Consider the following 55,955-nt stretch of genomic DNA (forward strand, 5'->3'; position numbering starts at 1 on the left):
GTAGATGCCGTGTTCCACCGTAGCCAGCATATCGTCGAGGTTATGGTTGCCCGGTTCGATATAGGTGTTGCGCATGCGCGAGGTGGGGGCGTACTTGTAGGATTCGCGCCGACCCGAGCCGGTGCGGGCGTAACCGGTTTTGAGGGCGCCCATTCTGTCCACCAGAAAGCCGGTCAGCACGCCGTCCTTGATGAGCTGGGTATGCTGGGTCGCCATCCCCTCGTCATCGACGTTGATGGAGCCCCAGGCATTGCTTTGCAAGCCTTCATCCACCGCATTGACCACCGGATTGGCGATAAGCTGGCCCATCTTGTCGTGGAATACCGAGGCCTTCTTGGCTACCGAGGTGGTCTCCAGCAGGTGGCCGCACGCCTCGTGGAAGATGACGCCGCCAAAGCCATTCTCCATGATGACCGGCAGGGTGCCGCTCGGGCAGGGAGCCGCGCCCAGTTTCACCAGTGCCTGACGGGTGGCGGTGAGGGCCAGCTCGCGCGGATCGATGCGATCGGCATGCTCCCAGCCCATCAGGGCGCCGGGGGCCTCGTAACCGACGCTCTGCTCGCTCCCTTCCATGGCGATGGTCTGGGCCATGATGCGGTTGTAGTGGCGGCGATCGGCCACTTGCACTCCTTCGCTGTTGAAGATCTCCACCTCCTGCTCCCAGCCCAGCACGTTGCCGGAGAACTGGCTCACCTTGCTGCTCTCGGCGCGGGCCGCCGCATCCATGGCGTGCAGATAGGCGATCTTCTGCTCCAGCAGCTTGTCTGCCGAGAGCGGCAGCGCCACCGGGTTGCGATCGCTCAGGCGGGTGAAATCGAAGGCGGTGGCGGTCACCACGGGGTCGCGGCGGTCTTTGGCCGCCAGCAGGGTGACGATGCGCAGCAGCTCGTCGCGGTTGGCCAGATTGGTGTAGCCGTAGAGCACCTTGTGGCCGTAACAGAGGCGCACGCCGATGCCGAAATCGAGGCCGCCGCTGATGTTCTCTATCTGGCTGGAGAGCAGGCTGAGCTGGCTGCGGCGCTTGCGCTCGACAAACAGCTCGGCAAAATCGGCACCCAGCGCCAGCGCGTGATCGAGCACGTCACGGGCGATGGCGGGGGCCAACAGGGAGAATGGGGTCATAGAATATCCTTTTCTGGTCTGTCCGTTTGCTTCCGACATCCGGCTCTGATTGTTATGGGATGTCGAGTCCATTGTTGCAGACCAGCACAAAAAAGTCGCTATAGCGTCATGCGATGATACCGATTGAGAAAATCGGTGCGATAACTGCGCCCGGCGGCCAGCGCCAGGCGCTCAGGGTCGTTTTGCCAAAACGTGGGAAAGATCAGAGCAGGGCGTGGATTTCGCTCAGGATCTGCTCGACCCACTGCTCGATGCGCGGATCGGTCTGGTCATATTGGTTGGCATCATCAAGGGCCAGCCCGACGAAGTGACGGCCATCGTCGATCAGTGCCTTGGAGGCATCGAATTCGTACCCTTCGTTGGGCCAGTAGCCCACCAGCTTGACCCCTTTTGGCACCAGCTGATCGTGCAGCATGCCGAGGGCGTCCTGGAACCATTCGCCATAACCGAGCTGATCGCCGAGGCCAAACAGGGCCACGATGCGTCCCTCCAGATGGAGATCGGCGATATCTTCCCAGCGGGACTCCCAGTCCTCCTGCAGTTCGCCAAAATCCCAGGTGGAGATGCCGAGGATCAGGATCTCGTAATCCTCCATCCGGCGCAGGGAGACATCCTTGATATTGTGAATATCCACCAGCTCGGGGCCGATGAGGGCGCGGATCTTCTCGGCAGCCATCTCGGTGTAGCAGGTGGTGGAACCGTAAAACAGACCAATCTTCATCGCTCTTCTCTCTGTTGGCGCTTTCTCGCTTGCTTTTGGCGCGTTCTCTCATGCTCGTGTGGGCTGCGCCATGTTGGCAACACGATGGGTAACGTAAGGGGAGGGCGCCAGTCTAGCAGATTGCCATTCGACCTTCACCGCCCGGCAAGGGGTGTGGCAAACGTGCCTTATCTTTCCAATGAAAGTGCCTTGTCTTTCCAAGGAGTTGGCGCGTTACAATGGGCCATTGATCCCCTGATTGCAGCGCACCATGAGCAAACCCGACCCCCATCCCCTGATTGAACCCTTTCTCGATGCCCTCTGGCTGGAGCGGGGATTGTCTGACAACACGGTCAGCTCCTATCGCAGCGATCTGGAGAAGTTCTCCCTCTGGCTCGACGAGCAGGGGAGCTCGCTGCTGCTGGCGGGGATGGACGAGATCCAGCACTACCTCGCCTGGCGGGTCGATCACCAGTTTGCGGCCAGCAGCACCGCCCGTTTTCTCTCGGCCCTGCGCCGTTTCTATCAGTATCTCAACCGTGAGAAGCTGCGCAGCGATGATCCGACCGTGCTGCTGGAGGGGCCCAAGCTGCCGAAAAAACTCCCCTCCGATTTAAGCGAAACGGAGGTGGAGGCACTCTTGAGTGCGCCGCTGGTGGATGACCCGCTGGAGTTGCGGGACAAGGCAATGCTGGAGCTGCTCTACGCCACCGGCTTGCGGGTTTCCGAGCTGGTGGGGCTCACTGCCGAGCATGTCAGTCTGCGTCAGGGGCTGGTGCGGGTAGTCGGCAAGGGCAACAAGGAGCGGTTGGTGCCGATGGGCGAGGAGGCGATGCACTGGCTGGAGCGTTACTACCGGGAGGCCCGCACCCTGCTGCTGGGGGGCACCAGCTCGGATGTGGTGTTTCCCTCCAAGCAGGCCCGTATGATGACCCGCCAGACTTTCTGGCATCGCATCAAACTCTATGCCATGCGGGCCGGGATCAACGGCGAGCTATCCCCTCACACCTTGCGCCACGCCTTTGCCACCCATCTGCTCAACCACGGCGCCGATCTGCGGGTTGTGCAGATGCTGCTGGGCCATGCGGATCTCTCCACCACCCAGATCTACACCCATGTGGCCAACGAGCGACTCAAGGCGTTGCACGGTGAGCACCACCCCAGAGCCTGAGTAGCCGGCCTCCCAAAAACAAAAAACCGCCAGCAGGCGGTTTTTTTATCTCTACACGACAGGAGATGGCGCTTATTTCCCTTGCTGGGATTTCAGCAGATCACGGATCTCGGTCAGCAGCTCCTGATCCTTGGTCGGGCCTGCCGGGGCGGCGGCTTCTTCTTCCTGCTTTTTCTTGAGGGTGTTGATGGCCTTCAGTCCCATGAAGATGGCGAAGGAGATGATCAGAAAGTCGATGATGGTCTGGATGAACTTGCCATAGGCGATGACCACGGCGGGTGTTGCACCTTCTGCGGCTTTCAGGGTGACCGCCAGGTCGCTGAAGTCCACGCCGCCCAGGATCAGGCCGATGGGCGGCATGATCACGTCACCGACAAAAGAGGAGACAATTTTGCCGAAGGCGGCACCAATGATGATACCAACCGCCATGTCGATGACGTTGCCGCGGGCGGCAAAGGCTTTGAACTCTTGAATCAGACTCATTATTTCCTCCGAAATTAAACAAGATAGCGCGTTGATTACCCTTGCCAAAGGGCGAACTCTTGTCAGGAAAAACAGAGGCTAAGCCGCGTTATTCCTGTCGTCCTGACTAGCTTGCGGGCGTTATGAGTCCTTGGCAATCGGGGGGAGCCATTTTTTTGGTACAAAGTGATATTAATTTTTTGGTAAGTAGCTGATTGAATGATGAGCTGCGCTGCTGTAGTTTGCTGGGTCGATTCATTCATACCACGTGAGTAAACAAGTGAAGTATTTACTACTGGGAATGATGCTTTTGTGCACATTTGCTGCCAGAGCGGGGATGGATACCCAAGCCTTGAAACAGACCATCACGGCCCGGTTGGGGGTCCCCGTCTATCTGGTTGAACCGACCCCGATCGCGGGGTTGTATATGCTGGGTACCTCGCAGGGGGTGCTCTACAGCGATGCCAAAGGGGATTATGTGGTGCAGGGGGTCATGCTGGATATGACCCGCGACATGAAGAACCTGACCATCTCGGGTATGCGCGAGCAGCGCCGACTTGGCTTGGCACAGGTGGCCCATGCCCCCATCGTGCTCAAGGCCCGGGATGAGCGTCACCGGGTCGCGCTCTTTCTCGGCGAGCGAGACGCAGCACGCCATAAGCTTTCTACTACGTTGAAACGGCTGCAGGCATCCGGGGTGAGCGTGGCACTCTATCCGGTGATTGATCACGCCGAACGGGCCGCCGACTGGTGCCGCGATCCCCTGCTGCAAAATGATCCGTTAAAAGCCTATTTGCCTCAAACGGCATGTAGTGAGACCCTTATCCAAAATATTGGCCTGAGCCAATGGTTGGGGGTCAAGGTACTGCCTGCCTGGGTCTCCTCCGACGGGGATCTGGTGCGCGGGTATCAGAGCCCCGAACAGCTGCTCAAGATACTGGATAATTTTGATGCCTCTGCACATTCGTCGTCGTCCGCGAGTTGATGATTCCCATCTGCCTGCCACCCTGCATCCCCTGCTTCGCCAAATCTTCGCCAGCCGTGGCGTAGAGGATCCTGCCCTGCTGGAGCGCAGCGCCAGCCAGCTGTTGCCGCCCCAGCGCCTCCATGGCATGGAGCAGGCGGTGCCGCTGCTGGCGGAGGCTCTGACCGCCCAGAAACGGATCCTGATTGTCGGTGACTTCGACTGTGACGGCGCCACCAGCTCGGCCCTGTGTGTGCTGGCCCTGCGTGCCATGGGCGGTCGCCATATCGATTTTCTGGTGCCCAACCGCTTCGAATTTGGCTACGGCCTTACCCCCGAAATTGTCGAGCTGGCGGTGGCCCGCGGCGCCGAGTTCCTGATCACGGTAGACAACGGCATCTCCAGCATCGCCGGGGTGGCGGCAGCCAAGGCGGCTGGTATGCAGGTACTGGTTACCGATCACCATTTGCCGGGTCAGGAGCTGCCTGACGCTGATGCCATCGTCAACCCGAACCAGCGCGGTTGCGATTTTCCCTCCAAGTCGCTGGCCGGGGTGGGGGTGGCCTTCTACCTGATGGCGGCCCTCAACACCCATCTGCGACAGCTCGGCTGGTATGAACGGCAAGGGCTACGCGCCCCCAATGTGGCGGATTACCTCGATCTGGTGGCGCTCGGCACGGTCGCCGACGTGGTGGCGCTCGATGGCAACAACCGTATTCTGGTCCATCAGGGCTTGCAGCGGATCCGGGCCGGCCGCTGTCGCCCCGGCATTCAGGCGCTGGTGGATGTGTCGGGTCGCGACGGTCGTCGCCTCACCGCCGCTGACCTCGGTTTTGCGCTGGGGCCGCGTCTCAACGCGGTGGGCCGTCTCGATGACATGTCCCTCGGGGTCGCCTGTCTGCTCTGCGATGACCTCAATCTGGCGCGCCAGCTTGCGGCCGAGATGGACAGCCTCAATCAGGAGCGCAAGGAGATCGAGCAGGGGATGCAGCAGGAGGCCCTCGCCACCCTGGAGCAGATCCGGTTTCGCGATGGCGAGGTGCCGTCGGGTATAGTGCTGCACCGGGACGAGTGGCATCAGGGGGTGGTGGGGCTGGTGGCCTCCAAGGTGAAGGAGAAGTACTACCGCCCTGTCATCGCGTTTGCCGAGAGCAGCGAGAGCGAGCTCAAGGGCTCCGGCCGCTCCATCCCAGGCGTGCACCTGCGCGATGCACTGGAACTGCTCGATACCCGCCATCCGGGCCTGATGGGCAAGTTTGGCGGCCATGCCATGGCGGCGGGGTTGACCCTGCCCAAGGCCAACATCGAGGCGTTCGGTCGGGCCTTTGAGGCGGTCATCAGTGAGCTGGTGACACCGGAGCTTTTGACCGGGGTGTTGCTCACCGATGGCGAGTTGTTGCCGGACGAACTCAATATCGAGCTGGCGGAGCTGATTCGCGCCTCCGGCCCTTGGGGTCAGGCCTTCCCCGAGCCACTGTTTGACGGCGAATTCGTGCTGGTGCAGCAGCGGCTGGTAGGGGAGAAGCACCTCAAGATGATGCTGACAACCGATTCTGGTCACGCGGTGGATGCCATCGCCTTTGGCGTCGATCTCAAGCGCTGGCCCGATGCCTCGGTGAAGCGGGTGCGGCTTGTCTACCGGCTCGATGTCAACGAGTGGCGCGGCAACCGCAGCGTGCAGCTGCTGGTGGAGCATCTGGAAGCGGCCGGTCTCTGAGTCAAGAGCATCGCAGCCCTATCGCTGACAACGGCCACCCTCGGGTGGCCGTTTTTGATGGCGGACCTCTGGAAAAGGGCGTTGACCTGTCTATAGCTTCACAGTTTAAGCTCGTCTCTATCGGGTCACCGATGGCCTGCACCGTGAGTGATTGCCATGAAAATATCCGAACTGGCCCGCCGCTGCGGTCTCGCCCGCTCCACCCTGCTCTATTACGAGAAGCTGGGGGTGATTGCCGGTACCCGGGCCGCCAACGGCTATCGCCACTATGACGAGGGGGATCTGCAGCGACTGCAGATAGTTCAGGCCCTGCAGGCGGGTGGTCTCAGCCTCAAGCAGTGCCTCGCCTGTCTGGCTGGCGAGATAGATCAAGCGGCATTGCAGGCCCGGGTCAGGGAGCTGGATGAGGAGCTGGCGCGGATGCAGCGCGCCCGGGATCTGTTGGCGGATCTGGCAGGGCTGCGCCCGCGCTCCGGTGAGGAATTCAAGGCCTGGCAGCTGCAACTGCAGCGCGAGGCACCTGAGGCCTACTTCGCGTGGGTGATGAAACAGGGTTTTAGCGAGAAAGATCGCTACCACTTGCAATGGTTGAGCAAAGACATGAATGAACATGAGCGTTACATCAAGGACTTTATCCAGCTGCTGGATGGCATGAGTTACTGGGGGCCGGGGGATCGCGCCTTTACTCAGCAGCAGTTTGCCGCCTTGCCCATCCGGCCGCGCCGGATCCTCGACATGGGCTGCGGGCGCGGGGCTTCAACCATGGCTCTGGCGCAGGTGACTGATGCCGACATTGTGGCCATCGATCTGGAAGAGGAGGCGCTGGCCGCCGTGGCGCACTCCGCCCGTGCGGCAGGCTTTGAGCATGTCTCCACCCTCTGCGCCAACATGGCGGCATTGCCGGACGATCTGGCCCCGGCCGACCTCATCTGGGCAGAGGGGAGCGCTTACGTGATGGGGGTTGCCAATGCGCTGAAAGCGTGGCGTCCGCTGCTTTCAAGCCCGCAGGCTTGCATCGTGCTGAGCGATTCGGTCTGGCTGACCGATAACCCGCCCGAGGAGGCGTTGGCATTCTGGCAGCAGGATTATCCCGCCATGCAGACGCTGGCGGGCCTGCTTGAGACGATACAAGCGGCAGGCTACCGCTGCCTGTCACACACTCCGTTGCCGATGAGCGCCTGGAACAACTATCTGGACCCTATCGAGGTCAATCTGGTGCGCTATAGAGACGAGCTGGGGGAGAGCCCCGCCTGGCAGGACTTGAGCCGGGAAGTGGCCATCCACCGCCAATATCTGGGCAGTTACGGCTATGTGATCTGCTGCCTGCAGGCGTTGTGAAGAGGATGGCTATTGCCATTGAGGGTGAGCCAGTGACCGGACGAGGGAGCAGATGCTCCCCCATTTGTTTTAGTTTTTAAATGCTAAGTTCAGTGATAATTGAGTTTTTAGTGCTGATTTGCATGATTAGGTGAATATCAAAATCCAATAAAGCGATGGCTTGTGATATATTTATCCCCGCATTCCTGTCATCCCTGAAGGAGCTCGAACCTTGCCTCTTGCCAGTCGCTTACCCCCAAGCCGCATACAGCACGGTGCAATGGCCTTTGCCATCGCCTGCATTCTGTGGCTCGCTGCTTTTGCCGCAGCTGGGTTGAGCGCCGTTTCGCAGGGGCCATCTGCCGGGGCGATGGCGGGGATGGCACTGCAAGACCCGCTCAACCAGCGTCTGGTCGACACGGTCGGCTTGCTGCCGGGCAACCAGTGGCGCCACGGGGTCGAGCAGGGGCGGCGGTTGGCGAAGGAGCGGGACGGCCATCTCTACCAGATGCTGCTGGCCTGGTTCCAGCACGATATCCTCGGCCTGCTCTGTGGCCTGCTGTTCTTTGTGCCGCTGATCTATGTCAGACAAGCTTGTGGCCACGTTGGCTATCTGCATAAACGGCAACTCTGCGGCCACCATCTGCAATTTCGCTTCTGTCACGGCGACTAGCTCACCCGGCTGGCGGACGCTCATCCACATTTTCACACGGCTTTTAACGCTCCCGATTGACTGACGGGGCAGGCTGACACCTGCTGCCTGCGCTCTATCGTCCGGTACTGCGTCCGCGCTTTCTGTTGTTTCGTCCATGCTGCTGGCCATCGGCCAGAGGCAGACTTTCTCTTTGCGCAAACACCTGGTGAGCACACCTATGGACTACTACCTCAACCTGTTTATTCACTCAATCTTTGTCGAAAACCTCGCCCTGGCATTCTTTCTGGGGATGTGTACCTTTCTGGCCGTCTCGAAGAACATCAACACCGCCTTTGGCCTTGGCATGACGATCCTGGTGGTGATGGTGATCGCCATTCCCCTCAACAACTTGATTTACCGCCATATCTTGCGGGCAGGCAGCACATTGTTCGGCGAATTCGATCTGGGATTTCTCGATTACATCATCTACATCGGGGTGTTGGCGGCGCTGGTGCAGGTGATGGAGATGGTGCTCGACAAGTTCGTTCCGGCGCTCTATCAGGCGCTCGGCATCTATCTGCCGCTGTTGACGGTGCACTGCGCCATCTTCGGCGGGGTGATGTTTATGGCGCAGCGGGATTACGATTTTGCCGAGTCGCTGGTCTACAGCGCAGGCTCGGGGCTTGGCTGGCTGCTGGCCATTGTCGCCATGGCCGGGCTGCGCCAGAAACTGAAGTACGCTGATGTACCCGAGGGGCTGCGGGGCATCGGCATCACCTTTATCGTGGCGGGGCTGATGTCCCTCGGCTTTATGTCCTTCTCAGGCATATCGCTTTGATTGGAGATGAAAAAAACGAGGCGCCAGCGGGCGCCTCGTTGTTTATCAGGGATTGCGGATGGCCATTACAGCTCGCGGGCCCAGGGGTGAGCCTTGGGGCGCAGCGCCAGCGCCAGACCCAGCAGCAGCACGGTCAGGCCGTAGAGGGGCCAGCTACCAAAGCGCATGTAGGGGGTCTCGCCGTGGGCGGGACGCACCTCGCTGCGCAGCACGCCCGCTTCAAACTGCGGGATCTGGCCGATGATGCTGCCGTCGATTTCGGTCACGATGGTGATGCCAGTATTGGTATCCCGCAGCAGCGGACGAGCCAGCTCCAGCGCGCGCATCCGGGCGATCTCCATATGCTGCCAGGGGCCGATACTGGTGCCGAACCAGGCGTCGTTGGAGACGGTCAGCAGGAAGTCGGTATCGGCATTGACGTTGCGGCGTACCTCCTCCGGGAAGATGATCTCGTAGCAGATGGCGGCGGCAAACTTGAGCCCCTTGGCGATCAGGTTTGGCTGCACTTCGTCACCCCGGCTGAAGGAGGACATCGGCAGGTTGAAGAAGGGGGCGATGGGGCGCAGCAGATCTTCAAACGGCACGAACTCGCCGATGGGCAGCAGGTGGTACTTGTTGTAGCGGTTGGAGTGGTTGTAGAAGTAGGACTCCTTGCCATCCGCATCCTGCACCCCCATGCCGAGCACGGTATTGTAGAAGCGCTGTTGCTGCTCGTCGTAGTGAATAATCCCAGCCAGCAGGCCGGTATCGTTCACCTTCATCGCCTTGTCCAGATTATCCAGATAGGGGCCCATCGCCTTCTCGATGGCTGGGATCGCCGACTCCGGCCAGATGATGATGTCGGCATCCTGATTCTCGCGGCTCAAGTCCTGATAGGTGCGCACCGTGGGGGCCAGCGCCTCCGGATCCCACTTGAGGGACTGGGCGATATTGCCCTGCACCAGTGCCACCTTGACCGGCTCGCCACGGGTGACCCAGTTGAGCTGCATCAGACCGTGGGCACCGGCCACCAGCAGGGCAGGCACCGCCAGCCAGAGCGGGGAGCGGGATTTCCACACCAGCCAGATAGCGGAGGCGGACAGCAACAGGGCGAGGGTGATGCCCTGCACCCCGAGAATGGGGGCAAAGCCCTTGAGCGGGCCGTCGATTTGGCTGTAACCAAACCAGAGCCAGGGGAAGCCAGTCATCACCCAGCCACGTAGCCAGTCAGCCACCAACCACAGGGCCGGGAAGGCGAGCAGCCAGCGGCTCCAGTGACGGCCGCCAAAGAAGCGGGCAAAGACCCAGCAGGCGAGCGTCGGGTAGAGGGCCAGATAGGCGGAGAGCCCGGCCAGCAGCACAAAGGCGACCGGCAGCGGGATGCCGCCAAACTCGGTCATGCTGACATGGATCCACCATAGCCCCGGCAAAAAGAGTCCCATGGCGTAGCCAAAACCGCGCCAGGCGGCCTGTTTCGGCGTGGCTTTGTCCAGCAGGGCGTAGAGGCCAAGCAGGGAGGGGATCACCAGCGGCCAGTAGCCGAAGGGGGAGAAGGCCAGCACGGCGATGGCACCAGAGGCCAATGCACTGAGGCTTAACAGAATTTTGGAAGTAACAGGGGATAATCTCACGGGCGATGGTGCTCGTCTTGGTGTGCAACTGGGGTCGAATGGCCGGTATCTTAACCTGTAAGCGGGGCAACGGCGAGCCTCGATGCCGGTGGCAGAGAGCACAACGCCCCGAGGTCGGGGCGTTGTTTCACACATCGAGCGGATCTGCTTATTGCGGCTCGGATTGCGCCGCCGCGTGGTGTTCGGGGATCTTCACCTGCAGCTGCTGCAGACGACGCCGGTCGGCATGCATCACCTTGAACAGGTAGCCGTCCAGCTCGATCTCCTCGCCCTTCTTTGGCAGGTGGCTGAAGGCGTGCATTACCAGACCACCCACCGTGTCCACCTCTTCATCGCTGAATTTGGTGCCGAAGAAGTCGTTGAAATCCTCGATCTCGGTCAGGGCACTGATGGAGAAGACCCGCTTGCTGAGGCGGCGGATTTCGTCCGGCTCATCCTCGATGTCGTCAAACTCGTCGTCGATCTCGCCAACGATAAGTTCCAGTATGTCTTCGATGGTCACCAGACCGGAGACGCCACCAAATTCGTCGACCACGATGGCCATGTGGTAGCGCTCTTCACGGAACTCCTTGAGCAGACGGTCAACCCGTTTGCTTTCCGGCACGATCACCGTGGGGCGCAAGATTTTCTCGAGCTGCAGCGGCTCGCTGGCGTGATGGCCGCCAAACCCGAAGGGGAGCAGATCCTTGGCGAGCAGAATGCCCTCCACATGATCCTTGTCCTCGTTGATCACCGGGAAGCGGGAGTGGCCGGACTCGATGATCACCGGCAGGATTGCATCCACCGGCTGGGACTTCTCGATGGTCACCATCTGGGAGCGGGGAATCATGATATCGCGCACGCGAAGATCGGCAATCTCCAGCACCCCCTCGATCATGTCCTTGGTGTCCTGATCGATGAGGTCGCGCTCTTCGGCATCGGCTATCACGTCTACCAAATCATTGCGGTCTTTTGGCTCGCCCTGGAAGAGTTGGCTGAGTTTGTCGAGCCAGGTTTTCTTCGGCGAGCCGGTACTAGGGTGATCGTCGGTCATTTTTTCTCTTGGTTACTCGCTTCAACACACTTGAAATTGTTCGGGTTATATAAGGATGGCCATCTGCTGTTTCAAGTGGATGACCGTCCGGCGTTTTACACTTCGTCGTTCAGATAAGGATCGGCAAAACCGAGCTCTTGCATGATGTCGCGTTCCAGCTGCTCCATCTCTTCAGCTTCCTCATCGTCGATATGGTCATAACCTAGCAGATGCAGACTGCCGTGCACAACCATGTGGGCCCAGTGGGCCATGAGGGGCTTGCCCTGCTCTTGTGCTTCGCGCTCCACCACCTGACGGCAGATCACCAGATCGCCGAGCAGCGGCAGCTCCAGACCGGGCGGTGCCTCGAACGGGAAGGAGAGCACGTTGGTGGGCTTGTCCTTGCCGCGATAGGTGAGGTTGAGCTCGTTGCTCTCCGCCTCGTCGACGATACGCACCGTCACTTCAGCCTCCTGCTGGAAGCCGAGAATGGTGCCATCGAGCCAGCCTTGCAACTGGGCTTCGGTGGGCAGGCCAACAGTGCTGGCGCTGGCCAGTTGCAGATCCAGGGTTACGCTCATTGCTCGCTCTCTTTGCTGGCGTTTGTTTGGCCGGCAACCTTCTCGGCTGCCTGTTTGGCATCGAATGCCTCGTAAGCCTGCACGATGCGGGCTACCACCGGGTGGCGCACCACGTCTTTGGATTCGAAGAAGTTGAACGACAGACCATCGACCCCTGGCAGCACTTCCAGCGCGTGGCGCAGGCCGGATTTGGCGTTGCGCGGAAGGTCTACCTGGGTGATGTCGCCAGTGACCACGGCCTTGGAGTTGAAGCCGATGCGGGTCAGGAACATCTTCATCTGCTCGGTGGTGGTGTTCTGGGCCTCATCGAGAATGATAAAGGCGTCATTGAGGGTTCTTCCGCGCATATAGGCGAGCGGCGCCACCTCGATGATGTTGCGCTCCATCAGCTTCTCGACCCGCTCAAAACCCAGCATCTCGAACAGGGCGTCGTAGAGCGGGCGCAGGTAAGGATCCACCTTCTGGGAGAGATCCCCGGGCAGGAAGCCGAGCTTCTCACCCGCTTCCACCGCCGGACGAGTCAGCAGAATGCGGCGAATTTCCTGACGCTCCAGCGCATCCACCGCCGCTGCGACCGCCAGATAGGTCTTGCCGGTACCGGCCGGGCCTATGCCGAAGCAGATATCGTGGCGCACGATATTGGCAATGTACTGGGCCTGATTTGGGCTACGTGGCTTGATGAGACCGCGCTTGGTCTTGACCGTCACCTCCTTGCCATAGGGGATGCTCGGCGCCGGTTCGTCATCCTGCTCCAGCACCCGCGACTCCTGAATGGCCAGATGGACCATGTCGGGAGTGATATCGGTCACCTTGCCACCCTTGAGGGGCTGGGTTTCCACATAGAGGTGCTTGAGGATGACGGCGGCGGCATCCAGCTGGGCCGGTTTGCCCACCAGCTGGAAGTGGCTGTCACGGTAGCTGATCTCGACGCCGAGGCGGCGCTCCAGCTGCTTGATGTTGTCATCGAAGGGGCCGCACAGGCTGGCAAGGCGCTGGTTGTCGGCGGGCTCCAGATGCAGATTCAGGGTCGAGATGTGTCGGCTCAAAATATCCTCGTCTCAAGGCGCTCCCCATCCGCCGGGCGAATGGGGAGGAGGGGATTAATGGGGAGTGAAGGCGGCAACGCCCAGCTCGTCCGGTACGTTATCCGGGCGACGGGCCAGGATTTCGCTCGGGGCGGTGGCGATCCGCAGGTTCATCTCGCTCTCGCCGCGGATGAACTTGCCGCGCAGGGAGTTGGGACGCACCTCGGTGATCTCCACGTCGGCAAAGCCGCCGATCAGGGTGTGCTGGCCTTCGAAGTTGACCACCCGGTTGTTCTCGGTGCGGCCACACAGCTGCATCGGGTCGAGCTTGGAGGGCCCTTCCACCAGGATGCGCTGGGTGGTGCCCAGCATGGCACGGCCAATCTGCATCGCCTGGTTGTTGATGACGTGCTGCAGGCGGGCCAGACGGGCTTTTTTCACTTCCATATCGACATCGTCGGGCATGTCGGCGGCCGGGGTGCCCGGGCGCGGGCTGAAGATGAAGCTGAAGCTCATATCGAAACCCACATCCTCGATCAGCTTCATGGTCGCTTCAAAGTCTTCGTCCGTCTCGTTCGGGAAGCCAACGATGAAGTCGGAGCTGATGGTGATGTCGGGACGGGCGGCACGCAGGCGACGGATCTTGGATTTGTACTCCAGAATGGTGTGCGGGCGCTTCATCATGGTCAGGATGCGGTCGGAGCCGCTCTGCACCGGCAGGTGCAGGAAGCTGACCACTTCCGGGGTGTCTTTGTAGACTTCGATGATGTCGTCGGTGAACTCGATCGGGTGGCTGGTGGTGTAGCGAATGCGATCGATACCGTCGATAGCGGCCACCAGACGCAGCAGCTCGGCGAAGGTGCAGATGCCGCCATCAAAGGTCGGACCGCGGTAGGCGTTGACGTTCTGGCCGAGCAGGTTCACTTCGCGCACGCCCTGCTGGGCGAGCTGGGCGATTTCGTAGAGCACGTCGTCCAGCGGTCGGCTTACCTCTTCACCGCGGGTATAGGGCACCACGCAGTAAGTACAGTATTTGGAGCAGCCTTCCATGATGGAGACGAACGCGGTGGCCCCTTCGGCGCGCGGTTCGGGCAGGCTGTCGAATTTTTCGATCTCGGGGAAGGCGATATCAACCTGGGCACCACGGCCCTCTTGCACTTCCTTGATCATGGCGGGCAGGCGATGCAGGGTCTGCGGGCCGAACACGATATCCACATAGGGAGCTCGGCTTCGAATGGCATCGCCCTCCTGAGAGGCAACGCAGCCACCCACGCCGATCACCAGACCGGGCTTGTTGGCCTTGAGCTTTTTCCAGCGTCCCAGCTGGTGGAACACCTTCTCCTGCGCCTTTTCGCGGATGGAGCAGGTATTCAGCAGCAAGACATCTGCCTCTTCGGGCTCTTCGGTAAGGGTGTAGCCATTGCTGGCATCCAACAGGTCGGCCATTTTGGACGAGTCATACTCGTTCATTTGGCAACCCCAGGTTTTAATGTGAAGTTTCTTGCTCATTGCTTCTCTTGACTTGTTTTGAAATCGGCATGGTCAAAGGACCGCGCATTTTACTCCGCAATCTGGATACTGCCTAGCTAATATCCAGCTGGCAATGGTGCTCACCCGATACCTGTTGCCAGCAAGCTCAATAAGCTTTCTCCTTGATTTGACGCAGCAATTCCCCGTTTGTCTCACTGTTTATCAGTCGCCCTTGCGCTATCATGCAGCCATCCGGTTCACGTCCGGGCGCTGTCGCCGGACGCACCCTTTCAGGAATAAATGTATGGAACAGTGTGATATCGCCATCGTCGGCGCCGGCATGGTGGGCGCCGCCACCGCCTGTCTGCTGGCAGCTCAGGGCCTCTCGATACGGGTCATCGAGACCCAACTGCCGGAGCATTACGCACGGTCGCAGCCGCTGGATCTGCGGGTCTCCGCCATCAGTCAGGCCTCGGTGGCGCTGCTGGAGCAGGCCGGTGCCTGGCATCATCTGCAGCAGATGCGGCTGTGCCCCTATCGCCGGCTGGAGACCTGGGAGCTGGACGGCTTTGCCACCCGCTTCAATGCCGCCGATCTCGGTCTGCCCCAGCTCGGCTACATCATCGAAAACCGGTTGGTACAGCTCGCCCTGCTCAAGCGGATGGAGGATTTTCCCACCATCCAGACCCACACCCCGGCGGCGGTGACCAGCCTGCGCCAGAGTGCGGATGAAGCTGTGCTGACTCTGGATGATGGCACCGAGCTGGCCGCACGCTGGGTGCTGGCCTGCGACGGTGCCGAATCCCACACCCGCAAGCTGGCGGGTATCGGCGTATCGCGCTTCGAGTACCGCCAGCACTGCATGCTGATCAATATCGACACCGACTTTGCGCAGGAAGATATCACCTGGCAGCAGTTCACCCCGAGCGGCCCGCGCGCCTTCCTGCCGCTGCCCGGCCAGCACGGATCCCTGGTTTGGTATGACAGCCCGGCCCGTATCCGGGCGCTGGCGGCCATGAGCAACGAGGCGCTCGCCGCCGAAGTGCGTCGCCACTTCCCGAGTCGCCTCGGCGGGTTTACCGTGACGGCTAAGGGGAGCTTCCCGCTGGTGCGCCGCCACGCCAACGACTACCACGCCGGTCGAGTGGTACTGCTTGGCGATGCTGCCCACACCATCAACCCGCTGGCGGGGCAGGGGGTCAACCTTGGCTTCAAGGATGTGGCCTGCTGGGCTGATCTGCTGCAAGGAGCTGGCGCCGACTGGCATCAGCTGGCGCTGGCCGACCGTTACGAGCGGCGCCGTCGTCCCGACAACCTGCTGATGCAGTCGGGGATGGATCTCTTCTACGGGGTGTTCAGCAACGAGATTGGTCCCCTCAAGCTGGCCCGCAATCTGGCCCTCAATCTGGCGGACAAGGCGGGCCCGCTCAAGGAGATGGCACTGCGCTATGCGCTGGGGTTGGTTTGACAGGTAGGACCCAGATAGCGCGGGCTGAATTTGCGAAGGAGCAAAGGTGATGAACAAGGCACTGCTGGTGATTGATTTTATCAACGACATCGCCCATCCCGACGGGCGCATTGCTGCCTCTGCAACTCATGTGCTGGAGCAGAGTGCCATTGCGTATGCCAATCAGGCGCTGGCCCATGCTCGCGCCCACGGCTGGCTGGTAGTGCTGATCAAGGTGGGCTTTGATAGCGGCTATCAGCTGCAACCCAAGGGGTCTCCCATGTTTGGTCGCGCTCACCAGTTGGGTGCGCTCTCTTTGGCTGACAGTGGCACCGACTTTCACCCGGATCTGGATGTGCAACCCGGCGATCTGGTGCTGACCAAGCCCAGGGTCAGCCCCTTCTATGGCACGGCGCTGGAGCCTGCGCTGCGGGCCAACCATATCGATCACCTCTATCTGTGCGGGGTGAGCACCAGCTGGGCCATTCAGGCGGCGGCGCGGGATGGTCACGATCGCGACTACGCCATCACCATTCTGGAGGACGCTTGCGCTGCCGCAGATGCCACCGAGCATCACACCTCGCTGCGCATGCTTAGCCGCATCGCCGAGATCATCAAGGTGTCCCAGCTGGCTTGATCCTTAACGCAGGCTGCGCCCGATCACCGTGTTGAGATTGACTCTGCTGCCCCCTGTCGGGCCGCTGCGCTTTTGGGCAACATGATTGTTGGGCAAAATAGTGCTCACATGGATAACAACAAGGATGGACAGATGCGTTATCAGGGATGGATCGCGAGCTGGAACGAGGCGCGCGGCTTTGGATTTATTACGCCGGAGCAAAATGGCGCCGAGCAGACAATCAATGGATCACGCAGTGCAGGGCTGTTTGTGCATGTTACGGCGCTGCAATCAGATGGCCGGGTGCCAGAGCCGGGGGAGCGTGTCACCTATCTGATCGGCAGTGGCCAGGATGGCAAACCGAGGGCGTTGCAAGTCTTTTTCCCCGATCGCCCGCTCACGTTGGCGGATGCCGTGCCCTCGGCCGAATCATCAGCAGCAAGATCGACCGCATCATCAGCGGCGCCATCGTTTCGGGCGGCAAGTCAGCCGCCACGACCCACCTCGACCAGAGAGAGAAGTAACCCCTATCGACGTCGCAAGAGCAGCTGGAGTGGCAAACTGATCCCCCTGCTGGTGCTCGTCGGCCTCTTTTCCATCTATTCCCGTTTCTCGGCCGAGTCGATGGCGCCATTGCCGGTCTCCTCTTTCAATAAGGAGGAGGTCAGCACGCCACAGGCAACGACCTTTATTCGTCAGTGTGATGGTCGGCAGCATTGCTCCCAGATGACTTCCTGCGAGGAGGCAACCTGGTTTTTGCAACATTGCCCGAACACCAAAATGGACGGAGAGGGCGATGGCATCCCCTGTGAAAATCAGTGGTGTGGTCATTAAATGTGACTTATCAGATACATATGATCATGATGTGCTCTTGTTATCCGGAACAGGGAAACTGGCCTGAAACCTTGCCGGATGATGTGCGATGGTGAAATTTGGTCTCAGTTGGCCAAGTGGAAATTGGGTGCTTTACTCTATCTGCTGACTTAATTGTTAATAGATGGCGGTATGCCACTTTTGCCACAGGATGGCCATCATGGTGGATGATATACAGAGGCCGCGGAGTCACTTCTCCGAGCGGGCTCATTATCTGGCTGCGCTGCTGGATTCGCTGGAAGACCAGATATCGGTGATAGATCGGGATGGCGTGATCCATTACACCAATCTCGCCTGGGATCTGTTTGCCGAGCAAAACGGCATGCCCAAGGGATATAACTGGATTGGGGTCAATTATATGGGGGCTTGTGACGCTGAAACCGAGCCCTCTGGATTGGCTGCCGTGGAGGGGATCCTTCGGGTTATCCGTCATCAGCAGGAGAAGTTCTATCTGGAATACCCCTGCCACAGCCCCAACACCCAGCGCTGGTTTATGATGCGAGTAGCGCCGGTACCCGGTCTTGATGCCGAGTATTTTTCCATCGCCCATATCAATATCACCGAGCGCAAGCTGCTGGAGCTGGAAGTTGCCAGCCTCTCCCAACATGATCCCCTGACCGGACTGGCCAATCGGCGGCTGTTCAACAGCTTTTTGCATAACGAGTGGCGGCGCAGCATGCGTGAACATACCCCGCTCTCCCTCATCATGCTGGATCTGGATAACTTCAAGGCGTGCAATGACCATCTTGGTCATCAGATGGGGGATGGCTCCCTCCAGCTGGTGGGCCATCTTCTGCAATCCTTTTGCCAGCGTCCGGCGGATCTGCCCTGCCGTTTTGGTGGTGACGAGTTTGCCCTGATCCTCGGCAATACCGATCGAGATGCGGCCCAGCGGATTGGAGAGGAGATCCGCCAGGCCATCAACGATCTCGACATTGTGGTGGCAAATAATATTCAGCTTAGCGCCAGCATTGGCATTGCCACCTACACAGCAGAGCAACTGCTGGAAGGAGAAGGGGCGTTGCTGGCCGCGGCCGATGCGGCGCTTTATTGCGCCAAGGGGTCGGGTAAAAACCGTAGTCACTGCGCCAGCTGTTGAGCCGCATTGCCGCTTTTGTCCTGCATGCGCCCCCTTGATAGGGGCGCACTGTTTTTTGACTGGTCACGGTGTTAGCCACCAGCGAGCGTTGGTTTCAGCGTTCTGGCGTGGCTGACACCGGCAGGGGATAGTTGGCGATCACCTGCCTGACGAAGTGATCCCGGATGGGGTCGGCAAAGTCCGGATTCCATACCATGCTGACCTCCCACTCGGAGCTGGGACCAGAGAGAGGATAGAGGGTGACATCGGGCCCTGCGATAAAGCTGACGCTGCGCGGCAGGATGGCATTGCCGATGCCCGCCGCGACCAATGCCACCAGCGTCTGGATATCCTCGGCCTCCTGGACCATGCCGGTCAGCCTATTGGTGCCGAGAAAACCGGCGATCTGCTGGCTGAGCCCGGGGCAGCGGTGGCCCACCATCTGCAACAGGGGTTGACTGGTCAGTGCCTGCTGGACGTCGAATGTGGCCGGGTCTGGCTCGGTCATCCGGGTCGGCACCGCCAGCACCAGCCGGTCGATCAGCAGTCTGTGCTCCTGCAACTGCGGCGTCTGAGGTCTGCGCATAAAGCCAAGTTGTAACTGGCCGGAGAGCAGCTGCTCCTGCTGGATGGCGGAGGGCATATCCTGCAGATGGACCATCACGTCCGTGACCTGTTGTTTGAAGCGTGCCACCAGCGCAGGGGCCAGTGCGAAACTCGACAGGCCAAACCCAATCTTGAGCCGACCGGCCACGCCGCTTGCCACCGCCAGCGCATGGCTTTCGAACTCCCGACCGTGCTCGACCAGCGCACTCGCCTGAGTGAGTAGCTGGGCACCGAGCGCTGTCAGCTCGGCGCCGTGGCGGCCCCGTTTGAACAGGGTGCAGCCCAGCGTCTGCTCCAGCCCCTGGATCTGCTTGGTTAGGGCCGGTTGGGTGATAAAGAGGCGGCTGGCCGCTTCCCGGTAGTTGGCGGTATCGGCCAGCGTCACAAACGCCTGCAGTTGCCTCAAGTCGAATTTCATTCCAATTGGTTATCCAAAGTGGCGATTTATTGATTATAAATTATCTAATCGCCTTGTTCTAATGGCTCGGCAAGGGGGGATCGCCCTCCTCTGAACCGGAACAAGGAGCCATATCATGTCTACCCAACGCTATCTCTTTTTGATCAAGGGCTCGCTGGTGCTGGCCCAGCCATTGGTGGCCCCGGAGACAGGGGAGCTGCTCGCCAGCCTGTTGCAACAGGGGTTTGTGGTCGGCCCCTTGCAAGTGTGGGCTGGCAGTGCCGAGCAGGCGCTGGCCTGTTATGAGCGTGCCGCCCAGCAGCAGGCCTTTGCCGATGCGCTCTCTGGCTTTCTGCCCGAGCTGGCCGGGGTGTCTGTATGAGTGCCTGTATGAATGCCTGTATGAGTGCTGGCATGAACACGATCACCCTGTCGGTATCCGCCCTGCTGCTCGATATGGATGGCACCCTGGTCTGCTCGACCGGTGATGTGGAGAAGGTGTGGCGGCTCTGGTGTCAGCATCATCAGCTGGCCCCCGAGCCGGTGCTGGCTATGTGCCACGGTATGCGCTCACGTGAGGTGATCCGGGCGCTTGCCCCGCAGCTGGATGTGGAGCGGGAGGCGGCGCGGCTCGACGAGCTGGAGATGCTGCATACCGGCGGCGATGCCATCGCAGGGGCTGGCGAGTTGCTGGGCCGCTTGTCGCCAGAGCTTTGGGCCATCGTGACCTCCGCCAGTGAGCAGGTTGCCCGTCACCGCCTGAATTGTGCCGGTTTGCCGCTGCCCAGCGTGCTGGTGGGGGCCGAAGAGGTGGTCAATGGCAAACCCGATCCCGAGCCCTATCTGCTGGGGGCTGAACGGCTTGGCGTCTCGCCCGCTCGTTGCTTGGTGTTCGAGGATGCCCCAGCCGGTATCGAGAGTGCCCTGCGTGCAGGTTGCACTGTGGTGCAGGTAGGGGGCGATGCGCCGCTCAATCCGGCTGTGGTGGCGGTGATCCGCGACTGGCGCGAGGTTAAGGTTGAGTTGGGGGAAGGCGAGTCCCTGCTGGTGACGCTGCCCGCCTGAGCGGTGGAGTGAGTGCGTGACGACCGCAGATTGCGGTATGAACCATCGCCATCAACACTGTATGCCGCAATAAAAACGCCCCCGAGATGCGGGGGCGTTTTGTTTTCTTAACGGTTATTTGAAAACGCGGAAACGGGTAGCGTCGTCGATAAAAGTCTTGTCACCGGCCGGTTGCTTGATGCTGCCAAAGGGCATCTGGGCGCGCAGCAGCCAGCTGGCGGGCAGGTTCCACTCCTTGCGTACCGCCTCGTCGATCAGCGGGTTGTAGTGCTGCAGGGAGGCACCGACCTTCTCCTGCGCCAGTGTCGTCCAGACCGCAAACTGGGCGATGCCGGTGGCATGTTCCGACCAGATGGGGAAGTTGCCGGCATAGAGGGCGAATTTTTGCTGCAGATCCTTGATGACGTCGGTGTCTTCGAAGAACAGCACGGTACCGAAGCCTGCGCGGAAGCTGCCATCCACCTTGGCCTCACTTTGGGCATAGGCCTCCGGCGGCACAATCTTTTTCAGCTCGGCTTTGACGATATCCCACAGCTTGTGGTGCTGGGCGCCAAACAGGATGACGGCACGGGAGCTCTGGGAGTTGAAGGAGGAGGGGCTGTGCTTGATGGCATCCTGGATCAGGGTCGTCAGCTGCTCCGGCGTGTGGGACACCTGGTCGCCCAGGGCATAGATGGTACGACGTGCTTTGATCTGTTCGATAAACGGACTGCTCATAACATCTCCTTGTTCTGCTTGGCGTTGCAGCCGGTGATGGACGGTTTGTCCAGCGTCAGCCGAATCAGGTATAGACTATAACACCCGTAATGCAGAGCGGGGTTAACCCGGGGTAACTTGCTTTTTTCCTGTTAGTTGATATTCGTTTGCGAACCTTGACGTTTTATTAATGTTGGAAATGTCATTTAAGGGGCGCGAAAGTGATATTAATCAATGATTCACTCTCCTTTCTCTCCCACAATCCCCTTATGTGTTCTTGGTTCGGATGTGATGTGAGCCGCTCGTATCTTAACAAGCGCTACTATGTACTGGCCCCCCTCTCCGCACTGCTTGGCTTGCTGATCCTGATCGTGACGATCATCATGGCCATTGCCAGCTATCTGAGGGATATCGACATGACGGTATCCGGTTTCGGCCACATGGCATCCTCCGTTGAAGCGTCCCTGATCCACGAGATGGTGAAGGTCAATGAGCGGCAACTGGCAGTGCTGGAGGATTCCCTCGATAAGGATAAGATCGCTCGCGGCGAGTCTGCCGACTCCCCCATCTGGGCTATTGCCCATCAGATCAAGCCCGGCAACCATTACATCTACTTTTACAACCTGAAAACGGATCGCATCGACAGTTACCCGGAGTGGCTAGCGCCCCCCGGTTATCAGGCGGCGCTGCGACCCTGGTATCCGGTGACCGCCATGCCGGGCGACGAGCCCGTCTGGTTGGGCCCCTACCCTGAATACCAGACTCAGGATCTGATACTCAGCCTGATCAAACGGGTGCGGGACGATCAGGGGCAACTGCTGGGGCTGCTGATGGTCGACATGTCATTCGACTCGCTGCAGCAGGCGTTGCAGCGCACGGTCGGTAGTAATCAGGCCGCACTCTATCTGACCTTGCGCGACAGCGGCCAGCTGGTGGTGGGTAGCAATATGGATCTGCTGGCAGATCACCCCATCGAGCAGCATCAGGGCCAGCAGTGGCTCGGTCTGGATGTACTGTGGCATGGGACTTATATCAAACGCGAGCTGGCGGATATTGGCTGGGATCTCAATATCTATCTGCCGCCCGTGCTGTTTCGCAACAGCCTCTATGAGGCGCTGCAGATGGTGGTTTTGCCATTGCTCTCCCTGTTTGCCATCTGGTGTTGCACGCTGAGTCTGCTGGTGCGGATCTTCCGCCAGGAGCAGGCGCTGGTGTCGGGTTCACTGACCGGTATCGTGCGCAATCTGGAGAGTTCTCCCCCCATCACCAAGGCCAATACCTGGTTTGTGCGACGCAGCCTGAACGAGATCGATCAGGTCAGGGCCAGCTTCCTCAAGGGGCAGGATGCGCTGTTGCGGGACCCTCTGACCGGTATCATGAACCGGCGAGCCTTCGAGCAGCACAAGAGCGCGCTGGAGCTGAGGGGGGAGTGCTTCTGGCTGCTGCTGTTTGATGTCGATCACTTCAAGGGGATCAACGACAGCCAGGGCCATGCCTTCGGCGATCAGGTGCTGTGTCGGGTGGCCAACTGTCTTGCTGATGTGCTGGGGGTGAGTACGGTTTACCGGATAGGTGGGGATGAATTTGCCGCTCTGCTGCAACAGCCACAGGATGAGTTGGCGGAGAAACTCGGTTGTCTGCTTGAACTGGTGCGTCAGCAAGAGTGGCGTGAACACCGTGGGCCGATCACCCTGAGTGCTGGTGGAGCCTGCCATTCTCCTGCTGCCGGCCCTATCTTCGAGCGGGCTGATGCTGCTCTCTACCGCAGCAAGGAGGCTGGCCGAGACTGCTGGCATCTGGTGGATGAGGCTGCTGACTGACAGCTTTTGTCCCAGCGCGGCGGGTCTGTGCCGGGACACGACAACCAGATTGTGGGTCTCCTTGCCGTAATGGTTTGGCTTTTTGGTGATTTTAATCTTTAAATTCAATCGCTTGATTTTACTTTTCCATTTTGGACTGCGACCTTGCGGCCATTGACTGTCGCATCCCTCATCTCTGCTGGCTGGCGAACCCCGTGGCACTTTGTATAGTGCCGCTGAATATTAATCAGGTTTGACAGGAGTACCCATGGAGATGAATACGCGTGGCATCGGCGCTCTGGCTCTGCTGGGGGCGTTATTGCTGGGCAGCACGGCGGCCCACGGTTCGGAAACCCTCAACACCATTCTCGGTGGCGGCGCAGGTGGTGTGGCGGGCACCATGATCGGCAAGGAGCTGGGTGGCGATACCGGTGCGCTGGTGGGAGCTGCATTGGGCGGTGCTGCCGGTGGGGCTGCGACGGCCAACAAGGGCAACAAGAATGAAGCGGCCCTTGGCGGCGCGGTGGGGGCGCTGGGTGGTGCCGCCATCGGCAAGAGTGTCGGTGGTGATACCGGCCAGCTGATCGGCGCTGGCGTTGGCGGGGCGAGCGGCTCGGCCATCGGTGCCAAGACTGGCGATGGCCACCAGAGTCAGGATCGCTATTACGATGATGACGACGATCATCACCATCACAAGCACCACAAGAAGTACAAAAAGCATAAAAAGCACAGATGGCACGACGACGATTGATGTGCGTGCAGTGAGTGCGGAAGATGCAAAACGGGGCCTGTTGGCCCCGTTGTGCATTGTGTGGTGACTCGATCGTGCAGTCACACCAGCCGGTGCTGGCGGCGACCGGCGGCAAAGGCGTTGATGTTGTCGATCAGTTGATCGGCGAGACGCTGCATCGACTCCTCGCTGGCCCAGGCCACATGGGGGGTCAGAATGAAGTGGGGGTATTGCAGCGCCTTCATCAAGGGATGGTCGGGGGGCGGGGGTTCGACGCTCGCCACATCGAAACCGGCACCACCGAGGCGGCCGTTGGCCAGTGCTTGCAGCAGCGCCTCCTCATCCACCAGTCCGCCACGGCCGACGTTGATCAGCAGGGCGCCCGGTTTCATCAATCCCAGCTCCCGCTCGCCAATCAGGTTGCGGGTGTAGGGGGTGAGCGGGCAGTGCAGGCTGATGACGTCCGAGCTTTGCAGCAACTCGTCGAGGGGCAGGCGATCCTCGTCGTGACTGGCGCCGACCTGGCTCTGGGCGTAGCGTATCGTCATCCCCATTCCTTTGGCCCGCTCGCCAAGCGCCTGTCCGAGCGTCCCTTTGCCGATGATGCCGAGCTGCTTGCCGTGCAGATCCATGATGTTGTGGTCGAAGAAGCAGAACTGGCCGCTCTGTTGCCAGCGCCCCTCCAGCAGCGACTGGCGCCAGCAGAAGAGGTTGCGCGACAGGGCCAGCATCAGCGCCATGGCGTGCTCCGGCACCGAGGGGCCCGAGTAGTTGCGAATGTTGCACACCCCGACGTTGGCGGCGCGGCACGCTTCCAGATCCACGTTGTCGCTGCCGGTGGCGGCGAGGGCGATGAGTTTCAGCTCCGGTAGCTGGGCCAGCTCGGCGGCGCCGATCCGTACCTTGTTGATGATGGCGATGCTGGCATCTTTGAGCCGTTCCACCACCTGTTCCGGGGTAGTACTTGGATAGCTCTGCCAGTGGTGGGGGAAGTCGGGGTGATGCAGGGTGATGCCCGCATCCAGGGTATCGCTGTCGAGAAATACGATTTGCTGCATGAGCCTTCCTGCCATTGTTCAGGTTCGAGAGGCCATGATGCCAAAGAGGATGCGGTCAGGGCCAGCCTGCCGCTGTGTCATGGCTGGGCTTTATCCGGCAGATGTGAGCTTGCGCGCTTTATTGCGCCACGCTAGCGGCCGGTTTAGAGCCAGCCCAGATGGTTGAGCCAGCCCTGAATGCGGGTGGGGGTTTCGCCCAGTTCCATCAGGGCGTAAGGACGATAGTTGAGCTTGTGGCTGCGTCGGCTCTCGGTCTGGCGTGCTTCGGCCGCCAGCAGGGGCCAGCGACCGCCATCCTCCTGATAGAGGTCCAGGGTGGGGATGGCCGCCTGAGCCACCTGTTTGGCCAGGGTCTGGTTGCTCTGCTGATTGGGGAAGAAGCCATCGAGCAGCACCAGCGCGTCGGGGGCGGGCAACTGTTCGCTGGCGATAAGGTTGGCAGTCCAGGCGGCGCCGGTACCTTGCGCCAGGATCAGCTTGAAGCCCCCCTCCTGCAGCTTGGCATCCGCCAGCTTGCTGATCCGCTCGGCAAACTGCTTGCGAAACTCATCGCTGTTTTTCGCTTTTTTCTCGGCGGCTGGGTCCAGTTCGGTCTGTTGGGGGGAGGGCAGCAGCAGCAGGGTATCAAAGCCCAGTCGGCTGAGGGCGCGAGTCAGTTGCCAGAGCTGGCCGCTGCGCTGCCAGTCGGGCAGTAAAATGGCGAGCCCCAGATAGTTTTCACTGTCGTGTTTGGCGAACAGCACCGTCTGCTTGTCGATCTGGGTGGCATCGGGTAACCCTTTCCAGTCGCTGGCTTGCCAGTGGTCGAGGGGGAGTGGCTCCGCGATGGGCGGTGCAACGTCGCTCGCCTGCGCGACATGGCCAGCCAGCAAGGTCAATAACAGCAGTGATAAGGATAATCTGGCCATAGTGTGCTCCCCCGGTTATCTGGGTTAGCGGCGGCGGTGGGATTTTCTGAAGGAGGTTGGCGTTACAGCTGCGAACAGGCAATAAAAAAGCGAGCCGTTGGCTCGCTTTTTTGTAATCAATTCAAAGCGGTCAATTAGTTGACGCGACGCTTGAATTCACCGGTGCGGGTATCGATTTCGATCTTGTCACCGATCTCTACGAAAGCGGCAACAGCCAGCTCGTAGGTAGTGCCTTTCAGACGGGCAGGCTTGGTCACTTTACCGGAGGTGTCGCCACGGGCAGCCGGTTCGGTGTACTCAACTTCGCGCACGATGGTGGTCGGCAGTTCTACGGAGATGGCTTTCTCGTTGTAGAAAGTCACTTCACACAGATCTTCCATACCGTCTACCAGGTAGTTCAGCACGTCACCCAGGTTGTCTTTCTCTACGTCGTACTGGTTGTACTCGGTGTCCATAAAGACATACAGGGGGTCGGAGAAGTAGGAGTAGGTGCACTCTTTACGCTCCAGCTGAACAACGTCCAGCTTGTCGTCGGCCTTGAAGACAGTCTCGGTGGCGCTGCCGTTCAGCAGGCCTTTCAGCTTCATTTTGACCACGGCGGAGTTACGGCCGGATTTGTTGAATTCAGCCTTCTGGACCACCATCGGCTCGGTGCCGATCATGACTACGTTACCAGCGCGGATTTCCTGAGCGGTTTTCATGTAAAAAATTCCTGTTCGTGAAACGGACGGATAAAAACTGCCAGATTATATACGGCTTTCCAGAAATTTCACCAACCTCGTGACGAGATCCCCATCCCGGAGCAGCTTCTGTGACCAGAGTCGCCCATGTTGCTGCCAAATCGCGCTGTATTGCGGCCATTGGGCCCAGAGTGCGCGGCAATCTTCACCACGGTTGAGAGCCAGATTGAAGCGGCGCAGCCATTGGGCGCAATCGGCAGGCAGATCAGCAAGATAGTGGTCGAGGAACTGCTCCAGCTTGACCAGATGGGCCTCCTCCTCCTGTTGGTAGATATGCCAGAGGAAAGGACGAACTGCCCACTGGGCCCGCACGAAGGAGTCCTCCCCGCGCACCAGATTGAGATCGCAGCTCCACAGCAATCGATCGTAACCAGCCTGATCGGTCATCGGCAGCAGCTTGATGGTGAGGTTGCCCGAGTGGAGCAGATCCCCCGCTTTGGCTGCAGGGATGGCATCAGTCAGACCGGCACCGGTGAGCACATCGTTGAGAGAGCGCCCCAGCGGCAGCAGCAGGGTGACGGGCGTGGCGCTCTGGCACCAGCTCTCGACCAGGCTTTGCAGCGCATCGCTCTCGTAGGTAAAGAGGCTGACCCGCAGCTCGTGCTCTTGTCTGGGCGGCAAACCGAGGCTTGCCCAGTAGGCTGCCAGTCCCGCATCATCTTGCTGCCACAGCTCCCGTTCGGCGATCAGGTCGTGCTCGCACAAAAGGCCGCCGGTTTTAGCGGTAAAGCCCGGGAAGAAGAAGTATTTGTTGAGGCTCTGGTTGCCAACTCGCTGGGGCGAGGCGAGGCCGTGGCAATCCTCGACCCAGCTCTCCGCCGAGAGGTACTCCAGATTGATCCAGCATGGGGGGCTGGGTTGGCGCGCCATCAGTTCGGCCATTTGTGCAATGAAGGGGGCGGGCAGTTCGCAGGCAAAGGCTTCGATCACTACCCTGGCCGGTGTCATGTCGGTCGGCAGGGGCTCATGCCAGTGCTGGATATAGATGCCATCGATCCACTGACCATCCTGCGCCGGGTCGAGCCCGGGGCAGATGCGGGCGAAACTTGCCAGATCGTCCACCCAGAGCCGCACCTGGATTTCATCGCCATATGCCGCAATATTCCCCTCCCGTTTTAGCTGGCGTGCAAGTCGCCAGGTGACACCGATGTCGCCGAAGTTGTCGACGACGCAGCAGAAGATGTCCCAGTCAAACGGGGGCAGGGGAGTTGTCATGGCTCGGGATCCCGGATGCAAAAAAACCGGTGCGCAGGGTAGCACACCGGTTGGCTGGCTTCTAACCGTCAGCGCGTGACGGTCTCTGCGGCAGGTTACTCCTTGCCGTAGACGTTGTTCTCTTGTTCGCGTACCCGAATAAAGGTAGTGCGCTTGGTCAGCTCTTTCAGCTGGCTGGCACCGACGTAGGTACAGGTGGAGCGCACGCCGCCCAGAATGTCGCGCACGGCATTCTCGACCGGGCCGCGGTAGGGCAGCAGCACGGTTTTACCCTCGGAGGCGCGGTATTCGGCGACGCCACCAGCGTGCTTGTCCATGGCGCTGGAGGAGCTCATGCCGTAGAACTTCATGAAGGGTTCGCCGTCTACATCGACGATCTCGCCACCGCACTCTTCGTGGGCTGCCAGCATGCCGCCCAGCATCACGAAGTCGGCGCCGCCGCCGAAGGCTTTGGCGACGTCGCCCGGGCAGGTGCAGCCGCCGTCACCGACGATCTGGCCGCCGAGGCCGTGGGCCGCATCGGCACACTCGATGATGGCGGAGAGTTGCGGATAGCCGACGCCGGTCTTGACGCGAGTGGTGCAGACCGAGCCCGGGCCGATGCCGACCTTGACGATGTCGGCGCCGGAGAGGATCAGCTCTTCGACCATCTCGCCGGTGACCACGTTGCCCGCCAGAATGACGTGGTTGGGGCAGGCTTCACGAATCTTGCGTACGAACTCGACGAAGTGTTCGGAGTAGCCGTTGGCCACGTCGACACAGATGAAACGCAGCGCTTCTGACATGGCGAGGATCTGGCGGGTCTTGGCGAAATCTTCAGCCGAGGTGCCGGTGGAGACCATCACATGGCCCAGCAGCGCCGGATCAGTCTCGTTGACGAAAGCTTGCCACTGCTCAAGGCTGTAGTGCTTGTGTACCGCGGTCATCATCTCGAAACCGGCCAGCGTGCGCGCCATGGCAAAGCTGCCGACGGTATCCATGTTGGCGGCGATAACGGGTACGCCTTGCCATTGGGTCTGAGTGTGTTTGAAGGTGAACTGACGGGTCAGGCTTACTTGGGAACGGCTCTTGAGAGTAGAGCGCTTGGGGCGGAACAGGACATCCTTGAAACCGAGCTTCAAGTCTTCTTCGATACGCATTACAAATTCCTTATTGAGCCTTGTTGAAAGTCACTTTTGCAGTGGCAAATTTTCGGCAGGCGCAAAAAAACCGGTGGTTTTCAGGCCCTCCGGTTTACAACAGTGTAGGCAAAAATCCCTTCAGAACAAGACTGATAATTCGCGCATTGTTGTGGTAGCCTTTGGCGTCACAACCTGAGGTTGGCCACAAGCTTCATCCAGCACCGTTCGGTGCCTTGCTCTCCTTCGATATTCCCGCCCGTTTGGGCCGTCGTTCGGCCACCCCTTGTCGTCTCTTTCCTGATCCGCCCGGCATTATCCAACTCACTGAAATAAATCGGATTGACCCCCGAGGCGACTGTGGTAGATCTGGGCGCAGGATTGACAAGGCAGGGCAGTAAAATGGGCAAGATGATGGTGGGGATCACCCTGATGCTGGCACTGTGTGGCAGTGCGCTGGCAGAGACCCCGACCAGCTATGGCTGGATCGAGAAGGGACTTATTTTGCCCACCGGCGTGGCGGTGAAGATGAAACTCGACACCGGGGCGCTCACCTCTTCCCTCGATGCACGCGCCATCACCAGATTCAAACGGGATGGCAAGCCCTGGGTGCGCTTCATGCTGGTGGTGACCGATGCCGACAGCGGCAAACTGGTCAAGCAGCAGTTCGAGCGGCGGGTCGAGCGCAGCGTGACGGTGCGCGGGGCGGGCGGTATGGAGCATCGACCAACGGTGACCATGTCCATCTGTCTGGGGGACAAGGTGTATGAGGAGTGGTTCACCCTGCGGGATCGCAGCAAGATGATCTATCCGGTGCTGCTGGGACGCCGTCTGCTGGCGGATCTTGGCCCGGTGGATGCCGGTCGAACCTTTACCGTGCAGCCAAATTGTCATTGATAGCAAACAGCCCGCATCGCGGGCTGTTTGCTTATCGCTCATCTTGCCGGCGGAAGCGGGAGTAACACGCTCACCTCCAGCCCCCCTTCCGGCCGGTTGTGGACATCGAGATCGGCGCCGTGTAGCTGGGCGATACGCGAGACGATGGCCATGCCGAGCCCCACGCCATCCCCCTGCTGGGGATTGACCCGAAAGAAGCGTTCATACAGCCGGGGCAAGGCGTTGGCGGGAATGCCGGGGCCGTTGTCACTCACATCCACCCTCACCCGGTTGCCCTCTCGCAGTACCCGCACCCTGATCTCGCCCTCTGGCTGGGTGTAGCGCAGCGCATTGTCGATCAGGTTGCTGAACAGCAGCTCGAGCAGGGTGGCCTGCCCCATCACCCGCTGCGGCAATTCACACTCCAGCGACAGCTGCTGATCCTTCTTGAGCGCGATGGGTGCCAGCGTCGCCAGGGTGCCTTGCAGCAGGTGGCCTATCTCCAGCTCGGTTAGTACCAGTCCCTGCTGGTTGTCGATACGGGCCTGGGTCAGCAGTTGGCGGATCAGCCGATCGCTGCGATCGAGGGCCTGCAACATCTTGTGCAGGGATTGCTGGCGGCTGGCGTCATCATCGGCCGCAAGGGCATTTTCACTGTGGATCCGCAGCACCGCCAGCGGGGTGCGCAGCTCGTGGGCCGCCTCGTTGGTGAACTGTTTCTCCCGCTCTATGGTCTCCGCCAGTGCCTGCATCAGCCGGTTGATCTCGTTGGTGAGGGGCGTCAGCTCCTGAGCGCTTATCTTGAGGCTGAGGGGGCTCAGGTTGGCGGGGTGACGCTCGCTGATGGCCTGGGCCAGCTGACGCAAGGGGGCCAGCCCGCGAGTGATGAGCCACCAGAGCAGGGCCAGCAGAAAGGGGAGGGTGATCAGTAGCGGTAGCATGGTGAGGGTGGCCATCTTGCTGGCCAGTTCGCTGCGCTCGTCGTCCCGCTCGGCCACCACCAGCCAGGTCTGCTCCTGCTGGTTGTAGAGAGTGAAGGTGCGCCACTGGTGATTATCTTTTTCGACCGTGTCAAAGCCGATAGCCAGGGTGACCAGCGGCTGATCCGGGGCGCTGGGAGCGCGCAGCAGCAAGCCGCCCTTTTCATCGAGCAGCTGGAAGTAGAGATTGCGTTCGAACTCGTGGCCGTAGGGGGTGATCTCCCGATCCTCGCCGGTCAGGTTGAGGCTGGGGTCTTTTTGCCACTCACCGGGGTTCTGCGCCTCCCACTCCTGATAGACGGTGCCGTTGGCGGGCAACTGCCCCTGCTGGGCCATATAGCGGGCCAGCAACTGGTTGGTGATGCGGGCAGACTGGGCGAGGCGGGCATCAAACAGCTCCTCCATTTCGTGGCTCGCCTCCATGTAGCCGATAAAGGCGCTGATGGTGAGACTCAGGCTCACCAGCGTCAGGATACCGGTGAGCAGAAAGCGGCGAATGGAGCGGGGACGTTTCATCGTGCGGGTGTCCGGCTTGGCTGTTCGAGCTGGGGAATGATGTATCCGACCCCGCGAATATTGCGGATAAGGTCGCTGTAGAACTTCTTGCGCAGATGGTGGATATGCACCTCCACCGCGTTGCTTTCGGCCCCTTCATCCCAGCCGTAGAGGCTCTGTTGCAGCTGATCCTTGCTCAGCACCCGGCCGCTCTGGCTGATCAGCTCCTGCAGCAACTTGTATTCATGGGGGGTGAGTTTGACCGCCTCACCCTGATAGGTGACCTGCTGGGATTCGGGATAGATAAGGATATCGCCATACTCCAGCACCGCCTGAGCTTGCCCCTTGCTGCGGCGAACCAGGGCGCGCAGGCGGGCGTTGAGCTCCTGCAGCGCGAAGGGCTTGACCATGTAGTCGTCGGAGCCGGCATCGAGGCCGACTACCCGATCGTCCAGCGCATCGCGGGCGGTGAGGATCAGCACCGGCAGCTGGTGTCCTTCACGCCGCAACTTGCGCAGCAGGCTGAGGCCATCGATGTCGGGCAGATTGAGATCGAGGATCAGGGCGGCGAACTCGTCGCTCTTGAGGGCTGCCAGAGCGGGCAACCCCTGTTGCAGCCAGTCCACCGTATAGCCGCTATGGCGCAGTGCATCCTGCATACCATCCCCCAGCATCACATCATCTTCCACCAGCAGGATCCGCATTCTTTTCTCCCTGTTTGTTGGGTGTGGCGATCTGGCTCAGTGCCAGGGCGTGCCGTGGCATAAACAACCCTGCCCACCAGTATGCAAGCTGGTGGGCAGAGTTTAAATAGTTCTTTGATCCATCAGGGTTTTATAGCTTGGCCAGCCGATCGCGGATCTCCATTCTGCGCCCTTCATCGGCCACTTCGCGACCCGGGCGGGCCGGGGCGGCCAGCGCCTTGTCGAGATAGGTTTTGGCCTCAGCCTTGCGACCCTGATCCAGCAGGAAGTCGCCATAGAAGAAGTTGGGGTCTATGCCATCCGGATTGATGGCCAGCGCCTGCTTGAGCAACTGCTCTGCCTTTTCGTCATCGCCAAAGCCGACCGGCCAGCCGGGCACCTGATAGTAGAGGGAGCCCAGACTGGTGTAGGCAGAGCCGTCCAGCGCCTTGGGATCCTGCTTGAGCGCCAGCTCCAGCTTGGCTTTGGCCTCTTTCACCAGACCCAGTGCCCCCAGCCCCCCTTTGGCCCCCGCCCAGGTGCTCTTGACGATGGCAGACCAGATCAGCAGATCGGCGCGAAAAGGCTCCTTGGCGCTGGCCGCTTCGGCTTGGGTGCTCAGGGTTTCGAGGCAGCTCTCTTTCCCCTTGCCGCTCTGTTGATACTGGCAGACGGCCCACTGTTGCTGGATGGGGACTAGGGCATCACCCGCGGCCATGACCGAGGAGGACCCCAGCAGGATGGCGATAGCACAAGAGGTCACTGATTGACGGAAAAAGTTCATATTAATGCTCCTTCTTGGTCGGGATCGGGCGGGACAAGTCTGGTTGTGGCGCACTGTTGGCGCCGGCATCAGCCGTCCCTGGCTGAAGATGACGGGCATAACGTTTGATGATCGGCAGCTGTCTGGCCAGCGCCTTGTCGACAATGCCGGGCAGCAGGGCGTTGAGCCGCACGAACAGTTTTTCCGGCCAGCCGAGCCAGCTGCGGCGGGTTTCGTTGCACAGGGCGATGACCGCCTCTTCGGCCACCTCCTGCGGGCTGTCGGTCTGGGTGCCGAGCGCTGCATTCATCTCGTAGGCGGCCTCAGAATTGAGTTTGGTACGGGTGGCGCGGGGGGCAAAGTGCAGCACCTTTATGCCGCAGCCTTCCAACTCTCGTCCCAGCGCTTCGCTAAAGCCACGCAGGGCAAATTTGCTGGCGCAGTAGACGCTGTAACCGGGGTAGCCGATGCTGCCCAGGCTCGAGCCCATGTTCATGATGATCCCCGGCTTGCGCATGGTTGGCAGCAGGGCACGGGTGAGCTGGATGGGCGCCTCGATATTGAGCAGCAGTTGGCGCTCTACCTGCTCGAAGCTCTGATCTTCCAGCCAGGCAAACTGGTTGCAGCCAGCGTTGTTGATCAGGATGTCGATCCCATCCTCCAGCGCAGGGTGTTGCAGCAGCTTGGCCCGCTCCTGTGCAGAGCCGAGGTCGGCGAGCACCACCTGATGGCGCTCGGGGTGGGGCAGTGACTTGCACAGTCGCTCCAGTGCCGGGCCGCGACGACCGTGCAGCAGCAGGTGTGCCCCTTGGGCGGCCAGCTCCTGCGCCAGTTCCTCACCTATGCCACCGCTGGCGCCGGTGAGCAGCACGAGTTTCCCTTCAAGGTTCATGGTATGGATTCCCTTTTTGCTGTCTGCTGATCCGCTGCCGACTTACGGTGTGGCGGTGAGGTTGTAGAGCATCTCGCCATAGAGGCGATAAACCACCTTGGCCCCGTGGATGATGGCGGCCTGATCCGCCGGACTCTCGACCCGATCCATCAGGGATTCAAAGAACTTGAGGTGCTCCTGATCCAGGGCGCCGTGGGAACTCAGGTAGCTCATCGCCTGCGGTGGCAGGCCGAGTCCCTTTTTCAGCTGGTCGGCGACGGTGAGGGCGATGGCCACGCTGGTGCCTTCCAGCACCTGTACCATGCCGAAGAAGCCCATGGGGTTGCCGCGCTGGATCTGGTCGTATAGGAAGGCGACCATCAGCTCGATGGGTAGCCCGGGCTGGCCGTGGCGCACCGCCTCGGCATCACCGCCACAGGCGCGGATATCGTTGAGGATCCACTCCTGATGGCCATACTCCTCGTCGATGTACTCGGCAATGGCACCGCGCACCCACTCGTACTCCTGACCCAGCTTGCCGCCGGTTGCCATCAGCAGCGGAACTGTGTGGCGCACGTGGTAGTAAGCCTGCGCCAGAAAGGCGAGATAGGTGTCACGGCTGATATCGCCACGGCGGCAGGCTTCGATGATGGGAGCGTTGAACAGATGCTCACGCTCCTGAGCAGTGGCTTGTTGCAGAGTCTGATAGAAGCTCATGACGATTCTCCTGTAAGGCATTGGCTGATTTGTCGGGAAAAGTGTTGGTAAATCTCGTTGCGACGGGGGCGCCCGTTGGCGGTCAGCAGGCCGGGATGCTGGTCGAGTGCCACCGGCAACCAGTGGTGCAGCCGGGCATAATCGGGCAGCCGCTGGTTCAGACCGGCGATCTGGTGGGGCAGATCCGCCTCTTTGCCCGGTAGGGGCTGGATCAGTGCCACGTTGGCAGGCTGACCATCGCCAAAAACCACGATGCGGGCGATGGCGGGGCAGAGCTGGGCCTCGGCCTCCACCCACTCTGGCGAGAAGTTGCGGCCAAAGGCGGTGATCTGGACATTCTTCTTGCGCCCGGTGATATGGAGGTAGCCTTCATCATCCAGATGACCCAGATCGCCGGTGGCGATCTGTTCGGGAGTCAGTTCGTTGCTGCCGAGATAGCCCAGCATGGCACTGCCGCTCACCATAATTTCGCCATCGCTGGCGATAGTGATCTGACAGTGGGGCAGGGGGCGGCCGACGCTGCCGGGCTTGTCAGCATCCAGGCTGTTGAGCGCCACAACGGAGCCGCACTCCGAGAGGCCATACCCCTCATACACCGGCAGGCCGAGCTGGCGGGCGTGTTTGATCAGGTCGGGGGCTACCTTGCCGCCACCGACGGCAATAAAGCGCAGGCTCTTGAGCTGTTGGGCCAGCGTCGGGGTGCTGGTGCAGAGCGCCAGCAGCAGGCGCAGCAGTTCGGGGACCAGCACCAGACTGTGGGTCGACCAGCGCAACAGGGCCTCCCCCAGCATGGCCGCATTGAGCGAACTGGAACCGGTGAAACCGAGCTCCCCGAGGGACGGAATGCGGCTGCAGGCGCCGGTCAGCAGCGGCACATAGAGGCCGGTGATGTTCTCAAGCAGGGTCGCCAGCGGCAGCAGAGTCAGATGTTTTTCCACCTTGGCTGGCGCGACACGCTCGGCCAGCGCATGGCTTACCGCCATCATCTGGGTCAGTGACAGGCAGACCCCCTTGGGCTGGCCCGTGGTGCCGGAGGTGTAGGTGATCTTGGCGGTGCCCTTGGGCAGCGCCGGTCGATTGGCTGGTGCGTGGCGCCAGAGTGGCAGCTCTCCGGTGATCAGCGAGAGCGGCTCGGCGGCATGCCACCCCTGATGATGTGGGCCCACCAGCGCATCGGCACCGCTGCTCTCCAGCAACCAGGCCTGCTGGGCCTGACTGAAGAAGTGGGGCACCGGAATGACCACGATACCGGCGCGAGTGCAGGCGAGATCCAGCAGCGCCCAGGGCAGGCCGTTGTCCAGTTGCAGCGCCAGACGGCTGATGTCGAGCTGTTGCAGCTGGCTGGCCAGACGCTGGATCTGTTGCCACAGGGTCTGGTAATCGAGACGCTGCTGGCTGCTCAGCAGCGCAGGGGATTGCGGATACTCGCGGGCATGTTTGGCTATGGCGTCGAACAGGCTCATTGGGCGCACCTTTTTTGATGGGTCTGGTTATCACTGTTCTTGCCTGCATCCTCAAACAGGGTTGGCATGGGGGCCAGCAGATTGAGCAGCAGGCTGCGCTGGGACAGCACCTCGCGCCCCTGATTGATGTCACCCACCATCACCTTGGGTTGGCAGCGGTAGTACTCACCCCAGGCATCGGCGTCGGCCCCCACCTGATGGGCCTGGGCGGGGGCCAGCTCCACCGGGTTGAGTTGCAGCCGGGCAAAGCTGTTGCGCAGCTTGGCGGTGCCGGTAAAGACCACGTAGTCGAGGGCATTTTCACACAGCAGACGACACAGGGCCGCAAACATCAGGCGGGCATTGCCCGGTTCGCTGCAGGCCAGATTGCCCACTTCGATAATGCGGTTGCGTGCCGGATAGACCCCGAGGCGGGTGTTGATGGCCGCCTCGATGGGTTGCTCCAGATACTGTTCCAGATAGAGAGGCCCTTCACTGGCATGATTGAGACCACAGGCACCGACCAGCGTCCCGTCCGCCCGATATAGCCCCAGCAGACAGGGGAGGAAATGGGGGATGCGGGCGTTGAACTCGAGGGTGTAGGCGGCCTGGATATAGGTTTGCAGCGCCATGACCTGCTGCGGGGACTTGGCTAGCAGCAATCGGTAGGGGGCCTGGATCTCGATGGTCATGGGTGACTCCTTCTCTTGCGATGGTTTGAGAGTAAAAGGGCAAACTTAAGAAACCCTTAAGGAGCAAAAAAAGTTGTCAGCGAGGCAGCGGGCAGGCAATCTGCGCCGCTGTTATCCAACAGGAAGCCCCCAAGAGGAACCGCCATGTCATCCACCGTCAGCTGCCCCCTGTGTGCCAGCCATCGCAGTTATCCTCTGCCGGTGGCGGGCAAGCGCTACCATCGCTGCCTCGCGTGCGAGCTGGTCTGGCTGGATGAGGCGGATCATCTGGATGAGGCTGCGGAGAAGGCGGTCTATGACGGTCACGACAATCGGGTGGATGATCCCCGTTATCGCAGCTTTTTGATGCGGGCATTTGGCGAGGTACTGAGTCGGGTGCCAACTCCTGCCAGCGGCCTCGATTTTGGCTGTGGCCCGGGCCCCGCGCTGGTGGCGATGGGGCGCGAGGCGGGTTACCAGATGGCGGGGTATGACAAGTTCTACGCCGATTTTCCAGAGTTGCTGATGCGTCAGTATGACTTCATCACCAGTACCGAGGTGATCGAGCATATCGCCGAGCCGCGCACGGTGCTGGCGCAGTTGTGGGATTGCCTCAAGCCCGGTGGCCTGCTGGTGCTGCAGACCCAGCGGGTGCTCAGTGACGAGCGGTTTAAAAACTGGCGCTATCGCCACGACCCGACCCACATCGTCTTCTTTGCCGAGGCATCGTTTCAGGTGTTGGCCGCCAGCTGGCAGGCCGAGCTCAGCTTCCCCCACGCCGATGTGGCGGTATTGCAGAAAGGCACGCCCTGAGGCGTGCCTTCGTCTGTTACTCGTCGGATTCTTGCCCGGCGCTACTCCTTGTAGCCCTTGTCTTGCCACTGGTAGTACATCAGGGCCGACTTGACGCCGATTGACTTGAACGGCTCTGGCGGTAGCCACATCGGCAGCGTCTGCTCCGCGTGGTTGAACCAGGGGTGCTCCTTGCCCTGATAGAGGCTGGCCACGATGTCGCCAAACAGGAAGGAAAGGTTGATGCCATGGCCGTTGTAGCCGAGGGCGTAGTAGATGTTCTTGTGATCCCCCATCACCCCCACCGCTTCGGTGCTGTCGCCGGTCATGCCGAGTACCCCGTCCCACACCTGTTCAAACTTGATCCCCTTGAGGGCCGGATAGAGTGTCACCAGCTCCTTCATCATCATTTCGCTGACCCGGTTAAGATCGCCCTTGTAGTTGAGGCCGTCGTTGAAGACGTATTCGGCATTGCCACCGCCGATGACGATGCGGTTATCCGGGGTCAATACCAGATGAAACAGGATGTTGCGGGTGTCATAAAAGGGCATCCGGCTCTGCCACTGGATGGCGGCCAGCTGTTTTTTACTGAGCGGCTCGGTGACGGCGCTCTGGGCGTGTACCGGAAAGACCCGGCCGCTGAAGTAGCCAAGTTTTGAGGTATAGCCGTTGGTCGCCAGCACTATGCTGTCGGCGGTCACCTTGTACTTGTCGGCCACATTGAGCTCGATCTGCTTGCCCTCCTTGATCCCCATTACCGGGCTCTGTTCGTAGATGGTAACGCCCGCCTGCTCCACCGCCTTGCGCAGGGCATTGACCAGTTTCATGGCGTGTACCTGACCGCCATTGGGGTCGTAGACCGCCCCCACGTAGCGGTCGGTGCCGAGCTTCTCTTCGGTGGTATCGGCGTTCCAGTACTGGAGCGGGATGCCGAGGCGATTGGCGGTTTTCACATAGTCGCGGTACTCGGCGATATCCTCCTCATCGAGGATCGCCTCCACATAGCCATCGAGCTTGAGGTCGGCCTCGACGCCGGTTGAGGCGACCAGCGCCTGCAGCTTGCGCATGCTGGCGACGGTGAGATCGTAGTGGCGCTTGCTCGCTTCCCCCTCTTCGTAGAGATCCATCACCTCGGAGCCCGGCAGCACCATGCCGCCGTTGCGGCCCGAGGCGCCGCTGCCGACCTGTTTGGCCTCGAAGATGGCAATCTTGAGCGACGGATTGGCCTTGGCCAGATGCCAGGCGCTGGAGAGGCCGCTGTAGCCGCCACCTATGATGGCGATATCCACCTTCATGTCTTGTGCCAGCGGGGCACTCTCCTCTGCCGGTTTCTCCTTGAACCAGTAGCTGGTGTTGGGCTCAAAGTCGCTCATCTTGGGGCCGCAGGCGGCGAGGAAAAAACAGCTGATGCACATGGTCAACGCTCGTTGGCAAACGGTGGTCGGATTCATTTTCTACTCCGGTTACAGATACAAAATATCAAATCATTTCATCGGGTTGGGCGGTATTGACCCGGCGGCCTATGTCTCGCAGCCGGGCCAGCTGATCGGCAAGACCGGGCCCCTCATCCAGGCTGGTGACAAAGTTCCAGAGGTAGGTCATCACAGCATAGACATGGCCTGCCGAGACCTGGGGCTGGGCCATCAGCATGGTGATGGCCAGCAGGAACAGCAGGGAGGCGCTGATGCCGACCGCCAGAAAAGCGAGTGCCTCCCGATCCGATACCCGGATACGGATCCATGCGAGGGTGCGGTAGTGACGGGTCAGCCTGATATGCTCGGCGTGCGTCACCAGCATGACCTCGTGCTCCAGCCGGTCGTTGAGGCGCTCATGCAGCAGCTGGTTCTTGCGTGAAAAGCCGGGCAGCAGCAGGCTGAACAGCAGCAATACCCCCATACAGGCGATGCCGACCCAGAACTCGATCACAATCAGCATCACGGCCGCCCCGACGATGGAGATCAGGCTGGTGGCCAGGATCGGGATATGTTTCTCGAAAAAGTCGACAAACTCCCGCGCCAGGGTGACCCGCGCCACTATGGTAGATTGCCCCTCCTGCTGCTGGCGCTGGGTCAGGATCACCGGCACCGCCAGTGCCGCATAGATATGGGTAAAGGTGCGGGTATCGACTGCCCGGCGCAGGGCGCCGATGAGCCAGAACAGCAGCACGATGAGGGCGTAGCTTGAAGCCTGCCACCACTGGCCCTTGACGATGGCGTCGATCGCAAAGCCGGCGAACAGGGGATAGACCACCAGCAGGATGTTTTCGAGGGCCACCAGCGAGAAGGTGCCCGCCAGCTTGAGGGGATTGGCCCGCGCAATCGCCCCCAGCGAACGACCGGCCGAGTGTGGCAACGGCGTGGCCTGCTCGTCGCAACTGGCTGCCGAAGTGGTTGGTGTTGTCATGGGTTATCTCCTAAGATGTCGGAAACGCTAAGTTTGAGCGAGTGCTCAAAGTTTGTTTGAGCGACTGCTCAAAGTCAAGCAGAACGATGGATATTGCAGGAGGTCAGATGGCACGCCCATCAGCAGAACAGCGCAAAGAGATGATCATCGAGGCCGTACTGGCCCTGTTTCGAGAGAAGGGAATGGCGGCATCGTCAACCCGTGATATTGCCGAGCGCACCGGTCTGGCGCGCAGTCACGTCTACCACTACTTCAAGGATTGGAAGGAGCTCTGCCTCTGCGCCGTGGAGCGCTTCACCAGTCAGGAGATCGCCGAACAGCGGGAGTGGTTGTTGCCGCTGCCAGCCCGCGAAGCGTTGCCGCTCTTTGTGCGGGACAACCTGCCGACCAGTCAGGATGCCTCCTGGGCCATCTATCTGGATGCCTGGAACGAGTCACTGCGCGACCCTGTGTTTGCCGAGAGCTACCGCAAAATCATTCTGGCGTGGCGCGAGGTGCTGGAGCAGATCCTGCAAAAGGGGATCGACAGTGGCGAGTTTGTGGCGGGCGATGCCCGGCGACTGGCGCGCCAGATCACCTCCCTCATCAACGGCTATGCCGATGACCTGATTCTGGAGCCGACCCCCGAGACGGTAGAAGCCACTTATCAAGAGATCATGCTGGTGGTCAATCAGCTGGTCTCGCCCCCGGCCCATTCATAGCGGCGCTGGCACACAGGGAGGGGAGGCATACCAGCGTGGTGCCTCCTCCGGTTTTGTAGGCCATCCGCCGGGCGCGCGATGGTCAGATACCAGGGAGCGGTTGTTGATGTCGATTACCCATTTATCACTGCAAGATGCCCGTCATCTGCAACTGGCGGCGCAGGGGCTGCTGGCCCCCCGTCGCAGCAAGGCGACCCCCGCCGATCTGCTGGCCACCATTCGCCGTATGGCGCTGCTGCAGATCGATACCATCTCGGTGGTGGCGCGCAGCCCCTATCTGGTGCTGTTCAGCCGGCTTGGCCAGTACGAACCGCGTTGGTTGGAGCAGCTGCTGGCTGACGGCGAGATCTTCGAATATTGGGCCCACGAGGCCTGCTTTGTGCCCCGCGAAGATTACCGGCTGTTGCGCCATCGGATGCTCGACCCCGTCGCCATGGGCTGGAAGTTTTCGGCCAACTGGCTCGCTACCCATAAGCAGGAGATTGGCCAGCTTATCGAGCGTATTCGCCACCATGGCCCGGTGCGGGCGGCTGACTTTGAACGCACAACCGGCAAGGGGAACGGCTGGTGGGACTGGAAGCCGGAGAAACGTCATCTGGAGGTATTGTTTACCACCGGTCAGCTGATGGTGCGGGAGCGGCGCAACTTTCAGCGGGTCTATGACCTGGCCGAACGGGTTATCCCTGAGTGGAGCGACCTGCGGGATCTGCCGAGCGTTGAGCAGGCGCAGCGGGATATGGTGCGCACCAGCTGCCGGGCGCTGGGGCTGGTCAAAACCGGCTGGGTTGCGGACTACTACCGGCTGCGGCGCTGCAAATATGACGCCTTGCTCCATCAGCTGGCGGACGAGGGTGAACTGTTGCCGGTACGGGTGGAGGGGTGGCAGCACGGCGCTTTTGTGCACGCCTTGCTGGCCGATGAGCTGGCAAGGGCACAGGCGGGCACCCTCAAGGCAACCCATACCACAGCCTTGTCGCCGTTCGATCCGCTGGTATGGGATCGCAAGCGAGCCAAGGATCTGTTCAACTTCGACTATCGCATCGAGTGCTATACCCCGGCGCCGAAGCGTCAGTATGGCTACTTCGTGTTGCCCTTGCTGCATCGTGGCAAGCTGGTGGGCAGGATGGATGCCAAGGCCCATCGCCAGCAGGGGATCTTCGAGATCAAGAGCCTCTATCTGGAAGAGGGGGTGAGAGTGACCCGCCAGCTTGCACAGGATCTGGCGAAAGCCCTGCAAAAGCTGGCTGACTGGCACCAGACGCCGCAGCTTCGTTATGGTGCCATTCCGGCCAATTTGCTGACGTTGTGGCATGAAAGCGCCCCTGCAAAGTGAGCACTATCCCTTCTGGGCTAAGCTGCAAGAGGGATAAACAGTTCGGGAGCGGGAGATGAAACGAGCGGCAACATGGTGGGCGGGATTGGCGATGGCCATCTTGTCCCCCGCGCTATGGGGGCAAGAACCGCCAGTGAAGGTCTGTCTGGGGGAGGGCAACGAGTGGGCCCCCTTTACCTACTGGGAGCGCAAGGACGGGGTGCCCGATACCAGCCGCCTGACCGGTTCGGCGACGACGCTGGTGCTCGATGCCCTGCAACAGAGCGGGCTTTCGCACCAGATCCGCTATCTGCCCTGGGCGCGGGTGCAGCAGGAGCTGGCGGATTATCGCCAGAATGGTCTGTGCGAGCTGACCTGGGATGCCAGCTACAAGCCGGAGCGGGCCGAGTTTGCCTTCTACAGCGTGCCCCTCTATTACACCCACCTCGGTTTCTTCTATCTCAAGCGCCGCTACCCCGAACCGCCGGATCTGCAGACGGTCAACCGCTCCCGGGTGTGCGGGGTGATTGGCTACAACTACACCCCCTACGGGCTTGCGCAGGAGCCACGCCGGGTCAAACAGTTGCAGCAGGCGCTCGACATGCTGGAGCGGGATCGCTGCGACTTTCTGCCGAGCGAAATCGAACCTCTGGTGGCAGGCATCAGCCTTGGCATCTACCGCAGCGAGAGCGGGTTGCTCAATCTCGCCCTGCCCAGCCGCAAGGGATTTTATCTGCTGGTGAGCAAGGGCTCCCCCCGCGGTCACCAGCTGGTGAACATCCTCAATCAGTCGCTGGTGGCATTTCAGGAAGGGGGGCATACGGATGAGGTGATGCGCCGCTTCTTGCCGCCAATGGAGTAATGGCGAAGGGTTGCTGTCATTCAGGGGGAGCAGATAAAAAAAGGGCCAGCCGGTGCAAACCGGCTGGCCCTTTTTTACGTGAGAACTTGTCAGGCCGCCAGACGGGTCAGTACCTTCACCAGCAGCTCGATGCGCGGGGCAATGCTGGCCAGATCCAGATACTCCTCGTCACTGTGGAAACCGGCACCGATGGGGCCCAGACCATCCAGAGTGGGGATGCCGAGGGCGGCGGTCAGGTTGGCATCGGAGCCGCCCCCCACCTCCTGCCAGCTGATCGGCAGCCCCAGTTCGGCGCCACACTCTTCCACCAGCAGCATCAGTGCCTGGGTGCCTTCTGACGGCACCATGGCCGGTTTGTGGGCCTCGCGGGTCAGCTGGATGGTGACGCCATCCAGATGGGGACGCTCGGCCAGGGTCAGCAGATGATCGTCGATCTGGTGGTACTCCTGATTGTCCCAGAAACGGACATCCACCACGGCGCTGGCATGTGCCGGCACTATGTTGGCGCCGTTGCCACCCTCGACAATGCCGATGTTGAGGGTGGTGCCGCTCTCGAAGTTGGTCAGGGCGTTGATGGCCAGGATCCAGTGGCCCAGCTCGGTGATGGCGCTGCGCCCCTTCTGCGGTTCGTTGCCTGCGTGAGCCGCCTTGCCGGTGAAATCGATGCGATAGCGTGCCATCCCCTTGCGAGCCTTGACCAGCGAGCCATCGGCACGGGCCGCTTCGGCCACCAGCACCTGTCTGGCCTGCTTGGCCACCGATGCCAGCCAGTCGCTGGAGTGGAGGGAGCCGATCTCCTCGTCCGGGTTCATGCAGACGCAGATGCTCAGGCGATCGCGCACCTCGCGGGGCAGTTCACGCAGGGCATAGACGATGTTGAGCAGCCCCGATTTCATGTCGGAGACACCGGGGCCGTAAGCGCGCTCGCCATCGACGCTCATCGGGCGGGCAGCGGCGGTACCGAGGGGGAAGACGGTATCCATATGGCCGATCAGCATTACATCGATCTGCGCCGCATCAGGCTGGTTGCGGATCTCCAGTCCCACACCGGCGGCGCCGCAGTCGACCCGTTTGATCTGCCAGCCGCCCATCGCCTCATATTTGGCTGCCATCAGGTCGGCCACTGCCGCAATGCCCGGCTGGTGCAGGGATCCGCAATCCAGATTGATCAGCGGGGCCAGTTCGGTCAGGTATTGATCCAGAGAAAAAGTCATTGCTTGCTCCACTATCAGGTTCGGGTCAGAGAAGGATGTTCATCACCAGCATGGCGCCGAAGGCGTTGAGTACCGAGATGGCGACCATGATGGGGATATAACGCCCTTCGGTGCCGATACAGCCGAGGATGCGGCCCATGTACTGCACCTGGGAGCCCATCAGGTAGATGGCTGGCGCCAGAATGGCGATGTGAGTGCCGTTGAGGATCCCCTGATCGAACAGGGTAATGACCACACCGACCGCGCCGCCCATCGACATCCAGGCGCCGATCAGCACGGCTGCCGCCTCACCGGGCAACCCGAAGATGGCCATGACAGGGGAGAAGATGGCGCCCATGGCATCCAGCGCGCCGGTGATCTGCAGCGCCTTGATGATGACGAAGGCCATCAGTACGTTGGGTACGGTGGAGGTGGTGGCGATGACCCAGCCCTTCTTGGCCCCTTCGACGAAGATATCGGTGACGATGGGTTTCTTGATGTTGGCCTGGCTCATTTGGCTTGCTCCTGAGTGTTGAGGGTCTGCTGGGTGTTGTTATCGGTCTGCTTGCCTTCGCTCATATTGAGGTAGACCCGAAACAGGTTGGCCCCGACAAATTTGAAGGCGAACATCACGATGACAGCCAGACCGATGGAGGAGCTGACCGCCGGGCTGCCATCTGCCAGCGTCAGGGTGAACAGCACGGCGCCGGAGGAGAAGAAGTTGACGATGGTGGCACCAGCGGAGAACTGGAACATGGTGAATACGTCGGTTTCACGCTTGGTGATGAGCCCTTCATCCTTGAGCTGACGAGTCATGGCAGCACCGGCATCGGTACTCTGCAGGGAGGCAATAAGGGCGAGGCCGGTGTTGCCCGGGATCCCCATCAGTGGGCGCAGCAGCGGGGTCAGTAACTTGCGGGCCGCTTCCAGCGCGCCGTAGTGTTCCAGCACATTGATCATGCCAAGGGCAAACATCACGGTGGGGATCAGGGTCAGGGCAAACAAAAAGCCATCGCGAGCGCCGTTGCCCCCCTTGCCGCGCATGTCGGTCATGGCGGTCTTGATGCCGTCACCATTCTCGCTGACGCTCTGGACCATGGTACCGAACGAACCATTCAGCGTGGTGAAATCGAATACCCCGTACCACTCGCCGGATTGCAACAGTCCGGAGAAGAAGACCACGGCGAAGGCCAGTGCCAGGTAACTGCCTATGCTCACCGAGCGTGTTTTGTCTGTCATTAGCTAGCTCCATATGAATAATTATTTAATCTGAATAATTGTAATTGATATGGATGTCACTAAATTGATGGTGGTCAAAACGGTTTGCTACAAATGACGAATATATTGGAGTTATGTGACTGTGATCGCCATATGATTGGTCGATAATCTGGTTTTTATCGAATTGTTTGAGTGAATAAAAAGCAGGGCGGGATAGCGGGGCAATAAAAAACCGGGCACGAGGCCCGGTTTGGTCAATCAGTCAGATGTGATTACTGGAGTACCAGCACCATCAGCAAGCCGACGCTAATGGCAGATACCAGGAAGGCAAAGCCATAGAACACATAGTGGTGCAGCTTGGTGGTGTGGATCCCCAGATCGTGCAGACCGTGGTAGATACGGTGCATACCGTGCCAGACTGGCAGGGCGATGATCACCAGCAGGATGCAGGCACCCCACCAGGAGCTGGCGAACGCGTGTACGCGGTCATAGCTCATGGTTTCCACGTCCATGATGCCCATGGGCACCAGCAGACCGGTGATGAGGACAATGACCGGCAGCAGCATGGCAACGACCATGCCACCCGCACCAAACAGACCCCAGTAAATTGGTTCGTCAGAACGTCTCATTGTTTTCTCCTCAGGCCACGATGATCAGGACAAGCAGGGACACCACCGCCAGCGCCACATACTGGGCGAGAACGATCGGCTTCTCCGGTACCAGGTCTTCACCACGGAAGATACGCATGGCTTTCGGCGCCAGGGCGAACCAGGTTTTGGCATGGAACAGGCACGCCGCCAGAGCGACGACATGGAACAGGATGGCGATCGGGCTTTGCAGGGATTCCAGCCAGCCGTTGAACGCTTCCTGACCCTGAACCAGGCGCATCAGGCCCCACATCAGCACAACGGCGTAGATGGAGACGAAGATACTGGTGCCTTCACGGATCATGTAACCGGTGTAGAAGGCGTTCTTCAGCCACCAGTCTTTCTTCATTTCGCGGACGTAAGGTTTACGTTTGCTATCAGTGTTGTTCATGGTCTCAATCCTGCTCTCAATCTGGCTTGAACATGGCGATCATGTAGTCCTTGGCGCTTTCGACCTTGCCAAGCTGGATGGCCGCCGCCGGATCGACGCCCTTCGGGCACACTTCGGAGCAGTAGCCCACGAAGGTACAGCCCCAGACGCCTTCGTCCTGGCTGATGATACGCATACGCTCTTTGGCGCCGGCATCACGGTTGTCGACGTTGTAGCGATAGGCCAGAGCCAGTGCCGCCGGACCGGTGAACTTCTTGTTGATGCCGTACTGCGGGCAGGCCGCGTAGCAGAGACCACAGTTGATGCACTGGGAGAACTGCTTGTACTGCGCCATCTGGGCCGGAGTCTGGATGTACTCGCCATCACACAGGCTGCGTGGCTCGCTCGGGATGATGTACGGCTTGATGCTCTCCAGCTTCTCGATGAAGTCGGACATGTCGACCACCAGATCGCGCTCGATCGGGAAGTTGTTGAGCGGCTCGACGGTCATCTTGCCCGGCAGATAGTCGCGCAGGAACGCCTTGCAACCCAGCTTGGGCACACCGTTGACCATCATGCCGCAGGAGCCGCAGATCGCCATCCGGCAGGACCAGCGGAAGCTCAGGGTAGAGTCCAGGTGATCCTTGATGTACTGCAGAGCGTCCAGCAGAGACATCTCTCTCTGGTATGGCACCTGGAAGGTTTGCATCCAGGGCTCGTTATCCTGTTCCGGACGGTAGCGCAGGATCTCAATTTCAATCATCTCAGCCATTCTTCTTAGCCTCGTCTTGTTTCTCACCCTCGGAGCCGTACACGCGTTTTGCCGGCTGGGACTTAGTGATCTTCACATCGGAGTAATCGATGGAGGGCGTTTCGCCATTTTTGTAGAACGAGAGCGTGTGCTTGAGGAAGTTCACGTCATCGCGCTCTTCGTAACCATCCAGACGCTGGTGGGAACCGCGGGACTCTTTACGATTGATGGCGGAGTGCGCCATGGCTTCAGCCACGTCCAGCATGTAACCCAGTTCGATGGCGTACAGCAGATCGGTGTTGAAGACAGAGGACTTGTCGTTGATCTTGACCTTCTTGTAACGGGCTTTCAGCTCGTTGATCTTGTCGATGGTGCCCTGCATCAGCTCTTCGGTACGGTAGATACCGACACCGGCTTCCATGGACATGCCCAGTTCATTGCGGATGTCTGCCGGGTTTTCAGTACCGTCTACGTCCATCAGGGAGAGGTGCTGCTTGATGAGCGCCTCGGCCTTGGCGGCCAGCGCTTCGGTGTTGCCATGCTTCTGAGTCTTGGCAAATTCACCTGCCTGCTCACCGGCCAGCTTGCCGAATACCACGATCTCGGACAGGGAGTTGGAACCCAGACGGTTGGCACCGTGCAGACCGACGGAGGCACATTCGCCCGCGGCGTAGAGGCCGGGCAGACGGGTGGCACACTTGTTGTCAGTCTCGATACCACCCATGGTGTAGTGGGCAGTCGGACGTACCGGGATAGGCTCTTTGGCCGGATCCACGTTGACGTAGGCTTTGGCCAGTTCGCAGATGAACGGCAGACGCTCTTTCAGGTACTTCTCGCCAAGGTGACGCAGGTCGAGGTGAACCACATCGCCCATCGGGCCCTGAATGACGCGGCCTTTCTGCTGCTCTTGCCAGAATGCCTGGGAAACACGGTCGCGCGGACCCAGCTCCATGTATTTGCTTTTCGGCTGGCCGATCGGCGTTTCCGGGCCCAAGCCGTAGTCTTGCAGGTAGCGGTAGCCATCCTTGTTCAGCAGGACGCCACCCTCACCACGACAACCTTCGGTCATCAGGATGCCGGTGCCCGGCAGGCCGGTCGGGTGATACTGAACGAACTCCATATCACGCAGCGGTACGCCGTGACGGTAGGCCAGCGCCATGCCGTCGCCGGTGACGATGCCACCGTTGGTGTTGTAGCGATAGACACGGCCAGCGCCGCCGGTTGCCACGATCACGGATTTGGCCTGGATGAAGCGGGTGATACCGTTCTGGATGTCGAAGGTCAGTACGCCCTGAACGCGGCCGTCGTCCACGATCAGATCAAGACAGAAATGCTCGTCGAAGCGCTTGATGCTCGGGTATTTGACGGAGGTCTGGAACAGGGTGTGCAGAATATGGAAACCGGACTTGTCTGCGGCGAACCAGGTACGGGGAACCTTCATGCCACCAAACGGACGCACGTTGGCTTTGCCATCCGGCTTGCGGCTCCAGGGGCAACCCCAGTGCTCCAGCTGGATCATCTCTTTGGTCGCGTTGTTGACGAAGTATTCCACTACGTCCTGCTCGCACAGCCAGTCACCACCGGAGACGGTGTCGTTGAAGTGGTTTTCGAGGGAGTCGTCATCACGGACGACACCGGCGGCGCCGCCTTCGGCAGCAACCGTGTGGCTGCGCATCGGGTAAACCTTGGAAATCAGGGCGATGTCCAGGTCTGGCTGTGATTCGGCTATAGCGATAGCGGCGCGTAAGCCGGTACCGCCAGCACCGATGATGGCCACATCGGTCTTGATAATATCCACATCTGCCTCCTTAGGGATAGATTTGCTGGGCACGATTTTGCTCTATGAAAAAAATTCAGGCTTGATGCAAGTCAAACTGCTAGGTTTTATTCCCTTTTTATTGGTTATTTTTCTATAAAACACCCAAATCCCTGGATGAAAATGTCGTTATTATCGTCATTTTTTGGTGTTACTGAGCAGTTGAACACCTAGCTACGAGTACTTTAACTTCTGGATTGTACGTAGTTTTCTTTCAATAAAATGCGAATCACCTCTCTTTTTAGGTACTCGCGAAAAAAATTTTAAGTTTTTTATTGTAATTTTTTAATGAGAATTATTGGCATTCATCTATTCGGATAGAAATAGGTAATCCGAAGTGCGGCGATGACTGCGGCGGTGATCTGATAATTCCAGACGAATTACAAGGATTTCAAGGCGGGGTATTTGGCGGGTAATGTGAGATTACTCACTGAAAATTAAGCGCTATTTAGAAAAATAAAAGGGGCCTGTACGGCCCCTTTTACTCATGCTCAAATGCGGAACATGCCGACCTGATTGCTCAGTTCACCCGAAATATTTTTAAGTTGTTCAGAGAGATGGCGTGAGCTGTCTGCATCCACTGCCAGTTCGTCCGAGACATCTTTCACCGCCTGAATGTTGCGGCTTACCTCATCGGTGACGGCCCGCTGCTCTTCAGCCGCGCTGGAGATCTGGGTCGCCATGTCGGAGATCTGGTTGATCGATGTGGTGATCTGCTCCAGCGCGTGGGTGGCGTTGTTGGCGTCATCCACGCTGTTCTGAGCCAGCAGCTGGCCTTCGTGCATGGTGCTGACCGCTCCCTGGGTATTGCGTTGCAGGGTTTCGATCATATTGCGGATTTCGACGGTGGAGCTGTGGGTACGCTGTGACAGGACGCGCACCTCGTCGGCTACCACCGCAAAGCCGCGGCCCTGTTCACCGGCACGTGCCGCTTCGATGGCGGCGTTGAGTGCCAGCAGGTTGGTCTGCTCGGCGATGCCCTGAATGGTGGAGAGGATGGTGTTGATCTCCTGAGCGTTTTTCTCCAGTTCCTGAATGATGTTGGAGGCCTGTTCCACCTGGGTGGCCAGATCGGTGATGGAGCGCTGGTTGCGGGCGATCACCTGCTTGCCATGCTCGCAACTGCTGGAGGAGCTGCGGGCCGCTTCGGCGGTCTGCTCGGCGTTGCTGGCAACCTCGACCGCAGTGGCCGACATCTCGTGTACCGCAGTGGCGATCTGGGAGATCTCGTTTTGCTGGCGTGCCAGCCCCTGATTGGCCTTCTCCGCCATGCTGTGGGAGGACTTGGCCTGTTGGTTGAGCTGGCCGGAGGAGTTGGAGATATCCTGCACCATCACATGGATCCGCTCGATGAAGGTGTTGACGTGTTTGGCAACCGCGCCCACCTCATCCTCACGTTCAATCTTGATCCGGCGGGTCAGATCGCCGTTGCCACGGGAGAGATCGGCAATCGCTTCGCCCAGGGTTTTCAGAGGGGCCAGCGAGCCGTTGATGGCGACATAGGAGAAGCCTGCCACGATCAGTATGGTGATAAGCCCCTGAATGAGGGAGGAGGTAACCATGCGGCGTACCGACTGGTAGGCGATCTCTTCATCCACCATCATGCCGTAATACCAGTTGGTATTGGGAATGGCATTAAAGTCGTAGACCTCTTTCTTGCCGCTGATCACCAGCTCGTTGATCATGCCGTCATGGGCGACCTGATTGATGTAGGCCGCAGTCAGTTCCGGTGCCAGAGCGGTGGCGGATTTCAGGCTCAGGGAGGCATCGGGGTGCGCGATGATGGTGCCATTGCTGTCCACCAGCATGGCGTAGGTGCCCTCGGTGGTGACCGCCAGAATGTCCGAGATCAGTGAGCTGATGGAGACGTCACCGGCGATGACGCCCTGGGTATTGCCGCGCTGGAACGGCTCGGCAATGGTGACAATCAGCTGACCGGTGGAGATGTCGGCATAGGGGGCTGTGATGACCAGCTTGCCTGCGGCGGCCGCATCCTTGTACCAAGGACGTTGACGGGGGTCATAACCGGCGGGCAAGTCGGTTGGTTTGCTCTGGATCATTTTGCCGTCTGCGGTACCGGCATAGACCAGGTCGAAGCCACCGGCATTCATGGACTGGGCCAGATGACTGATGGGCTCATCTTCTTTGGCGAATGCTTCCTTGGTGGTGCTGACCATGCTGATCCGGGAGTCGACCCAGCGGGAGATCCCCTTGACGTTGGCCATGGAGCTTTCGTCGATGATGTTCCAGACCAGTCGCTGGGTCTCGCTGCGCAGTTGCGAGGTGTTGTACCAGACCTGCAGGCAGGTGATCACCAGAATGATGACCCCGATAGCCAGAACAAGCTTGTTTTTAATGGATAAGTTCATAGTTACATCCTTGTGAGCGTCAGTCTGAAGTGTGTGGAATCTAGTTATTGTTATGAGCCTCTGTTTATCGGCTGAAGTTGAACTCTTTGTATCCCGGTCAGCTATTTAAAGTTAGTGCCTAAATCAGTGGTTATCCATGCGTGTATCACCCCCCTTACTGCGCCAGAAAACGATCCGGTCGATTGGTGAAGATTCCATCGACCCCCATGCTAGATAGCGTTTCATAATCTTCTGGATAATCAACGGTATAAACCAGAACTTTGAGCCCACGGCGATGTGCATCATCGACCAGCGTGGCGTCGATGAAATCAACATCGCAATTGATGGACCAGGCCCCCAGCTCGTCGGCAAACAGCGCTAGGTGGATCGGCAGGTTGGCGGTCAGGGCACCGAGCCGGACATCGGGCCGCAAGGCTGCAAATCGGGCCAGCTCAGGGTGATGGAAGGAGGAGACCACCCACTGGCCGGGAGTAAAGCCCAGTTCGGCCTCTGCCCGTCGGGTCAGGGCTGCCACCGCATCGGCGGTATGAGTCCCCTTGAGCTCGATATGCAGCTCGCAGCGTCCGGCGATGATCTCCATCACCTGCCACAGGGTCGGGATCACCTCTCCCTCACCGGCATCGAGCTGCTCCAGATAGGAGCGCGATTGTTCGGTCAGCACCCCCTTGCCGTTGGTGCAACGCTCCAGCCGCCGGTCGTGAAAGACCCACAACTCGCCATCGGCCGTCTGTACGTCGATCTCGATGGCTGGCGCACCCAACTCCAGTGCTTTGGCCATCGCCTTGAGGGTGTTCTCCGGTGCCAGACCGCTGGCGCCACGATGGGCAATAATCTGCATGTTCTGCTCCTTCTACCTCGCGGATCAGCCGCGGCTCAGGTGAATATCGATCTGTTGATGGGGCAGGGTAAGTCCCTGCTGCTGCATCTTCTCCAGCACCAGCGAGTGAACCTCGTGAGTGATGGGCATTCGGTGATCCATGTTGTTGACGTAGAGGCGGATCTCGTAGATCAGTGCCGAGTCGGTGAATTCGATCAGGAAGACCTCTGGCGTCGGCGTCTCCAATACCAGGGTCGATGCCTGGATGGACTCCTCCAGAATGCGCTGCACCAGTTTCGGATCCCGGGTCAGGCCGATCCGGATCCGCAGTTTGACCCGGGTGATGGCATCGGAGAGCGACCAGTTGATGAACTGTTCGGTGATGAAGGCCTTGTTGGGCACGATGATCTCCTTGCGATCCCAATCCACTATGGTGGTTGCCCGGGTTTTGATCTTGGTGACGGTGCCGGTGAGATCGCGAATGGTGACGGTGTCACCGAGCCGGATCGGCTTCTCAAACAGAATGATGAGGCCGGAGACAAAGTTGGCGAAGATCTCCTGCAGGCCGAAACCCAACCCCACCGAGAGGGCGGCGACCAGCCACTGGGTCTTCGACCAGTCGATGCCGAGCATGGAGAAGCCGGTGAGGGCGCCGATCAGGATCACCAGATACTTGCTGGTGGTCGTGAGGGCAAAGCCGGTACCCGGGGAGAGGCTGAGGTGCTGCAACAGGGTCAGCTCCATCAGCCCCGGCAGGTTGCGGGCTGTCACCACGGTCAGAATGAAGACGAAGGCGGTCAGCATCAGATCCTGCAAGGTGATGGCCGAGAGCTGCTCGATGCCGCCAATTTTGCTGCTCACCTGCCACACCTCGATATTGCTAAGGAAGCTGAAGGCGGAGTTGAGATCCGACCATTGCAGCACCACCAGCATGGTGAAGCCCAGCATCAGCAGGGTGCGCACCAGCCCCAGCGACTGGGCGCTGATGGTATCGAGATCCAGCTCAGTCTCTTCCACCACGTCCGGGGTCTCGGAGCTGAGCTCGTCATGCCCCTCTTCCCGGCCGCGCTGGGCCAGGATCTCGGCGCGCTTGCTCTTGGCACGCTCGAAGGCGAGGCGGCGGCGCTGGATCAGCATCCAGCGTCTGGCCAGATAGTAGACCAGCAGGCAACCCAGCCCCATCAGCAGGCTAAGCTCCAGCTGGCGCAGCAGGGTGCGCGAGGTATAGAAGTAGCCAAACAGGGCGCCAATCACCGCCAGCAGCGGCGCCAGCATCAGGCTGTTCCAGATGAAGTGGTGCAGCAGATGGGGCTTGGTCATGTCGGTCTGGCCCCAGGTGAGCGGCAGCCGCTCCCGGTTGAGACGGGCAAAGAAGAGCAGCAGCCAGAGTGCACCGATCATGAAGGCCATCCGGCCGAGGGAGTCGTAGAAGGCGTGCTCCTGATAGCTGTTGGCCATCCCCTGCACGAAGAAACTCGGGATCAGCACCAGCAGCAGGGTGCGAAACTGCCCCCACACCTTTTGCACCTGTTCCCGGGGCCAGCGGAAGTGGTGGATCAAAATCCCCCTCTCCAGTGTCAGATGGCGGGCCATCACCAGCGCCAGCAGCAGAAACCAGATCTCGCCAAGACCGCGCGCCACCGCCACCGCAAACGGGTATTGCCAGGCCCCTTCGAGCAGGCCGCGCACCATCAGCACCATGGCGGGCAAGGGGAGGGCGGCAAGCAGGGAGCGCAACAGCAAGCGGCTGGTGAGGCTGAATTTGTCCTGGGTCACCTTGCCGATCCGCGGCGCAATATGGTCGCAATAGAGGCTCAGGTGACGGGCCAACTTGAACCAGCTCCAGGCCAGCACCAGCAGACCAATAGCGGCCAGCGTGAGGCTCAGCGGGCTGTTCTCGGCGATGGCATAGGGAAGTTGCAGCCAGTTGTCCGGGTTGAAGGCCAGGGTCAGCGCGGCGGGAATGCCGAGCATCACCTGCGGGGTAAAGGGGCGCACATCCGGCATCCAGAACAAGTGGCTGGCGCTGATCTCACGGATCTCGTCGATCTTGCTGTTCTGGCGGCTGTAGAGCAGTTTGAGGCGGGTCTGCTCCTGAATGAGGGTGTCTGAGGTGTCGTTGAGCCGGGTCAGCAGCTGGCGCCGGGCCTTGAGCAGGTTGTCGAGCACCGCTTGCTGTGGCCGATCCAGCGTTACCTCCTCTTCGGCCATCAACTTGTCGCGCAGCTGGCGGGTATCCTTGAGCCCATCCTGCTCGCTCTCGTACTGGTACTTGGCCATGCGGGCGCTGACGATGGCGGACTCCAGCTTGTCGAGGGGGAACTGGGGAGGCAGATCGGAGAGTTTGCTGCGCAGGTTCTCGCCGTAGGCATTACTGATCTGCAGCCATTCCAGCTGTTCGCGTACCGAGTTGACCAGCTCATTCAGTTCAAACAGATTCTTGTCGACGCTGCGCTGCTCGTCCTGCACCCGCTCAATCTGATCTTCCAGTGTGCCGAGCTGGATGGAGAGCGCCTGATTCTGCTGTTGCTGCTCCAGCAGCAGCGGCATGTCGGTGGTGAGTTGTTTGCGCAGCCGCTCGCTCTCCTCCAGCGCCTGCTCGGTCTTCTCCCTACGCAGCTGGTTCTGCTGGGTCAGCAGGCTGGCTTGCCACTCATCCTCGTCGGCGATGGCCAGATTGAGCTCCTGCAGTTTCAGCTTGCCGAGATCGTTGCGCTGCTGGGCCGAGAGCTGCTCCAGCTCCAGCATCTGGATCCGGTCGGAGAGGCTCTGCTCCTTCATTCTGGTCAGCAGCAGTTGTGCCTCCTGCTGGCGATCCGATTCGCTGCTGAAGCTCAGTCGCTCCAGCTGGCTGCGGGTCAGTTGCAGCTGTTTGCGCAGATCATCCACCCGCAGGTGATACTCCTGACCGGTGCTCTCCAGTTGGTTGAGACTGTCCATCACCCCCTGCCGCTCCTTGCGCAGGTTGAGCTGGCGGTTGCTGCTCAGGCCTATGGCCTGGCGCAGCGCCTCCTCCTTGAGGCTCGCCAGCGGCGGGCGAGCTGCGGGCTGATAGTTGTGCAGGCTCTCCTTGAGGCGCGCCGACTCCTTGGGGTAATCGATAAGGATCTGCTGATAGGCTTTGCTCTGCTCCCGATAGCGCTCGGCCTCTCTGGCAAATTGCAGCGCCTGCTGGTAGCTCTCCCGCAGCTTCTGGTTTTCCGGGGTATCGCTCTTGGGCACGCTCTGCAACAGGGATTCGGCCTGGGCAATGGCATCGTCGGCGCGCACGGCTGGCGGCAACAGGATAAGGGAGAGCAGCAAGAGGGTGAGCAGGCGTTGCAACATGAGGCTCGTTTCCGTTCAGAAGAGGTGGCCCTAGCCTAAAACAGGGCAGGGAGGCGGGTAAAGCAGTCTATATTAATGATTCATAACACAAATAACAGGAAGTCGTGCTGCCGTTTCGCTATGATCCCGGCCGCTTTCTCTCCACCGAGTCGAATATGTCAGCTGTTGATCTGGGCACAGCCCCGCTATCTCGCCTTTTCTGGCGTTACGTAACCCCGACCGTGGCGGCCATGCTGATCACCGGCATCTATGTCACCATCGATGGCATCTTCGTTGGCCATGTGCTGGGTCAGGATGGCATGGCCGGTCTGATGCTGGCTTATCCCATCTGCGCCGTGCTTTATGCGGTGGGGGCGCTGATCGGCATGGGGGCCTCGTCGCTGGTCTCCTTCTATCTGGGGCAGGGCAACCCGGCCAAAGCCCGCCATATCGTCGGCAATGCGCTGGTGATGGTGTTGCTGGCCTCGGCACTGCTCAGTTTTATCGGGATCCGTTATGGCGAGCCCATGCTGGCCTGGATGGGGGCGGAGGGGGAGATCTTCACCGCCGGGCTCTCCTACCTGCAGGCCTACGCCTGGCTTGGCTTCTTTGCGGTGCTGTCGATGGCGTTCAGCTCGCTGCTGCGCAACGATGGTCGCCCCGGATTTGTCACCCTTATCATGGTGGTCGGGGGGCTGCTCAACGTGCTGCTCGACTATCTGCTGATGGTGGTGTTTCCGTTCGGACTGGCCGGGGTGGCGACGGCCACTATGCTCTCCCAGGCAGTGACGGGCCTCGCTTGCCTGTGGCACTTCTTCACGCCGCGCAGCCAACTGCGGATAAGTTGGGACACCTTGCGCCCCGATCTGCGGCTGATGGGCGAAACGGTGCGCCTCGGGATATCCAGTTTTCTGATGTACCTCTATCTCTC

General features: G+C 60.2%; 54 protein-coding genes (2 of these 54 running past the window's edge). 20 read left to right on the forward strand and 34 right to left on the reverse strand.

Annotated features, from left to right (window positions below):
- On the reverse strand, positions 1-1,122 hold the 5' portion of the coding sequence (locus tag NOM06_RS02895) for a TldD/PmbA family protein (protein ID WP_255909832.1). Its footprint begins 279 nt before the window's first position; only the first 1,122 of its 1,401 coding nucleotides appear in the window; the start codon lies at positions 1,120-1,122; its stop codon lies beyond the left edge, outside the window.
- 202 nt (positions 1,123-1,324) lie between these two features.
- Positions 1,325-1,843, reverse strand: coding sequence for a flavodoxin FldB (gene fldB, locus NOM06_RS02900; protein WP_005335151.1), 519 nt, complete (start codon positions 1,841-1,843; stop codon positions 1,325-1,327).
- 250 nt (positions 1,844-2,093) lie between these two features.
- Here fldB and xerD point away from each other — a divergent pair, with 250 nt between their 5' ends.
- Positions 2,094-2,993, forward strand: coding sequence for a site-specific tyrosine recombinase XerD (gene xerD, locus NOM06_RS02905; RefSeq protein ID WP_255909834.1), 900 nt, complete (start codon positions 2,094-2,096; stop codon positions 2,991-2,993).
- A 72-nt stretch (positions 2,994-3,065) separates the two neighbouring features.
- Here the strand turns inward: xerD and mscL are convergent, their stop codons facing one another.
- On the reverse strand, positions 3,066-3,476 hold the full coding sequence (gene mscL, locus NOM06_RS02910) for a large-conductance mechanosensitive channel protein MscL (protein WP_047438040.1): 411 nt from the start codon (positions 3,474-3,476) through the stop codon (positions 3,066-3,068).
- 316 nt (positions 3,477-3,792) lie between these two features.
- On the opposite strand from mscL, the gene NOM06_RS02915 reads away from it, so the two are divergent.
- The 5 genes from NOM06_RS02915 to nqrE all read left to right on the forward strand — a co-directional run bounded on the left by NOM06_RS02915 (position 3,793) and on the right by nqrE (position 8,925).
- Positions 3,793-4,440 (forward strand): disulfide isomerase DsbC N-terminal domain-containing protein, encoded by a 648-nt coding sequence (locus NOM06_RS02915; protein WP_255909836.1) that lies wholly within the window; start codon positions 3,793-3,795, stop codon positions 4,438-4,440.
- Positions 4,406-6,136, forward strand: coding sequence for a single-stranded-DNA-specific exonuclease RecJ (recJ, locus tag NOM06_RS02920; RefSeq protein ID WP_255909838.1), 1,731 nt, complete (start codon positions 4,406-4,408; stop codon positions 6,134-6,136). The genes NOM06_RS02915 and recJ overlap by 35 nt, the downstream gene beginning before the upstream one ends.
- A gap of 156 nt (positions 6,137-6,292) precedes the next feature.
- Positions 6,293-7,474 (forward strand): MerR family transcriptional regulator, encoded by a 1,182-nt coding sequence (locus tag NOM06_RS02925; RefSeq protein ID WP_255909840.1) that lies wholly within the window; start codon positions 6,293-6,295, stop codon positions 7,472-7,474.
- Positions 7,475-7,733: 259 nt separating this feature from the next.
- A complete protein-coding gene (locus NOM06_RS02930; RefSeq protein WP_167565033.1) occupies positions 7,734-8,126 on the forward strand; it encodes a hypothetical protein in 393 nt (130 codons plus the stop codon).
- A 199-nt stretch (positions 8,127-8,325) separates the two neighbouring features.
- Positions 8,326-8,925: an NADH:ubiquinone reductase (Na(+)-transporting) subunit E gene (gene nqrE / locus NOM06_RS02935; protein ID WP_255909842.1), complete on the forward strand. Its 600-nt coding sequence runs from the start codon at positions 8,326-8,328 to the stop codon at positions 8,923-8,925.
- Between the two features lie 65 nt (positions 8,926-8,990).
- Here the strand turns inward: nqrE and lnt are convergent, their stop codons facing one another.
- From lnt to miaB, 5 genes are all read right to left on the reverse strand, one after another.
- A complete protein-coding gene (lnt, locus tag NOM06_RS02940) occupies positions 8,991-10,535 on the reverse strand; it encodes an apolipoprotein N-acyltransferase (RefSeq protein WP_139439948.1) in 1,545 nt (514 codons plus the stop codon).
- Positions 10,536-10,683: 148 nt separating this feature from the next.
- Positions 10,684-11,568, reverse strand: a complete 885-nt coding sequence (gene corC / locus NOM06_RS02945; protein ID WP_005354092.1) for a CNNM family magnesium/cobalt transport protein CorC — start codon at positions 11,566-11,568, stop codon at positions 10,684-10,686.
- A 95-nt stretch (positions 11,569-11,663) separates the two neighbouring features.
- Entirely contained in the window at positions 11,664-12,128 is a 465-nt protein-coding gene (ybeY, locus tag NOM06_RS02950; protein ID WP_255909844.1) for an rRNA maturation RNase YbeY, read from the reverse strand.
- Complete coding sequence (locus tag NOM06_RS02955; RefSeq protein ID WP_005362369.1) at positions 12,125-13,174, reverse strand: PhoH family protein; 1,050 nt, start codon at positions 13,172-13,174, stop codon at positions 12,125-12,127. Before NOM06_RS02955 ends, ybeY begins: the two co-directional genes overlap by 4 nt.
- Before the next feature lie 54 nt (positions 13,175-13,228).
- Complete coding sequence (gene miaB, locus NOM06_RS02960; protein WP_255909846.1) at positions 13,229-14,662, reverse strand: tRNA (N6-isopentenyl adenosine(37)-C2)-methylthiotransferase MiaB; 1,434 nt, start codon at positions 14,660-14,662, stop codon at positions 13,229-13,231.
- 265 nt (positions 14,663-14,927) lie between these two features.
- Here miaB and NOM06_RS02965 point away from each other — a divergent pair, with 265 nt between their 5' ends.
- The 4 genes from NOM06_RS02965 (at position 14,928) to NOM06_RS02980 (ending at position 18,658) form a co-directional block, all read left to right on the forward strand.
- Positions 14,928-16,091, forward strand: coding sequence for an FAD-dependent monooxygenase (locus NOM06_RS02965; RefSeq protein ID WP_255909848.1), 1,164 nt, complete (start codon positions 14,928-14,930; stop codon positions 16,089-16,091).
- 49 nt (positions 16,092-16,140) lie between these two features.
- A complete protein-coding gene (locus NOM06_RS02970) occupies positions 16,141-16,707 on the forward strand; it encodes a cysteine hydrolase family protein (RefSeq protein ID WP_255909850.1) in 567 nt (188 codons plus the stop codon).
- A 132-nt stretch (positions 16,708-16,839) separates the two neighbouring features.
- The gene (locus NOM06_RS02975) at positions 16,840-17,520 is read left to right on the forward strand and encodes an excalibur calcium-binding domain-containing protein (RefSeq protein WP_255909933.1); all 681 of its coding nucleotides are present in this window, start codon (positions 16,840-16,842) and stop codon (positions 17,518-17,520) included.
- Between the two features lie 199 nt (positions 17,521-17,719).
- Entirely contained in the window at positions 17,720-18,658 is a 939-nt protein-coding gene (locus tag NOM06_RS02980) for a GGDEF domain-containing protein (RefSeq protein WP_255909852.1), read from the forward strand.
- A gap of 94 nt (positions 18,659-18,752) precedes the next feature.
- On the opposite strand, the gene NOM06_RS02985 is transcribed toward NOM06_RS02980, so the two are convergent.
- Entirely contained in the window at positions 18,753-19,661 is a 909-nt protein-coding gene (locus tag NOM06_RS02985; protein ID WP_255909853.1) for a LysR family transcriptional regulator, read from the reverse strand.
- A gap of 115 nt (positions 19,662-19,776) precedes the next feature.
- Here NOM06_RS02985 and NOM06_RS02990 point away from each other — a divergent pair, with 115 nt between their 5' ends.
- Together NOM06_RS02990 and NOM06_RS02995 are read left to right on the forward strand one after the other, a co-directional pair.
- Complete coding sequence (locus NOM06_RS02990) at positions 19,777-20,022, forward strand: hypothetical protein (RefSeq protein WP_199427331.1); 246 nt, start codon at positions 19,777-19,779, stop codon at positions 20,020-20,022.
- Between the two features lie 32 nt (positions 20,023-20,054).
- Positions 20,055-20,705 carry an HAD-IA family hydrolase gene (locus tag NOM06_RS02995; protein ID WP_255909855.1) on the forward strand — a complete coding sequence of 217 codons (651 nt, stop codon included), beginning with the start codon at positions 20,055-20,057 and terminating at the stop codon, positions 20,703-20,705.
- A gap of 114 nt (positions 20,706-20,819) precedes the next feature.
- Here the strand turns inward: NOM06_RS02995 and NOM06_RS03000 are convergent, their stop codons facing one another.
- The gene (locus NOM06_RS03000) at positions 20,820-21,422 is read right to left on the reverse strand and encodes a nitroreductase family protein (protein WP_255909861.1); all 603 of its coding nucleotides are present in this window, start codon (positions 21,420-21,422) and stop codon (positions 20,820-20,822) included.
- A gap of 248 nt (positions 21,423-21,670) precedes the next feature.
- Between NOM06_RS03000 and NOM06_RS03005 the strand changes: the two genes are divergently transcribed.
- Together NOM06_RS03005 and NOM06_RS03010 are read left to right on the forward strand one after the other, a co-directional pair.
- Complete coding sequence (locus tag NOM06_RS03005) at positions 21,671-23,221, forward strand: sensor domain-containing diguanylate cyclase (RefSeq protein ID WP_255909863.1); 1,551 nt, start codon at positions 21,671-21,673, stop codon at positions 23,219-23,221.
- A gap of 247 nt (positions 23,222-23,468) precedes the next feature.
- A complete protein-coding gene (locus tag NOM06_RS03010; RefSeq protein WP_255909865.1) occupies positions 23,469-23,951 on the forward strand; it encodes a YMGG-like glycine zipper-containing protein in 483 nt (160 codons plus the stop codon).
- 80 nt (positions 23,952-24,031) lie between these two features.
- Here NOM06_RS03010 and NOM06_RS03015 read toward each other — a convergent pair whose 3' ends face one another.
- From NOM06_RS03015 to NOM06_RS03035, 5 genes are all read right to left on the reverse strand, one after another.
- Positions 24,032-24,988, reverse strand: coding sequence for a D-2-hydroxyacid dehydrogenase (locus tag NOM06_RS03015; protein WP_255909867.1), 957 nt, complete (start codon positions 24,986-24,988; stop codon positions 24,032-24,034).
- A gap of 143 nt (positions 24,989-25,131) precedes the next feature.
- Positions 25,132-25,896: a DUF3530 family protein gene (locus tag NOM06_RS03020; RefSeq protein ID WP_255909873.1), complete on the reverse strand. Its 765-nt coding sequence runs from the start codon at positions 25,894-25,896 to the stop codon at positions 25,132-25,134.
- A 134-nt stretch (positions 25,897-26,030) separates the two neighbouring features.
- Entirely contained in the window at positions 26,031-26,597 is a 567-nt protein-coding gene (efp, locus tag NOM06_RS03025) for an elongation factor P (RefSeq protein WP_005335100.1), read from the reverse strand.
- 45 nt (positions 26,598-26,642) lie between these two features.
- Positions 26,643-27,851: an elongation factor P maturation arginine rhamnosyltransferase EarP gene (earP, locus tag NOM06_RS03030; protein ID WP_255909875.1), complete on the reverse strand. Its 1,209-nt coding sequence runs from the start codon at positions 27,849-27,851 to the stop codon at positions 26,643-26,645.
- Between the two features lie 95 nt (positions 27,852-27,946).
- Positions 27,947-28,990, reverse strand: a complete 1,044-nt coding sequence (locus tag NOM06_RS03035) for a GMP reductase (protein WP_005348017.1) — start codon at positions 28,988-28,990, stop codon at positions 27,947-27,949.
- A 381-nt stretch (positions 28,991-29,371) separates the two neighbouring features.
- On the opposite strand from NOM06_RS03035, the gene NOM06_RS03040 reads away from it, so the two are divergent.
- Positions 29,372-29,866, forward strand: a complete 495-nt coding sequence (locus NOM06_RS03040) for a RimK/LysX family protein (RefSeq protein WP_255909877.1) — start codon at positions 29,372-29,374, stop codon at positions 29,864-29,866.
- A gap of 38 nt (positions 29,867-29,904) precedes the next feature.
- Here NOM06_RS03040 and NOM06_RS03045 read toward each other — a convergent pair whose 3' ends face one another.
- From NOM06_RS03045 to NOM06_RS03075, 7 genes are all read right to left on the reverse strand, one after another.
- A complete protein-coding gene (locus NOM06_RS03045; RefSeq protein ID WP_255909879.1) occupies positions 29,905-31,341 on the reverse strand; it encodes an ATP-binding protein in 1,437 nt (478 codons plus the stop codon).
- Positions 31,338-32,024: a response regulator gene (locus NOM06_RS03050; RefSeq protein ID WP_005335091.1), complete on the reverse strand. Its 687-nt coding sequence runs from the start codon at positions 32,022-32,024 to the stop codon at positions 31,338-31,340. The genes NOM06_RS03045 and NOM06_RS03050 overlap by 4 nt, the downstream gene beginning before the upstream one ends.
- Positions 32,025-32,154: 130 nt before the next feature.
- Complete coding sequence (locus NOM06_RS03055) at positions 32,155-32,787, reverse strand: tetratricopeptide repeat protein (protein WP_370688902.1); 633 nt, start codon at positions 32,785-32,787, stop codon at positions 32,155-32,157.
- Between the two features lies 1 nt (position 32,788).
- Positions 32,789-33,658, reverse strand: coding sequence for an SDR family oxidoreductase (locus NOM06_RS03060; protein WP_255909881.1), 870 nt, complete (start codon positions 33,656-33,658; stop codon positions 32,789-32,791).
- Between the two features lie 42 nt (positions 33,659-33,700).
- On the reverse strand, positions 33,701-34,354 hold the full coding sequence (locus tag NOM06_RS03065) for a TenA family transcriptional regulator (RefSeq protein ID WP_100645292.1): 654 nt from the start codon (positions 34,352-34,354) through the stop codon (positions 33,701-33,703).
- Entirely contained in the window at positions 34,351-35,817 is a 1,467-nt protein-coding gene (locus tag NOM06_RS03070) for an AMP-dependent synthetase/ligase (RefSeq protein WP_255909883.1), read from the reverse strand. The genes NOM06_RS03065 and NOM06_RS03070 overlap by 4 nt, the downstream gene beginning before the upstream one ends.
- Positions 35,814-36,488, reverse strand: a complete 675-nt coding sequence (locus tag NOM06_RS03075; protein ID WP_255909885.1) for a thermostable hemolysin — start codon at positions 36,486-36,488, stop codon at positions 35,814-35,816. Before NOM06_RS03075 ends, NOM06_RS03070 begins: the two co-directional genes overlap by 4 nt.
- 144 nt (positions 36,489-36,632) lie before the next feature.
- On the opposite strand from NOM06_RS03075, the gene NOM06_RS03080 reads away from it, so the two are divergent.
- A complete protein-coding gene (locus NOM06_RS03080) occupies positions 36,633-37,280 on the forward strand; it encodes a class I SAM-dependent methyltransferase (protein WP_255909892.1) in 648 nt (215 codons plus the stop codon).
- Between the two features lie 41 nt (positions 37,281-37,321).
- Here NOM06_RS03080 and NOM06_RS03085 read toward each other — a convergent pair whose 3' ends face one another.
- Both NOM06_RS03085 and NOM06_RS03090 read right to left on the reverse strand, forming a co-directional pair.
- Positions 37,322-38,710 (reverse strand): FAD-binding oxidoreductase, encoded by a 1,389-nt coding sequence (locus NOM06_RS03085; protein WP_255909893.1) that lies wholly within the window; start codon positions 38,708-38,710, stop codon positions 37,322-37,324.
- A 28-nt stretch (positions 38,711-38,738) separates the two neighbouring features.
- Entirely contained in the window at positions 38,739-39,662 is a 924-nt protein-coding gene (locus NOM06_RS03090) for an ABC transporter six-transmembrane domain-containing protein (RefSeq protein WP_255909894.1), read from the reverse strand.
- Positions 39,663-39,769: 107 nt separating this feature from the next.
- On the opposite strand from NOM06_RS03090, the gene NOM06_RS03095 reads away from it, so the two are divergent.
- From NOM06_RS03095 to NOM06_RS03105, 3 genes are all read left to right on the forward strand, one after another.
- Positions 39,770-40,363 (forward strand): TetR/AcrR family transcriptional regulator, encoded by a 594-nt coding sequence (locus NOM06_RS03095; protein ID WP_255909895.1) that lies wholly within the window; start codon positions 39,770-39,772, stop codon positions 40,361-40,363.
- 106 nt (positions 40,364-40,469) lie between these two features.
- Positions 40,470-41,696 (forward strand): winged helix-turn-helix domain-containing protein, encoded by a 1,227-nt coding sequence (locus NOM06_RS03100; protein ID WP_255909896.1) that lies wholly within the window; start codon positions 40,470-40,472, stop codon positions 41,694-41,696.
- 91 nt (positions 41,697-41,787) lie between these two features.
- On the forward strand, positions 41,788-42,537 hold the full coding sequence (locus NOM06_RS03105) for an ABC transporter substrate-binding protein (protein WP_255909935.1): 750 nt from the start codon (positions 41,788-41,790) through the stop codon (positions 42,535-42,537).
- An 89-nt stretch (positions 42,538-42,626) separates the two neighbouring features.
- On the opposite strand, the gene NOM06_RS03110 is transcribed toward NOM06_RS03105, so the two are convergent.
- The 10 genes from NOM06_RS03110 to mscM form a co-directional block, all read right to left on the reverse strand.
- Complete coding sequence (locus tag NOM06_RS03110) at positions 42,627-43,751, reverse strand: M20 family metallopeptidase (protein ID WP_255909897.1); 1,125 nt, start codon at positions 43,749-43,751, stop codon at positions 42,627-42,629.
- Positions 43,752-43,776: 25 nt separating this feature from the next.
- Positions 43,777-44,244: a YjiG family protein gene (locus NOM06_RS03115; RefSeq protein WP_005335063.1), complete on the reverse strand. Its 468-nt coding sequence runs from the start codon at positions 44,242-44,244 to the stop codon at positions 43,777-43,779.
- Complete coding sequence (locus tag NOM06_RS03120) at positions 44,241-44,969, reverse strand: nucleoside recognition domain-containing protein (protein WP_005335061.1); 729 nt, start codon at positions 44,967-44,969, stop codon at positions 44,241-44,243. Before NOM06_RS03120 ends, NOM06_RS03115 begins: the two co-directional genes overlap by 4 nt.
- Before the next feature lie 251 nt (positions 44,970-45,220).
- Complete coding sequence (gene frdD / locus NOM06_RS03125; protein WP_005335059.1) at positions 45,221-45,577, reverse strand: fumarate reductase subunit FrdD; 357 nt, start codon at positions 45,575-45,577, stop codon at positions 45,221-45,223.
- A 10-nt stretch (positions 45,578-45,587) separates the two neighbouring features.
- On the reverse strand, positions 45,588-45,986 hold the full coding sequence (locus tag NOM06_RS03130) for a hypothetical protein (RefSeq protein WP_005335058.1): 399 nt from the start codon (positions 45,984-45,986) through the stop codon (positions 45,588-45,590).
- 16 nt (positions 45,987-46,002) lie between these two features.
- The gene (locus NOM06_RS03135) at positions 46,003-46,737 is read right to left on the reverse strand and encodes a succinate dehydrogenase/fumarate reductase iron-sulfur subunit (protein ID WP_005335057.1); all 735 of its coding nucleotides are present in this window, start codon (positions 46,735-46,737) and stop codon (positions 46,003-46,005) included.
- Complete coding sequence (frdA, locus tag NOM06_RS03140) at positions 46,730-48,514, reverse strand: fumarate reductase (quinol) flavoprotein subunit (protein ID WP_005335056.1); 1,785 nt, start codon at positions 48,512-48,514, stop codon at positions 46,730-46,732. The genes NOM06_RS03135 and frdA overlap by 8 nt, the downstream gene beginning before the upstream one ends.
- Positions 48,515-49,023: 509 nt before the next feature.
- Positions 49,024-50,901, reverse strand: a complete 1,878-nt coding sequence (locus tag NOM06_RS03145) for a methyl-accepting chemotaxis protein (protein WP_021229777.1) — start codon at positions 50,899-50,901, stop codon at positions 49,024-49,026.
- A gap of 154 nt (positions 50,902-51,055) precedes the next feature.
- On the reverse strand, positions 51,056-51,739 hold the full coding sequence (locus NOM06_RS03150; RefSeq protein WP_255909898.1) for a glycerophosphodiester phosphodiesterase: 684 nt from the start codon (positions 51,737-51,739) through the stop codon (positions 51,056-51,058).
- A 24-nt stretch (positions 51,740-51,763) separates the two neighbouring features.
- Positions 51,764-55,045 carry a miniconductance mechanosensitive channel MscM gene (mscM, locus tag NOM06_RS03155; RefSeq protein ID WP_255909899.1) on the reverse strand — a complete coding sequence of 1,094 codons (3,282 nt, stop codon included), beginning with the start codon at positions 55,043-55,045 and terminating at the stop codon, positions 51,764-51,766.
- 155 nt (positions 55,046-55,200) lie between these two features.
- Here mscM and NOM06_RS03160 point away from each other — a divergent pair, with 155 nt between their 5' ends.
- Positions 55,201-55,955: the 5' portion of an MATE family efflux transporter gene (locus tag NOM06_RS03160; protein WP_255909900.1), read on the forward strand. The gene runs 583 nt beyond the window's last position; 755 of the gene's 1,338 nt are visible here — the first part of the coding sequence; the start codon lies at positions 55,201-55,203; its stop codon lies off the right edge, out of view.

It is taken from the genome of Aeromonas sp. JL9 (assembly GCF_024436075.1).
Taxonomy (GTDB): domain Bacteria; phylum Pseudomonadota; class Gammaproteobacteria; order Enterobacterales; family Aeromonadaceae; genus Aeromonas; species Aeromonas veronii.

Bases quoted from the DNA above. Each gene is read 5' to 3' on its own strand.
- fldB (WP_005335151.1), bottom strand. From the start codon at position 1,843: ATGAAGATTGGTCTGTTTTACGGTTCCACCACCTGCTACACCGAGATG.
- xerD (WP_255909834.1), top strand. From the start codon at position 2,094: ATGAGCAAACCCGACCCCCATCCCCTGATTGAACCCTTTCTCGATGCC.
- mscL (WP_047438040.1), bottom strand. From the start codon at position 3,476: ATGAGTCTGATTCAAGAGTTCAAAGCCTTTGCCGCCCGCGGCAACGTC.
- NOM06_RS02915 (WP_255909836.1), top strand. From the start codon at position 3,793: ATGGATACCCAAGCCTTGAAACAGACCATCACGGCCCGGTTGGGGGTC.
- recJ (WP_255909838.1), top strand. From the start codon at position 4,406: ATGCCTCTGCACATTCGTCGTCGTCCGCGAGTTGATGATTCCCATCTG.
- NOM06_RS02925 (WP_255909840.1), top strand. From the start codon at position 6,293: ATGAAAATATCCGAACTGGCCCGCCGCTGCGGTCTCGCCCGCTCCACC.
- NOM06_RS02930 (WP_167565033.1), top strand. From the start codon at position 7,734: ATGGCCTTTGCCATCGCCTGCATTCTGTGGCTCGCTGCTTTTGCCGCA.
- nqrE (WP_255909842.1), top strand. From the start codon at position 8,326: ATGGACTACTACCTCAACCTGTTTATTCACTCAATCTTTGTCGAAAAC.
- corC (WP_005354092.1), bottom strand. From the start codon at position 11,568: ATGACCGACGATCACCCTAGTACCGGCTCGCCGAAGAAAACCTGGCTC.
- ybeY (WP_255909844.1), bottom strand. From the start codon at position 12,128: ATGAGCGTAACCCTGGATCTGCAACTGGCCAGCGCCAGCACTGTTGGC.
- miaB (WP_255909846.1), bottom strand. From the start codon at position 14,662: ATGAGCAAGAAACTTCACATTAAAACCTGGGGTTGCCAAATGAACGAG.
- NOM06_RS02965 (WP_255909848.1), top strand. From the start codon at position 14,928: ATGGAACAGTGTGATATCGCCATCGTCGGCGCCGGCATGGTGGGCGCC.
- NOM06_RS02970 (WP_255909850.1), top strand. From the start codon at position 16,141: ATGAACAAGGCACTGCTGGTGATTGATTTTATCAACGACATCGCCCAT.
- NOM06_RS02975 (WP_255909933.1), top strand. From the start codon at position 16,840: ATGCGTTATCAGGGATGGATCGCGAGCTGGAACGAGGCGCGCGGCTTT.
- NOM06_RS02980 (WP_255909852.1), top strand. From the start codon at position 17,720: ATGGTGGATGATATACAGAGGCCGCGGAGTCACTTCTCCGAGCGGGCT.
- NOM06_RS02985 (WP_255909853.1), bottom strand. From the start codon at position 19,661: ATGAAATTCGACTTGAGGCAACTGCAGGCGTTTGTGACGCTGGCCGAT.
- NOM06_RS02990 (WP_199427331.1), top strand. From the start codon at position 19,777: ATGTCTACCCAACGCTATCTCTTTTTGATCAAGGGCTCGCTGGTGCTG.
- NOM06_RS02995 (WP_255909855.1), top strand. From the start codon at position 20,055: ATGAACACGATCACCCTGTCGGTATCCGCCCTGCTGCTCGATATGGAT.
- NOM06_RS03000 (WP_255909861.1), bottom strand. From the start codon at position 21,422: ATGAGCAGTCCGTTTATCGAACAGATCAAAGCACGTCGTACCATCTAT.
- NOM06_RS03005 (WP_255909863.1), top strand. From the start codon at position 21,671: ATGTGTTCTTGGTTCGGATGTGATGTGAGCCGCTCGTATCTTAACAAG.
- NOM06_RS03010 (WP_255909865.1), top strand. From the start codon at position 23,469: ATGGAGATGAATACGCGTGGCATCGGCGCTCTGGCTCTGCTGGGGGCG.
- NOM06_RS03015 (WP_255909867.1), bottom strand. From the start codon at position 24,988: ATGCAGCAAATCGTATTTCTCGACAGCGATACCCTGGATGCGGGCATC.
- NOM06_RS03020 (WP_255909873.1), bottom strand. From the start codon at position 25,896: ATGGCCAGATTATCCTTATCACTGCTGTTATTGACCTTGCTGGCTGGC.
- efp (WP_005335100.1), bottom strand. From the start codon at position 26,597: ATGAAAACCGCTCAGGAAATCCGCGCTGGTAACGTAGTCATGATCGGC.
- earP (WP_255909875.1), bottom strand. From the start codon at position 27,851: ATGACAACTCCCCTGCCCCCGTTTGACTGGGACATCTTCTGCTGCGTC.
- NOM06_RS03035 (WP_005348017.1), bottom strand. From the start codon at position 28,990: ATGCGTATCGAAGAAGACTTGAAGCTCGGTTTCAAGGATGTCCTGTTC.
- NOM06_RS03040 (WP_255909877.1), top strand. From the start codon at position 29,372: ATGGGCAAGATGATGGTGGGGATCACCCTGATGCTGGCACTGTGTGGC.
- NOM06_RS03045 (WP_255909879.1), bottom strand. From the start codon at position 31,341: ATGAAACGTCCCCGCTCCATTCGCCGCTTTCTGCTCACCGGTATCCTG.
- NOM06_RS03050 (WP_005335091.1), bottom strand. From the start codon at position 32,024: ATGCGGATCCTGCTGGTGGAAGATGATGTGATGCTGGGGGATGGTATG.
- NOM06_RS03055 (WP_370688902.1), bottom strand. From the start codon at position 32,787: ATGAACTTTTTCCGTCAATCAGTGACCTCTTGTGCTATCGCCATCCTG.
- NOM06_RS03060 (WP_255909881.1), bottom strand. From the start codon at position 33,658: ATGAACCTTGAAGGGAAACTCGTGCTGCTCACCGGCGCCAGCGGTGGC.
- NOM06_RS03065 (WP_100645292.1), bottom strand. From the start codon at position 34,354: ATGAGCTTCTATCAGACTCTGCAACAAGCCACTGCTCAGGAGCGTGAG.
- NOM06_RS03070 (WP_255909883.1), bottom strand. From the start codon at position 35,817: ATGAGCCTGTTCGACGCCATAGCCAAACATGCCCGCGAGTATCCGCAA.
- NOM06_RS03075 (WP_255909885.1), bottom strand. From the start codon at position 36,488: ATGACCATCGAGATCCAGGCCCCCTACCGATTGCTGCTAGCCAAGTCC.
- NOM06_RS03080 (WP_255909892.1), top strand. From the start codon at position 36,633: ATGTCATCCACCGTCAGCTGCCCCCTGTGTGCCAGCCATCGCAGTTAT.
- NOM06_RS03085 (WP_255909893.1), bottom strand. From the start codon at position 38,710: ATGAATCCGACCACCGTTTGCCAACGAGCGTTGACCATGTGCATCAGC.
- NOM06_RS03090 (WP_255909894.1), bottom strand. From the start codon at position 39,662: ATGACAACACCAACCACTTCGGCAGCCAGTTGCGACGAGCAGGCCACG.
- NOM06_RS03095 (WP_255909895.1), top strand. From the start codon at position 39,770: ATGGCACGCCCATCAGCAGAACAGCGCAAAGAGATGATCATCGAGGCC.
- NOM06_RS03100 (WP_255909896.1), top strand. From the start codon at position 40,470: ATGTCGATTACCCATTTATCACTGCAAGATGCCCGTCATCTGCAACTG.
- NOM06_RS03105 (WP_255909935.1), top strand. From the start codon at position 41,788: ATGGCCATCTTGTCCCCCGCGCTATGGGGGCAAGAACCGCCAGTGAAG.
- NOM06_RS03110 (WP_255909897.1), bottom strand. From the start codon at position 43,751: ATGACTTTTTCTCTGGATCAATACCTGACCGAACTGGCCCCGCTGATC.
- NOM06_RS03115 (WP_005335063.1), bottom strand. From the start codon at position 44,244: ATGAGCCAGGCCAACATCAAGAAACCCATCGTCACCGATATCTTCGTC.
- NOM06_RS03120 (WP_005335061.1), bottom strand. From the start codon at position 44,969: ATGACAGACAAAACACGCTCGGTGAGCATAGGCAGTTACCTGGCACTG.
- frdD (WP_005335059.1), bottom strand. From the start codon at position 45,577: ATGAGACGTTCTGACGAACCAATTTACTGGGGTCTGTTTGGTGCGGGT.
- NOM06_RS03130 (WP_005335058.1), bottom strand. From the start codon at position 45,986: ATGAACAACACTGATAGCAAACGTAAACCTTACGTCCGCGAAATGAAG.
- NOM06_RS03135 (WP_005335057.1), bottom strand. From the start codon at position 46,737: ATGGCTGAGATGATTGAAATTGAGATCCTGCGCTACCGTCCGGAACAG.
- NOM06_RS03145 (WP_021229777.1), bottom strand. From the start codon at position 50,901: ATGAACTTATCCATTAAAAACAAGCTTGTTCTGGCTATCGGGGTCATC.
- NOM06_RS03150 (WP_255909898.1), bottom strand. From the start codon at position 51,739: ATGCAGATTATTGCCCATCGTGGCGCCAGCGGTCTGGCACCGGAGAAC.
- mscM (WP_255909899.1), bottom strand. From the start codon at position 55,045: ATGTTGCAACGCCTGCTCACCCTCTTGCTGCTCTCCCTTATCCTGTTG.